This window comes from Flavobacterium xanthum (assembly GCF_900142695.1).
Classification (GTDB): Bacteria; Bacteroidota; Bacteroidia; order Flavobacteriales; family Flavobacteriaceae; genus Flavobacterium; species Flavobacterium xanthum.
Map to the genome: position 1 here is coordinate 1 of NZ_FRBU01000025.1, position 48617 is coordinate 48617.

Below are 48617 nucleotides of genomic sequence, written 5' to 3' on the forward strand. Positions count from 1 at the left end.
CTCTTCTTGTTCTTGACATAATTCTGCTAATTTAAGGTTTTTAATCCTATCTTAAATTCACACAAAAAGTTGTACGTTTTTTGGGGAGCAGCATACTCAAACTAACTAAAAAGTAAAAGTGTAAATCACAAGCATAAAAAATTAAAGAAAACACACTAAATATTACAATTGCTATTGTGGAAGCTAAACCATCTATTCCATCAATAAAATTAAATGCATTAATAATGGTTAATAAAATAAAAATAATTCCAAAATACTCTAATAATTCAGGTAATTTATGTATTCCTAAAAAACCATTCAGCGTTGTGAAATTCATAGAATTAGAAACTAGCAAAAAAATGATAGCAATGGTTTCCATCGTTAATTTGGCTATTGGAGAGGTGACGACCAAATCATCTTTTAAACCTATTATAAATACAACTGTTATCGCAGCTATTAGATTTAGACCAATATTTTCTACATCAAAATTTTTTATAAAAAAAAGTGTCATTATAATCGTTATATAAAAGGCTACACCAGCCATAGTAGGTGTTGAACAAAAATGAGAACTTCGGTTATTAGGTTCATCACTTAAATTCCGAATTTTTATTATCCCATATATTTTTGGTATAATAGTGTATACTAACAGAAATGAAATTATCACTATCAGTAAACTTAATACTGTAAAATTAGACATGATTTCTTTGAGCATTTCTTTATTTTTTTAAAATTATAAAATATTTTTTTACAATAAAACAGTTGTTCTTACTGTAAGCTACGGCTAAATAATTCAAGTCTAACTTTAATCTTACAACCATTCTTTTTCGGGGATTAAAGAATATTAAAGTTGAAAAAGACTTTTTTAAATTTTATAAAATAAAAAAATACGGTAGGTAATTATTTTTTTATTGGCAGTTATAAATAAGGTTATATTTCCAGATTAAATTTAAATATAATTACCGGTCCTAAAAAAATTTAACTACCATTAACCAAAATATTCGTTTAAAGGTATAATTCTTTAAAATTTTGATTTAAAGCACGTTAAATTTTAATTAAAGTTCTAAATATTATATGGTCAATTTTAAATACTAGGTATAAAAGTAATTTTTGATTATAAAAAAAGTAATTTATAAATAAATTAACAATCATTATTTCACAAAAAAAAACACCTCAAAATTAAATTTTTAAGGTGTTTTGCAGAAAAAAGAGATCAACTTAAATAAATTGTTAAAAAAATTAATTCTTTGTTACTAATCTAAAATTATTTTGAATTTAGGAGGAATAGATTAGCATAACCGGCTGAAACTACTTTCCAAGTGTATATTTTATTTGCTACGTTTTTCATGTCTTTAGCAATCTCATTTAATTCTTCCTGCTTAATATTTGATACAATCTTTAGTAATTCATTTTTATTATTGAAGTACTTAGCTTTGTTTGCTGTAGTTTCCAAGTTGTAATTTATGCCATAAGTTATAATAGGCAACTCCAGATACATTGCTTCCACTAATGACGGATTAGTTCCTCCTGCACTATGGCCATGAACATAGAAATAACAATTACTTCTAATCTGGTTTAATATGTTTTGATCATAAATAGGGTCTAATAAATGGATGTTTTCAAAATTATTGAATTTCAATTTCATTTCTTTACCATAATTACTATTATTCCAATTCCCTATAACAACAATATCTAAACTTGGATGTTCTGAAAAGGAATGCAATATCAAATAAATATTATTTTCTGGTTCAATTCGACAAACTTTAAATGCGTATTTTTTAGCCAAGAAAGGATATTCAGATACAACACCGGAACTTAATGCTTCTTTCTTTGTGTGATCAGCACCATAAGCAATTAATTCACTATTGATATTATAAACATATTTCACATAATCTTGGATTACTTTATTGTCTGAAACAACTCTGTCAGCATAAGTTACTGCTACTCTTTCGGAAAATTTTAAAAATATTTTAGCTGCTTTCCCCCATTTTGTACGTTTCCACTCTAACCCATCGATATTAACAATAATAACTTTATTAGATATCAATTTAATAAACGGTAAAACTACACAGCCCGAAACTCCCAGTATCAAAAGGACATCTGCATAAAATAACGCATTAAAAATGGAAATTATATCGTATAAAATGCTTTGCATACCATTTGCATTTAATGGGATATATTTTAACTGAGCATTGTTGTGACTTTTAAGCTTTTTAGGATAAAAAAAACTACTGCAATAAACCGTCACATCAAATGAATCAGTTAAGTGTTTCGTTAAATATTCAGTAAGAGTTTCAAAGCCACCATATTTAGCAGGAAGACCAACAGTGCCGATAATGGCTATTTTTTTTTGTATCATGCTAAAATTACTTTTTCAAGCATGATTCTTGCGCTTTCTTCCCACGAATACTTCCCCTTAATTGTTGATTGTATTGCGCTTAAATCTATATTTTTTACATTTTGTGCCATCTGATTAATTATTCTAACAAACTCCTCGTAATTATTCGGATCAAAAAAATAGGGATTAAAAAAATCAAAATCAGCCATAGCAGTAGTATTAGAGCATGCAACAGGTGTAGATAATGCCCCAGCTTCTAGTGGAGGGATGCCAAACCCCTCAGCTTTAGAAGGATATACAAAAAATTCTGCTGCATTTAAAAAATTTTTCAAATCTAAATCAGTAACTTTTCTAAACCAATAAATGGATTTTTTAACTTCTTTTTTTAAATCATTTATGTCATCAAAAAGACCACTATGCAATGTATTGTCTCCAATTAAAACGAGAGAAAATCCTTTTTCATACAGTTTTTCCTTTGCAAAAGCTTTAACTAATAAATTTTGATTTTTTCTCGGTTCTATGCGGCTTACATAAAGTATAAACTTTTGGACGGCATAGCGGTCACTAATATATTTTTTTGACACCTCTTTGGCTGTTTTAAATTGAAAATAATCATCTGAAACAGCGTTGGGTGTTATTATTATTTCATTTGCTTTAATGTTAAATTGTTTGGCAATTTTTTGTTTGGAATAATCTGAGACGGTCAATAAATAATCACTCCTTTTAGCACTTAAAAAAAATAATATATTGCGTTGCAATCGATACAAAAAAGAAAAATCATTAGAAAAATCATTAAAAAGAATATCATGTATTGTAACAATATATTTGCAGTTTTTATTTTTAATAAAAGGAATAACATATTGGAAATGAGCATGTGTACAACCTAATCTATTGATTATTTGAGGTATTTCTATAAAAATTCTTTCGAAACTTCCTCTTGATGAATACTGAATGTATTTGACATTAGGTTGATTTACAAAATACTCCTTAATATTTTCAAGTTTATTTGCACCAAAATATAAGGTGATGTTCGGGTCTAGAAATAAAACCTTTAAATACAATTCTTTGACATACGTTACCGTACCTTGAAATTCACCGTCAAAAATATGTGCATCAACAAAAATTTTATAGTTTTTCATACTTAAATTAATTTAAAAAAATCACGATATGCATCGAGTTAACTCTTTTCACTCAAATATAATTTTATCTTACGGACAATAGAACTTTCAATTTTCCATACTTCGAACAACGATTTTAATAAAAAAATTCTTGAGCTATTGGAGTTAAGATATTCTTTATGATAGTACAATTTACTTTGAAAAGCATATTTATGCATGTTAATAAAACTCAAATTACTTGAAATTGTTTGCGAGCTTAAATGATCATAATTTAAGTTATATAAAAGGTAATTATTCAAGCCCAATCTTTTAACTTTAATGCCTATTATAGATTCTTCCATATATAAAAAGGTGTTTTCGTCTAATAAACCTATATCAAAAAACACTTTTTTGACACCCATAAAAAAAGATCCCGCTAAACAATCAACTGGCTTAATTTCTGAAAGATGTTCCGTATTATAAATTTGCCTCCCTCTGTAGAAGTATTCATTACGAAAAATAAATTCTAATGCGATTAGTGAGCCTTTTATATCATCTATAAATCTGGGGGTTTTCCACGCTGACATTTTTGATATCTTTCCATTATCACGCATTATAGGAGCGACAAAAGCCGGGTTTTTTAACTTTTTATACTCTTTAGTCATTTTAAATAGTAATAATGTGTCGTTAATCGAAATATCATTATTACTGATTACAATAAAATCTATCTCCTTTTTCTTTAGATAATGTAAACCAAAATTATTACCGTAGGCATAACCTCCATTTCTTTCGCTAAGAATTACTTCAATATTTTTTATTGCTAAGAATGTATCTTTTAATATATCATATGATTTATTAGGCGAGCAATTATCAACTATTAGGATATTTAAATCTATTTTTTCCTGTTTTTGTAAACAGTCGACGTATGTAATCGTGTCCTTATAGGATTGATAATTCAATATTATAACATAAATAGAGTCTAATTGATCTGTATTTTTCATTTAATACTGTTTTAAAATCACTTTAAATTAATTTAAAAAGCGCCTGTTATACAGAAATTTTAGCCTTAAAAAGTTATAATAGACAGAAGTTACATTTAGTAAAAAATATGTAAATTATTTAGATGCTAAACTCCTATGTGTTTTCGCTCTTTTTGCTTGAATACTTTGTCAGTCGAAGTATTTCTCTCATTTTCCTGCCCCAAATATCCCAATTTAATTCGTTTTCAAATTTCTTGCGGGCGTTTAAAGATAGCGTACTTAACTGTCCCCGATCATCCAGAAGAGATTGTATAATTGCCACATAGTCAGCTGGTGTGGCGGTCAACGGCAAAGTAAAACCGTTGATACCATTTTCAATAATTGAGGTTACACCCCCCGTATCTGTAGTGATAACCGGTATCCCAAAAGCATTAGCTTCACAGAACACTATAGGAGTACAATCAGCACGGGTAGGAACAAACAACAGATGTGTATTGTGTAAAATATTTACTAAAACATCACATTCTTCCCCTTTATTCTTATCAAGAAATGGCACTATTTTAATTTTATCGTCATTTGTCAATAAATTAGGAATACAGCCGCATATTGTTAAGGTTATATCATACCCTTTATTAGTTAAAATACGGAATGTTTCTACTACAATTGCTCCGCCTTTTCTTTCCCAATCCACTCCTAAAAAAAGAAAATTTATCGTACTATTGAATTCTTTGTTTAAGTTTGCTCGTTGCGGTATAAAATCTAGATTAGCCCCAAATTTCACTGTGAAAACAGAACTTTTATCAACTTTATAATTATTAATTACATATTCAGCTGCCCAAGTGGAAGAATAAACATGAGTGACGGCCTTTTTTATTGCGTATTTTTCAATTAAATCACCCTCTGTAAAAGAAAAATCGGAAATATTTGAAAAATAGTCATAATAATTATTCAGTTGACCAAAAGAACTATCCGATAAATAACATATTGGTATTGACGATTCCAAATAAGCTATTTCTGTGGCTGCTACTGGAGCAAAAATTACATCAATTTTTTTATTTTCAAGTTTTTTTTTGATTTGAGAAGCATAAAATTTACTTAGTATCAAACTGTGGGATCTATCATATCTTTTAAAAAAAAACAGCTGATTTATAACAGTGTTTATTAAAAGCATTGATTTAATCATTAAATTATGCTTTATTGGCGCAATTAAATAAACTTCATCAACTTCTTTCATTAAGGATTCATACATCTTAAAATGAGTTCCTGACCAACTTCTTTTATCCTTTGGATTTTTTGCGGTGAGGTACCCAACTGTAAGTTTTTCTTTCATGTTTGAGCTAAAATTAATTTAACTTTATAATTTTTGCTTTCACTGATTTCATTTTAAGTGTAGCTCCAATTAAAATCAATAGTAGCACGGGCGTTGTTGTTGTAAAAATTCCATGAACTACAAAAGTTATAAGCATAACCGTAAATACAGCTGCCTGTAAGAGCATGGATGCTAATTTTTCTAATTTACTGCACTCTTGAAAAGTGACTCTTGAGGCGACTTGTAAAAGTTTGAATAAAAAAAGAAAGAAAAAAATTATTCCAAGTAATCCGGTTTTTAGTAGTACCGTAATAAAACCATTATGGAACATAGGCAAAACATCTAATGAATCCATTTCACCATTAAAAATCCAATTAGGAGTATAAACAACAGTACCGAAACCCTGACCTATTAACATCTCAATAAAATTCCCTTCACTGAATTTTGTAAGTCCTAAGAAAGCTTCATAACCGCGCCAATTCTGGCTAATTTCAAATGATGTTTCGTAATCTTGAACAAGGATTTCATTGAAAGAATGATTTATTTTTGATTGAAATGTGTCTTCTTCTATTGCGCTGGATTCAACTTTTATGAAAAACCCTCCAAAAATAATTAATAGTACCACAAATACGGTTGCCCAGTAGATTTTCAAAATAGTAATATATTTGTCAATAAAGGGAATTAAAATCATTACCAATAATAAAAAATAATCTGTTCTCGAAAATGATATCGCAACTGAGAATAGTGAAATCCCCATTATAAACCATTCCTGAAAATTTTCAAATAACTTGAATTTGCATATTCTTGCATAAAACAATATTGTAAATGCTAACAATGCTGTTGGATTTGACAAGCTATACCCATATCTTGTCTCAAGACCTAGCTGGGCAAGTAATGCCGGATTTAAAACCAACTCTATCAAATTATAAATAGTTATTACAAGTGAACTTATTACAATAACTTTTATTAGCTCTCTAAAATCAATTATTTTTTTAGACATATAAAACCCGATAATAATAAATAGTGGAGCTTGAATAAAGTACATTATATCTCTTGTAAAATAATACAAATTAAAGTCTGCCAAACGGACTAGCCCCACAAAGAATCCTATAAAAACAATCATCTTCAAAAAAAAAATATTTTTTAACCCACGAGACGCTTTTACAGACCTATTTAGCTCAAGATGAATCAATAAAGGAATTGACAAAAAAACTACAGCTTGATCCCAGTCTGTTTGAGAAAGAACCAATAACAGGGCAGTATACCAGAGAGCGGGGTCATTTTTATTTGATTTTAGAAATCTTTCCATGATTTATTTATAAAACGTAAATACTTTTATATTGTTTCTTTGAAGTACTATTGCTGCATAAATTGTTATAGTAAACTCACAAATTAATAAAGATATAGCTGCCCCAGTAGTTGATAGTTTGAATCCAAAAAGTAAAATTCCCAAGACAAGCAAATTTAAAATTGCGCCTGTCATATAGATTCTAGAAAAATATTTATCCATTTTAAAAGGTAACAATACAATATTAAATAATATTGAAGCAATAGGCAGTATTACTATTAAAGGGGATAAAATTCTAAATATTACTATTGAATGATTTACATTTTGACTAAACAACAAATGAAAAATTGGTTCGGCAAAAATGACTCCGATTATCCATATAAAAATTGAAATGATAATTGTAAAATTTAAAATTCTTTGCAAAAAAACTACAGTTTCTTCAGATGATTTTCTGACTAATTGAATAATATGAGGATAAAGTGTTTGAGTAAAGGGTGAAAACATGGCTACAATTATTCGTAAAGCTTTTTCTGCAATTGCATAATAACCAACCATCGTTGTATTAGTAACCAAACCTAAAACAACTGTGGTCGTAGTTGTGTAAAAACTAGTAGAGATTGTAGAAATGAAAATATAATACCCTTCTTGAACATGCCTCCGTACATTTTTATAATTTTGAATTTTAAAAGGAACATTAAAAGTTTTATTTATCAAAATCATTGAAATAATCCCTACAAAAATATATCCTCCAGAATTTAATAATGGCACTAATAAATAATCATTTGGTGATTTTACAAATACAAAAATCGAAATTGTAAAAATAACTTTTGAAATTACAGATAAAATTGTGATGTATTTCATCTTTTCCATTCCTTGAAAAAACCAAGTTGGAAATAAAAATGTTCCAATGACACTACCGAAGGTAAAAAAATACAACTCACAATGCATTGAAAATTTTTCAAAACTAAAAACTACAGCTGCCATTATAATTAAACACAAAATAACTAATACAAAACGTGCTGTCATAATTGAATTGTAAGTTGTCGTTAATTCCTCGATATTATTCTTTGTCAGTGATATTTCTCTAGTTCCGGAAAAATTAAATCCGTATTCAGCTATAACAGAAAAATAGCTAATAAATGCTTGTGCAAAAATAACAAGTCCGTAAATTTCTATTCCTAGTGTTCTTACCAAGTAGGGGAATGTTATTAATGGTAATAGTAAGTTAACTGCATGTAAAAATGATAATGATATAAGATTAGAAAACAACTTTTTGTTCTCCGCTCTTTTTAATTTTTCAATCATTATTTTTTTTTAGTTAATTATAAATTCAACAAACGCTAAGGTTTCAATTTTTTAAATAAATAAAATGATTATTCAAAAACAAAATCGAGGTATTTTCAGTTTAACTCTATCGCATTGCTGCATTAAAAAGTAAATACTTCTAAATGTTAATCTAAGCAAACATTACAAATCCAGCCATAGCAATTAAAAAGAATGCTAAAATTATAATTGAGATAATACCTAAAAATTTTTTTGAAATATTCATTATGCTTTGCTTTGAAAAGATGGCTGAATAATTAAATGGGGAAAGATAATTTTACTAAAAAAATAATTCATAGAAAATTTCTTTTACGGCTTCGCAGTTGAAAGTCACATAAATGCTGTCAACTTTTTAATTAAAAAACTATGCTTCATTTTTTACACTCTATCAAATGTAAGTATTTATTTTTTTAAAAACATCTACAAACATAATTAAATGTACCTCAAAACACATGTTATCAACAACATAGCAAATCCAGATGTTTATTGGTCTATATGTTTAATAAACAAATATTAAAAGGAGATTTATAAATTTAAAGGAAATATGATGGAATTTGAAGAGTCCCAAAGTATAAAATAAAGGAAGAGAAACTATGTATAATTGTAAAAGCAAGATTTTAATTTTAAACAAATAAGTCATTTAAGAAATTACAAAATAGCAATTCCTTAAATGACTTATTTGTTAAAAAACCGTAGGTTGTTTATAATTTGCTGATATAACTTCCGTAAATATCTTTAAACTGATAGCCTTCAGAAAAACGATCTTTGCTTAGTTTTTTGTATTCAACCAAAGCCCAAAGTATAAATTCCTTCATGAAAAATTTATCTTCCTTGGCGAGTTGAGGTTGATATTTCTTGATTAAAACTTCAAGAGGAACAATATTTCCCAAGATTCTTTCATATTCTTCATCAGAACAATCATCTAGTAATTCGAAACCACTTTCGGCAAAAAACCATTCGATGATATCTGTATAAGCTGTTTTTTCATCTTGCTTTTCCAGTTTTTCAATTTTTGGAAAATAAGCTGGAAAAAAGGTATGGATTGCATCGCCTAATAAGTGCTGTGCTACAACGGCTGCACCCTCCTGCTCTCCTTCATATACTAATTCTACTTTTCCGGTAATCGCAGGGATGATTCCCATAAAATCAGACAAACGTAAAGTAGTGTGATCCGCTCCTGATTTCAATGCTCTGCGTTCCGCTGTACTTAATAAATTCTCAAAAGCAGTAATGCTCAATCTGGCGCTTACACCACTTTTATTGTCTATGTATTCACTCTCACGAGCCTCAAAACTGATTTGTTCCAATAAGTCCCTCGCTAATGAAGGAACATAGACCATATCATTCTGCACTTTATCTAATTTAGCTTCTTGCTCTGTAATTGTTCTCGCAATTTTTATCGTATCGGGATAATGTGTCAAAATTTGAGAACCAATTCTGTCTTTCAATGGTGTTACAATACTTCCACGATTGGTGTAATCCTCTGGATTTGCCGTAAAGACAAATTGCATGTCCAAGGGCATTCTTAATTTGAAACCACGGATTTGAATGTCACCTTCTTGCAAAATATTAAACAAAGCAACTTGGATTCTTGCTTGTAAATCAGGTAATTCATTAATTACAAAAATACAGCGATTCGCTCTTGGAATCATCCCAAAGTGAATCACTCGATCATCAGCATAGGATAATTTCAGATTTGCGGCTTTAATCGGATCTACATCTCCTATTAAATCGGCAACAGTTACGTCTGGCGTAGCTAGCTTCTCGAAGAACCGATCGCTTCTGTGCAGCCAAGAAATGGGAGTTTCATCCCCTTTTTCGGCAATTAAGTTTTTGGCAAAACGAGAAATTGGTTTCAAAGGATCGTCATTAATTTCTGAACCCGCTACAAACGGAATGTATTCGTCTAATAATTCAATCATTTTACGTGCTAACCTCGTTTTGGCTTGACCACGAAGTCCCAGTAAATTGATGTTATGACGTGATAAAATGGCGCGCTCCAACTCTGGAATTACCGTATTTTCAAATCCATGAACGCCTTCGAATGTTGGTTTTCCTGATTTGATTTTTTCTCTCAGGTTCAAACGCAATTCATCTTTTATGCTTTTGCTTTCGTATCCTGATTTTTTTAATTCGCCTAATGTTTTTATATTTTCTATTTTCATGTTTGAAATTTAACGATTGAAAGAGGGACTACTTTAAAAATTGTTTTCCTGCTCTTGCTATCTATTATCTTGATTAATTATCCTGTTCTCTTTATTTTTTTTGCTCTACAGTCGTTTCTACCGTTTTATTTAATTCTCTTCTTTCTATTAGTTTCATAATCTTCAAAAATCATTTCGCCCAAACCTTTCAATCCAGTATAGAACGCTTTTCCTTGATTGGCTTCGGTAAATTTATTGACAAACTGCTGTAGATAAGGATCATTAGCAATCATAAAAGTAGTAATCGGAATGTGTAATTTACGGGCTTGTTGCGCTTGACTGTAGCATTTATCTACAATATATTCATCCAGACCATTGCTATTCATATAATACGAACCGTCCTTTTCCCGAACACAACTTGGTTTCCCATCCGTAATCATGAATATTTGTTTATTGGTATTTCGTTTTCTACGAAGTAAGTCCATTGCTAGTTGCAAGCCTGCGACCGTATTAGTGTGGAATGGTCCTACTTTTAAATAAGGTAAATCTTTAATAGCAATCGTCCAAGCATCATTTCCAAAAACTAATATGTCTAAAGTATCTTTTGGATAACGTGTTGTAATTAGTTCCGCTAGAGCCATTGCTACTTTTTTAGCTGGTGTAATTCTATCTTCACCATACAAGATCATACTGTGACTAATATCAATCATCAAGACGGTGCTCATCTGAGATTTAAATTGTGTTTCTTCAACAACCAAATCATTTTCAGTCAGCATAAAACTGTCGACTCCATTATTGATTTGGGCATTTCGCAAACTTTCTGTCAATGAGATTCGCTCTAGTCCATCACCAAAATGAAATTCGCGAAATTCACCAGTATGTTCGTCACCATTTCCGGCATGTTTGGTCTTGTGATTTCCACTGCCACTGCGCTTTAAATTCCCAAAAATAGTGTCTAAAGCCTGCTGCCGAATAGCTCGCTCTGTTTTTGATGTAATTCCAATTCCTGAACTTCCATCTTCTTTAAGTTCATCACGGATATATCCTTTTTTCTTTAAATCTTCGATAAAATTATCAATGGTGTAATTTTCATCCGTCAATTTATATTCTTTGTCTAATTCCCGCAACCAGTCGATTGCTTCATCAAAATCTCCAGAAGTATGTGTGATTAATTCCTTGAAAATTCCAAAGAGTTTATCAAACGGAGATTGATTTGGCGCTTCGTATTGCTTGAAATAAAAACCTTTTCTATTGTCATTTTTCATAATTGTTAAAATTACATCATTTTCAAATGACCCTGCACAAACGTTTATTAATTTTTAGTTAAAAGCGTTTCAATAAAAATAGGTATTCGAATAATGGAGCCAAGAATGCTCTTTCTAACGTAATCTAAAAAAAATCAAAAGAATTCCCCATCCACATAATACCAATTCCCATTTTCAAGTTTAAAAGAAGAAAGTTCATGATGAATTTGCTGCTGCCGTTTAGAGTCCAAAAAGTAGGCTTTGAACTCCACCGTATATTCGGTGACGTATATAATTTCTAATTGAAGCCATTTATTACTGGTCGCCCAATTAAGAATTTCTGATTTAGAATGGGAACTTCTTTTGGAGACATGAGTTGTTGCTACCAAATAATCAGCTTGATGCGTCACATAGGCCGAATAACGAGAACGCATTAACAATTCAGCTGTTGTTGCTTTTTGAATGCCATTAATAATGGGTTCACAACATTCCTGATAGGATTTACCCAAACCGCAAAAACAAGTATTCTGGTTGCTATTTAGCATGCTACTTTTAAAGAGAAGTTGTTGCTTGGCCATTAAGTCCTACTATTCTTTGGTGTAATTGATTCAACAAAACTTGATACCTACTTATTTCTATCAGGTCTTCATCTTCTTCGGCAAAATCGAGTAATTCATCTAGCTCTTCACTAACTTCAACTAATTTATTGTTGGCTTCGTTGGCATTTTTTTCAGCTATAAAATCAATTATTTCTTGAACACCACTTTTTACTTGGTCAAATTTATTTATTTCCATGATGCGCCTTTTTAGTTCTTTTCCGAAGCGTTATTTTCATTAAACTTCTTTACAATTTGCTTTAACTTTTCTTTGCGCACAATTTCCGCTTGCTTTACTTTATCTTGTGCTTTATGCAATTTGTCGTTGTGTTTTTTAATATTTCTGTCGTTATTTCTACTCATGGTCTTATGCTAAAAAATTATGAATTCATTTATTTGATTCAAAAATGTCCTGCAAAGTTCGGGTTATTTATTGAAATTCAAGTTGTTTTTAATTTGACAATTTGTTCTTTTAAATAGCATTAGCTATGATTTTCAATTTTGGTTCTCCAAATCAGAATGTGTAGTCCTAATTTTTCAAGATGATTTTAAAGAAATTCGAATTCTAAAACTATTAAAAAGGTCATAATTATTGGCGTTGCAAGAAAAAATGATGTAAAACATTGAAAATTAAAGAGATAACTAAATATCAAAAAGTTTCCTCCTGAACATTTTTTTTATATATTTAGTTTTTTAATGATGCAGTGATCAAAAACATATTATTCCCTATATGAACTCTGAAAAAAAACACACTAAATTGACTAAATGGTTCTTTAAAAGGCCAAAAATAACGGGAGTAATTACGTTCTTATTTTTGAGTTTTATTGCCAGTTTTATCGTAGTACAGCAATATAAATTGATAAAAGAAGACGAGCAGAACGAAATGAACACGATTCTTCATGTCGTGCATCAAAACATTGAACAATCGCTTAAAAATTGTTATACCACTACACTGACTTTAGCACTCACTATCGATAGCAACGGGATTCCTGAAAATTTTGACAGTGTTGGCAAAACACTAATGGCCTCAAATGCCAATATTAATGCGGTACAGTTAGTTCCAAAAGGAATTATAAAATACATATATCCCATGAAAGGGAATGAAGCGGCTATGAATTTAAATATTCTAACGGATCCTTATCTTAAGGAGGAAGCTTTAAAATCAATTGCAACTCAAAAAATGTATTTTGCAGGGCCTTTAAAATTAAAGCAAGGCGGAATGGGAATTGTAGGAAGGTTTCCCGTTTTTGAAAATAATAAATTTTGGGGGTTTTCAGCGGTAATTATCAAACTAGAAACACTTTTGAAATCATCGGGAATCGACAATATAGATGATTCTAAATATTATTTTCAATTTTCAAAATATGACCCTACAGAGCAGAAAGAAATTTTTTATTTACCTAATAAAAGCGATTTTTCCAGCAACTACAATGTTTCAATAAAAATTCCGGACGGTGATTGGAAGTTATACATCATTTCAAAAAATCAAAATTATCTTTATTCTCAAATTTTAATTCCTGGAATCATTGGAATCATTATAGCCGCACTTTTTGGGCTATTAATATTTACGCTTTTAAAAATACCGGAAGAATTACAGTCATTAGTGAGTATTCAGGCTACTAAACTTTTAAATTCTGAAATAAAATTTGGGGCTATTTTTGATCAAGCAGCGATAGGAATTGCTCACATAGATACCTTTACAGGAAATTTTATTGAAATCAACAATCAATATTGCCAATTATTAGGATATACACAGCAGGAAATGAAAGAGCGTAACTTTCAATTCGTAACCCATCCAAAAGACATAGAAGAAGATTTACTGAATCTTGAAAAACTGCGAGAAGGAAAGATTGCAGCGTATACAATGGAAAAGCGGTACATTACAAAAGAGGGTGCTATTGTTTGGATAAATTCAACTGTCTCTCCGCTATTAAAAAAAAATAAAAAAGTAACTACACACATATCTATAGTTGAGGATATTTCAACAAAAAAAGAAGCTGAGTATTTAATTAAAAAAAATGAAACACGATTTAAGAGTCTGTTTGAAGACTCCCCAATGCCGTTAAGAGAAGAAGATTTTTCTGAAGTTAAAAAGTACTTAGAAGAACTGAAATTATTAAATAAAAGTAAAGATATAGTAACTGCTTTTTTTTATGCCAACCCACTCGTTGTAGAAAAGTGCCATTCCTTAATTCAGGTCATTAATATAAATAAGGCCAGTTTAAAATTATACAAGGTCAAATCTAAAGAAGATTTAATTGAAGCGAAGTCAGAACTATTTAACATAAGATCCAAAAAAGATTTCATTGAGAATTTAATCGCTATCACCCAAGGGAAGAAGCACTTCATTATCGATACGATAATAAAAAATGCCAAAGGAGAATTCCGTAACATTAATTTAAGATGGAATATAGTTAAAAGTTACACAAAAACATTCGAACGAATCATTGTCTCTACAGAAGATATTACAGATAGAATGGCCACTGAAAAAATTATCCTCGACACAAAACAAAGAGTAGAATCATTAATTAATACCATTGACGGAATAGTTTGGGAATGCGATGCTACAAACTTTTCGTTTAATTTTATAAGTAAAAAAGTAGAAAATATTTTGGGATATACTGCTGCCGAATGGCTTGCAGAACCTACATTTTGGCAGGATCATATCTACTGGGAAGACCAAGAAATGGTTCGGAATTATTGCAAACTGAAAACAGAACAAAATTTAAACCATGACTTTGAATATCGCATGGTTGCTAAAGACCATTCTATTGTTTGGCTCAGGGACATCGTAAACGTAGTTTTAGAAAATGGCAAAGCAATTAGTTTACGTGGTATTATGATTGACATAACTAAAACTAAAGAAGCGGAAAAAGAGTTGAATACTTCCTACACTATGGTCACCGAACAAAATAAAAGATTATTGAATTTTTCCTATATTGTTTCCCATAATTTAAGATCACACACCAGCAATATCGCCTCTATCGTTTCTTTGATTGAATCCTCTGAATCCGAAGAAGAAAGAGAACAAATGATACAGTTATTAAAAACTGTTTCCGGTTCTCTTAACGAAACCATGGTACACTTAAATGAAGTCATAAATATTAGAAATAATATTGGACTAGTATCTGAATCTTTGAATTTAGCACATTATATTACAACTGTAAAAAGTGTGCTTTCTGAACAAATCACCAGTCATGAAGTAACTATTTCATCTGATATACCGCAGGATACTTTTATTAATTATAACCCTGCTTATCTGGAAAGTATACTGTATAATATTATTTCAAACTCAATTCGATACAGACATTCTTCCCGTAAACCCATCATAAAAATTAATTTAGCGGTCGAAAATGATAGGAAAGTACTTCAAATTTCAGATAATGGCATAGGTATTGATCTTGTGAGAAACGCTGACAAAATTTTTGGTATGTACAAGACTTTCACGAACAATTCTGATTCCAAAGGAATTGGATTGTTTATCACCAAAAATCAAATTGATGCGATGGGAGGAAATATTACTGTGGAAAGCGAACCCAATGTTGGAACTACCTTTAAAATTTATATTCAATGACAAAAAAAGCAATCTGGATAGTTGACGATGATGCCATTTACCAAATTATAGTAAACAAAATAATTCAAAGGTCAGCGATGTTTTCGGCGATTTCCTCTTTCAAAAATGGTAGAGAAGTAATTGATAACTTGCATCATGCTGCAGCAATTAATGGTGATCTTCCGGACATCATTTTATTGGATATCAATATGCCTATAATGGATGGATGGGAATTTATGGAAGCAATGGCACTTATAAAACCTAAATTGCAAAAAGAAATCGTCGTCTATATTGTCAGTTCCTCGATTGCCATTGAAGATAAAAACAAATCAAAATCGTATGAAAATATTTTAGGATACCTCTCCAAACCCATCACTGTAAATGATTTGGTATTAATTGCTTCAAATGATTAATAAAAGAATGCAATAAAGCTTCATAAAAAAATAGCAAACAATACTGTCAGAACTAACATCAGTGAAATTCTTTTTTTATTTCTTCTAATGTTTTAGTAGTAAAGAGGAGTTCATTGATGATTTGTTGTCTCAAAAGATCAATATCATTACAATCAAAATATCGAGCCCACGACGTTAAAGTAAGTAAATTTCGAACTTGTTTGATGCGCTTGGTAGTTTCAAAACTAGTTCGCAAAATTGCTTTTTTATCATAGTTTGGATTGTTTTTATGCTGATAATTAACGGTTTTATTTGAGAAATTTACTTCTAAATAATAGAGTTCTTCCAAAGCATTATCTGGATAAAAGTGGTCCCATGGAGCGAAACCTAATTTAATTTTAGAAGGAGTTACTGGGTCTAATGGCTCTAAACGCCATTTGCTATTTGCTAATCGTCCCCAATGATTGGATACACGATACATTCCTAAATTAGTATAATAATACTTACTTCCCGACTTACTATCGTATTGCAGTTTCATGCCATTGACAGTCTCAATAGGCATTTCACTAAATACACAAAAAGTATTTTTGAAAGAATTTGGGTTGGGGCGAAAAAAAATTTCCATCAAGCAAAGATAATCAGAAAGAGCAAATCCTAGCAAGACAATGTATAATTGATTAACTTTGCCGACAAGATTTACTTTAAAAAAATTATTATGACTAAAGCTTCTGAAGAAAGAATGTTGCAAAAAGGGGTTTACACCGGAATCATGGAAAAAGATGAAAATAACAACTTTTTTTGTGGACAATATCTTTTAGACTACCAAATGGCTACCAAATATACTGTAGGAGATTGGATAACCATCAAATCAATTATCGAAAATCCTAGCGATATCAGCCATAACAAGTATCCAAAAAAATCAAAAAATTTCGATAAAGCGAATAATAAGCCACAACAATAACCTGTTTTAGAGCTTTAATTCTTTGAAATCCAACCCTTAGAAAAGACTTTTTTTTAAAATTTGTTGGTCATAAACCAAAAAAATAAAAAAAAGTGTACCTTTGCAAAAAATTTGTCGATTTTGAAATCAAATTATATTGATTTTATAGTAAAAGACAAGTAGTTACCTTATTTATGAAAAAAATAGTTGAATACCGCAAACTGCTAAATGTAGACAAAACTGCAGAGCTAAAAGATTTGAAAACGATTTATCGTAATGCGATGAAAGAAGCGCATCCTGATAAATTTCAGGGCGATGAAGCTGGATTGAAAGCTGCTGAAGAAAATAGTAAAAAAATCATTGAAGCTTATCATTTCTTGGTTAGCATCAATCCTGAAACATTAAAATTAAACTTACCAGAATATACTGAAACAATAGCAACAGCTACAATTTCAGACTATAAGTTTGTTGAAGGAAGATTAATCATCAATTTCTCAAACGGTAGTGTTTATGAATATATTAGTGTTCCTAAAGCAACTTACGTAAAAATGGTCAACGCTGATTCTCCTGGAAGATTTGCGAAAAGACACATTCTAAATTCGTTTACTTGGAGAAAAACAATCAATCAAGATTAATTCTTTACCACATAAAATTTTAAAGCATCCTTAATAGGATGCTTTTTTTTTGACTTCAAAGCACTTCTTTTCTTCTACTATTACTTTTTTAAAGAATTTTTACTTCAATTGATACTACGGACACCTTTTAAAATGTTTCGGCATCACTATTTATGATCCTTTTAAAAAAATGCTGTTTTTACCGATTCAACAACGAACAAATCATACCAAAACAGATTCAGTTTTCAGTATTAAATCTTTTTTACCGCTCCATTAAAATATGTAACTTCTACCATTGGTAATGGTTGTAAGTGTTATTATTAACAACGGACAGCATCTAAAACTGGCTAATCAATTCATTCTAAACGATACATAAATAATTATAAATTATAACAAAAATTTAGGTTCTAAAATGAATTATATTTTATATTTTTTAAATACTTTTGCAGACTTAACTCAATTAACTAATTAATAATGAAAAAAATAATTCTATTACTTTCGGCAACTGTTGTTTTAATTTCTTGTAACAAAGTTGGCAAAGACGAGTACATCATTTCAGGAACTGCAACAGGAATTGAAAATGGTAAAACAATTATCTTAGAAACACAAGATGCAACGGGAATGATGTTACCAAAAGATACTGTAAAAGTTGAAAATGGGAAATTTGAAATGAAAGGAACAATAACTGAACCTTCATTTTACACTATTCAATTAGAAGGAGCGCAAGCTAAAATACCTTTTATATTAGAAAATGGCGAAGTAACTATTGCTATTAATAAAGATAGTATTCAAAAATCGAAAGTATCAGGAACTTACAATAATGATGAGTATGTAACTTTCAATGAGGAAATCACTAAAGTTCAAAAGAAACTAATGGATTTTCAAAATAAAAATATGGAAGCTATGAATGCTGCACAACAAACTAAAGATACTGTTGTTATCAATGGTTTGATGAAAGAATTTGCAAAGATTCAAGAAGAAGTTGGTGTAGCTTCAAAAGCAAAATATGTTACTTATGCTGAAACGCATCCAAAATCATTTATTTCAGCTTTAATTATTCAAGGAATGTTAAATGACCCAACAGCTGATGTTGCAAAATCTGAAAAATTATACAACGGATTAGAGGAGTCATTGAAAAAGACAAAACCAGGCTTAGCCATCAAAACTAAACTAGCTGAAATCAAAGCACCTGCGGCTGTTGGAGCAACTGCCCCAACAACGGACGGTAAATGAAGAGCCGATTTTTCCGCTCCTAATCCGGAAGGAAAAATAATATCTTTAAAAGAAAGTTTAGGTAAGGTAACAATAATTGATTTCTGGGCATCTTGGTGTGGTCCATGCCGTCAAGAAAACCCAAATGTTGTAGCACTTTATAAAGAATTACACAGCAAAGGGCTAAACATTATTGGTGTTTCTTTAGATAAAGATGCCAAAGCTTGGAAAGAAGCCATTGCAAAAGATAAATTAACTTGGAACCAAGTTTCAAATTTAAAATTTTGGGATGAACCCATTGCAGCACAATACAAAGTGGAATCTATTCCTGCTACTTTTATTTTAGATGCTTCAGGACATGTAGTCGCAAAAGATTTGAGAGGTGATGCGCTTCGAGCTAAAATAGTAGAACTTTTAGCAAAATAAACAACTTCTTTGATAGAAAATATAAAAATCTCCCTAGTGGAGATTTTTATATTTTATTCAATACCAATACATTAAAAATAATACTAAAATTAAGTGCAAATTTAGTTTGGAAACTTCAAAACTGTTTCTATATTTGCACCCGGTTAGCACAATAAGCAATGCTTATTGAGTCTTGGGGAGATACTCAAGCGGCCAACGAGGGCAGACTGTAAATCTGCTGTGTAAACTTCGCAGGTTCGAATCCTGCTCTCCCCACTAAAACGCTGCAAGTAATTGCAGCGTTTTTTTTATAGCACTACTTAATCAAAATTAGCCCCTGATTGTCATTGTCTGACTTACTTGTCTGCATGACTTTTAAAATTAAATAGTCCGTTACTACTAAGTCATTATGCACTCTCACATTTGGAATTTACTTTTTACTATAGTGGCCAAAAGAAATTTAGTTTAAGTAGTTCTATTAGTTTTCACTCGTATTAGAGAATTTAAGGGATACGACATAAAAAAATCCCTATCATTTAAAAATGATAGGGATTTAGTTAGATACGTACTGTCTATTACAAAGTCGCCATATCAATTACAAAGCGATACCGTACATCCCCTTTTATCATGCGGTCGTAAGCATCATTAATATTTTTGATATCAATCATTTCAATTTCTGAAACAATTCCATTCTCAGCGCAGTAATCCAGCATTTCCTGAGTTTCAGGCAAACCGCCAATCAAAGATCCTGCTAGACTTTTTCTACCACCAATTAAGCTAAAAGCATGAATTTCATAAGGTGTTGGTGGTACGCCCACACATATATGCACACCATTTACTCTTAATAAGGACAAATATAAATTTAAATCATGTGGCGCAGAAACAGTATCAAGAATAAAATCAAAATATCCAGTGGCACTTTTTAGTTGTTCTGCATCTTTGGTCACAATAAACTTGTGAGCGCCGAGTTTTTTTGCATCTGCTTCTTTTTCGGGAGACGTACTCAAAACGGTAACTTCAGCACCAAAGGCCACACCAAATTTAACAGCCATGTGTCCTAGCCCACCTAGTCCTAAAACAGCTAACTTATGACCCTTTCCTACTTTCCAATGCTTCAGTGGAGAATAGGTTGTTATTCCAGCACAAAGCAACGGTGCTACAGCGGCTAAATCTAATTTTTCAGAAACGCGTAATACAAAATCTTCATGTACCACGATCGTGTTAGAATAGCCACCATAAGTAGGTGTTTTTCCATCTTGTCCTAAAGCATTATAGGTTGCCGTACTTCCATTTAAACAAAACTGCTCTAGTCCTTCCTGACAGTTTTCACAGGTTCTACAAGAATCTACCAAGCAACCTGTACCAGCTAAATCTCCAATTTTAAACTTTTTGACATGGCTACCTACTTTTATCACTTTCCCTACGATCTCATGTCCAGGAACCATCGGGTAAATAGCTCCACCCCAATCGTCTTTTATTTGGTGAAGATCACTATGGCAAACACCGCAAAACTGAATGTCAAATTGAACATCATGCGGTCCTACTTCACGTCTTTCAAAGTTCCAAGGAGCTAAATCTGTTTTAGAATCTTTTACTGCGTATCCTTTCGTTGGTATCATATTTATTATTTTTTATAAAATTATGAAATATATTGTAGCTCTCGATTTAAAGATTTTATATAATTCCCACTTCTTTCCGTTTTTTTTGAATTTGAGATCAAGTGCTGCAGATACAACATTCTGGAGTATTAGCTGTGTTTATTGCCATTCCTTAAAATTCCACCGCTAGCCTCTTTAATGTATTGAATAAACATAAATGCATGGGGATCTAGTTTACTAATTTCCTCCTTGATTCGCAAAAGCTCGAGTCGGGTAACTACAGTGACAATGATATCACAATCTTTTTTGATGTCGAAATTATCTGGTAAATAGCCTCTTTCGCCCTTGATAATAGTAATTCCTTTTCCTAACTTTTGTACGATTAACGATTTTATTAATTCACTTTTAGAAGAGATGATGTGTAATGAAGTGTACTGCTCTAATCCGTGAGAAATATAATCTAGCGACTTTATAGCTGAAAAATAAGTTACAATAGAATACAGTGCCGTAGAAATACCAAAAGAATAGGCTGCTGCGAGAAACAATAACGTATTCATGGCGAAAATGACCTCTGATACATTGAGACCAATTTTTTTAGTTGTCAATAGTGCTATTATTTCTACGCCATCAGCTGTCGAACCACTACGAATACACAAACCCATGCCCACACCAATAAGACAACCACCAAATAAAGCAATCAATAGTGGGTCTGACGTGACGGGAGCAACATTAAAAAAAGTCATACTTAAAGCAATCAGCAAAAAAGTAAGGAAACTTTGAATAGCAAAAGTTTTACCCAGCATTTGCTTCCCGATAAATAAAAAAGGAATATTAAATACTAATACTAAAATCCCAAAAGGCCATTTGGTAATTTCATGAACTAAAATTGCAATACCAATTATACCGCCATCCAAAAATTTATTAGGTATCATAAATCCCTTTAATGCTAAGGTTATCAAGGCTACTCCTACTAAATTTAAAATAATATTTTTAAAATAAAAAATTTTTTTCCAGTTGATTGAATTGTGATCAGTAATCATAAGGATTTATTTTAATTATAATCCATTCGCTTTACTAAAGTAACAAAATAAGCTTAATTAATTGGTTAATAAACAGTTGTAATTTATATTTATTCAATTATTTGTGTTTTTTAACTTCTCTAAATAAATAGGATTGCTTTTGATTCCATTTAATTGTACTCCTTCCTGTGAGAATTCGATTCCTATTTTTTACATTCTCTCCATTCCACTACAAATCAAAACAAGATAAATTGAATAAAATCTGCAAAAAATAAACTAAATTTGATATAATAAATAGAACAAAATACTAAAAATCAATATCTTAACTGCTCTGCCTCATTCTAAATTGGTCTAATTAAATTAATATTATTAACTAATAAATATATTAATTATGGGCAAAAAAGTAGTAATTGCATTGACTGTTCAAGCGAATAGTCTTTACACGATGAATAACCCTTCTCCAGCTGATATAAATGCTAAATGTTCGCTATCAGATGATAACTCCGGAAGTTCTGCAAATGGCACTTTAGAGGACTTTAAGTCTACTGTTTATATCAACCAAGATGTGAGATGGATAGGTTTGACAAGCGATACTGGATTTTCAGTGTCGATTGACAGCATCGTTTATGAACCAAATTTTAGTGATGTCAATTTTTTTGATTCATCAACAATTAAAGGGACTGGCGGGAGGTCAGGCAATATAACAGCTAAGGTTAAAGATGATTCCAATTTGCTTAACAAAATAGATAAATACAGTATTCATTTTAGTATTTATGACAATGGGAATACCTTTAAATCTTTCCAAATCGATCCAAAATTAGCGGCAAACCCATGATACTTGCAAAAGATCTCACAATTTTTGTCAAAATCTTATTTCTGGTTGTTTTTTCACTTTTTCTGAACTTAATTATGCGGGCTCAGAATCAAAAAGTGGCTGATAGCCTTTTGAAAATTTATCAAACAAATGAACTTGTAAATACGGAAAAATTAGAATTACTGCGGAATTTATCATTTAATGAAGTGAATAATTTAGAGTTATCAATACACTACGCAGATGAATTAATTACATTATCAAAATTAGAGAAAAACAACTTATATCTGTATCGAGGATATTATCAAAAAGGGACTAAAAATAGACTAATAGGAAATTTAAACGAAGCTTTAAACGATTTTTTCAATGGGGGAAAAGCAGCGATTAAAGCGAAGTCGATCAATGGAGAAGGAATATCATACATGGCAATAGCAGATGTATACTCCGTAATGGGAAACTCCAATAATGCCGAAATTTACTATAATAAGTCCATACAATTGCTACGAAAGTCCAATGATTCCATATCTCTAGCTAGTGCACTATTGAACGCTGGAGATGAATATTCGAAGAACAAAAAATTTGGTTTAGCTTTAACCAATTTTGAAGAGGCTGGTGCTATTTTTAAGAAGATTAATTATTCAAGTGGCACGGCATACACTTTGGGAAATATTGGAATGGTCTATGCCAAAATAGGCAAAAGTGAGCTTGCTAAGTCTTACATTACAAAAGCCATAAATATTCTAGAAGAGTTAAAAGACTATTATGCCATTTCAGACTATTTGTTATACATGTCTGACATCTACCTGATGCAGAATAATTGGCCTGCAGCGCTTCGTTATGCGAAGCGTAGTCTGCAACTGGCAGAACAATATGGATTAAAGGAACAAATTAGCAATTCGAATCTAAAAATTTCTGAACTCTATCAAATAGCCAAAAACCCAAAAGAATCCCTTAAATTCTATAAAAATCATATTGCTTATCGGGATAGTATCACTAATCTAAAATCCGTTCAGCAAATGGCTGACATAAGGACAAATTATGAGGTTTCCCAAAAGCAAATTGAAGTAGACTTACTCGAGAAGGATTCAGAAATTCAGAAATTAAAAGAGAAAAAACAACAAAATATCATTTATGCTTCAGCAATCTCTTTATTGCTAATCTTAATTATTACCATAGGTTTTTATAGACGATATAAATTTATTAAAAAAACGAATGGTATTATTGAAGAAGAAAAAAATCGTTCTAACCAATTACTTTTGAATATTCTCCCGGAAGAAACTGCGCTTGAACTAAAACGAAGCGGAAAAGTTCAAGCTAAAAAGTTCGACTCTGTTACCGTTTTATTTGCTGATTTTGAAGGATTTACAAAGTATTCTGAAAATTTATCTCCTGAGAAATTAGTAGAAAGCATTGATTTTTATTTTTCAAAATTTGACACAATAATGGATAAATACAATTTAGAAAAGATTAAAACCGTTGGGGATGCCTATATGTGCGCAGGAGGACTGCCCTTCCCTACTAAAGATCATGCTCATAAAATAGTACTTGCAGCACTGGAAATCGCCCAATTTGTAGAAGCTTCAAAAAATGTGAATTCAGAGAATCAAACTCGTTTTGAAATTCGCATCGGAATCAATACAGGTCCTTTAGTTGCAGGAGTGGTCGGCATAAAAAAATTCTCTTACGACATTTGGGGTGATACTGTGAATATCGCCTCCCGTATGGAATCTAACTCAGAAGCTGGAAAAATAAACATATCCGATTTTACATATAACATTATTAAAAATGATTTTGATTGCAAATACAGAGGGGAAATTGAAGTAAAAAACAAAGGAATGATGAAAATGTACTTTGTAAATGATCCTTTGAATTCTCTTAAAAATTATACCTTCACAAATGAACTTGTCCTTAATGATCCTAACGAATTTTAGTTTATAATCATTAAAGTTTATAAAAATAGTTAGTTTTGAGTACCTTTAAAAAAAAATAAAATGGAAACTCAATCCTATAAAAATCACATTAAGTTCTATCCTCCACATCATTTTGTCTATTATCCAATAATTATGACTTTATTGGGTTTCAGCATCTACTTTACCTTTACCACTCAGGATCAACTCCTTTGGGCTTTTATCAGCATTATTTTTATAGTCCTTTTTTGCCTTGCCTTTATGTTACGACAACATTACGCACTAACGCTACAAAACCGAATTGTACGTTTGGAAATGAGGTACCGTTATTTTTCTATAACAGGCAAAAGATTAGAGGATTTTGAACATCAACTAAATGATGATCAATTATTTGCTTTACGCTTTGCACCTGACATGGAGTTTATAGCATTAATGCAAAGAGCACTCAATGAAAATATTTCAGGAAAAGAAATCAAAAAAGCGATTCAACATTGGAAAGGAGACTACGAGAGAGTTTAATATTCTAAAATAATACTACAAATTTATCCAGAATGACGGTTTAGAATTTTGTTACTTTGTTGCAAATTCTCTCCATACAAACTCGAATTTAAAACTCCTAAATGCCAGCATATTTTCTAGATATTGAATACAGTAAGATTACTTATAGCGAGGAAGAAGTCAATTTTAAGGAATTTGAGTGCTGTACGTTTACCAATTGTAATTTTTCCAGCTGTGTTTTCGTAGCAGTAACTTTTATTGATTGCACTTTTACTGATTGTGTTTTTAGCGATGCAAAAATTAATTACGTAGCTTTTAGAACCGTCACTTTCAATCGTTGTATAATCAAAGACGTTAATTTTTCGATGTGCGATAAATTAATTTTCGAAATCGCCTTTAACAATTGTACTTTGGATTTCTCTAAATTTTATACGCTAAAACTAAAAGGAACCTCTTTTATCAATTGTAGCCTTATAGCGGTAGATTTTATGGGAACAGATTTAACTGAAGTCCTTTTTGAAAATTGTGATTTATACCGTTCCGAATTTGCAAAAGCAATTGCCAACAAAGCTGATTTTAAAACTAGCTATAATTACACAATTGATCCCAAAATAACAAAGTTAAAGAAAGCTTTTTTTTCTACAGAAGGGCTGAAAGGATTATTATACAAACATGATATTGTAGTTGAATAAATCTGTTTAAGAAATTATTTTTCCATCTTCCATGGTAATAATTCTTGTGGTCCTATTAGCAAAATCAGTGTCATGTGTAACTACTAATAAAGTCTGATTTTCTTCCTGGGTAAGCCTATTAAAAATATCAAATACCAAGTCACTATTTTTCTTGTCTAAATTCCCAGTCGGCTCATCCCCCATTATTATCAAAGGATCATTAATCAATGCGCGAGCAATTGCCACCCGTTGCTTTTGACCACCGCTTAACTGATTGGGCATTTTCAGTGCTTGATCTTCCATATCGAGCGTTTTTAAATGCTTCATCGCACGATTTTCTAGTTCTTGATCTGAATATTTACCTAATTTCATCCCTGGAAGCATGACATTTTTTAGAACATTATATTCTGCCAATAAATAATGAAACTGAAATACAAAACCTATTTTTTCATTTCGGATCAGGGCTAATTCTCGATCTGTCTTTCCTGTTACAAGTTGGTTATGAATGTAAATTTGACCGTCGTACGCTGTATCCATCGTGGAGAGCAAGTATAATAAAGTCGATTTTCCACAACCAGACTTGCCTACTATTGACACAAATTCACCATAATTGATACGCATTTCAATTTCTTTTAAGACCTGAAATTTTACGGGATCGTAAAAATATTTACTCAAGCCTTTTGTCTCTAATATAACATTATTTTCCATCTCTATTTTCCCCTGATAATTTCAACTGGATCTATTTTACTGGCTTTTAGCGCAGGAAAAAGTCCAGCAATAGTTGTTGTGAATAAAGCAAAAGTAATCCCAATTCCATAATACAGTGGATTGTAATTAATAGGATATGTTTTCACGGTAGGTAGCGAAGCGGTTTCAAATGGAATAATATCGATAATCGAAGAGAAAATATAGCCAAATAATAAACCAAATAAGCCACCAGCAAGTCCAATAATTATAGAAAGTGAAATAAAAATCCATTGCACATCATTACCAGAAAATCCTGTAGCTTTTAAAATGGCAATACTATCCATTTTTTCATAAATCATCATGTTCAGAATATTATAAATTCCAAAACCGGCAACAATAAGTAAAACAACACCAACGGCATAGGAGATAATACTTCGCACTGTACTTCCAGTTTCAAACTGAGAATTGGCTGTTTGATAATCAATTGTATCAAGATTGAAGGTATTCCTAAACTCTTTTGCGACAGCAGGCGCGGAAGTCCTATCGTATAAATTTATCTGAATATCCGTGATGTAATTCGTAGATTCTCCCACTATTTTTTGAGCTGTAGCCAATGAGGTATAACTCATTACATTATCAATCTCCGCAATTCCAATTTCAGAAATACCAACGATTTTTAGCGAAGCTAGATTTCCTTTGGAGGTGGTAATTTTAATTATATCACCCTTGGAAAGTAACATTTTATCAGACAAACCCTTTCCTATAATAATACTATTGTTCTGAAGCAAATCCGTCACATTACCGTCTACTATATAATCACTTATTTTAAATAATTTTTCTTCAGAAAGCACATCAATGCCGTTAATTACACCACTGATTTCGATTGTTCCAGAATTAAAAAAAACAGGGGAAGTCACTTTTGGAGCAACATCTATAACCCGGGTATCTTTTTTTAAAACAGCTATAATTGTTTTGCTGTTGTAGATGGACTTACCAATATCTTTTGGTTTTATAGAACGTATAAAATTGGTTTTGTTCTTAAATTCTTTTGACAAAAAAATAGGTTGATTTTCTGAAGGCTTTATTTCATTATACAACAGCACATGTGGTGTTCTGTTGAGCATTAATCCATCTAATAAATCATTGAGTCCATTCATAAAACTCACTAAAGCAATAAACATAGCAATGCTAAAAGTTACTCCAACTGCCGCAACAATGGTTTGCTTTAAACGAGCTTGAAGCAAATGAAATGCAATATTTAAAATAAGTTTAAAGTTCATTATTGAGGTTTGTAAATCATTTCATCCGCATTTAATCCCGATACTATTTCTACTTTCTGATAATCGCTCAGACCTGTTTTTACTGCTCTTTTTTCATCTTTATTTACTAAAACATATTTACCTTCAATTAAGAACAGTTTTGGAATGGTAATGGTATTTTTCTTGGTTTGAATAATAATATTAGCTTCTGCTGTAAGATTTGGATAGAGTTTTAAAGGTGGTTTCATGAAATGGGCTTCGATTTTAAAAGTACGGGAACGCTCATCCATGATGGGATAAATTTTATCAATAATTGCATCAAAAACTTTTCCTTTGTAACTGTCCATCGTTACAAGAACTTTCTGACCTGTTTGTATGCGAACCATATCATTTTCGTCAACTTCCAACTCCAACAAAAAAGAATTGGCTTGACCTATTATCGCTAAGGCAATTTGAGGTGTAACCAAAGCCCCTTCTTTTACCAAAACATCAAATAACTGTCCTGAGAACGCACTCTTAATACTAAAATCATTTTGAGATTTTTGATTGAGTTGTAAGTTAATCGCATTTTTACTTTGATCATTTTTCAATTGAGCTCTAAGTTGCGTCAATTGTTTTTTAGTCGATTCATAATTGATTTTCGAACTTTTAAACGCTAATTCGATTCTTTCAAAATCAACTTCTGAAATCCCACCTTGGTTTATGACATTTTTATTTCGGCGGTAAATGGATTCGTCTACCGTTAATTTATCTCTAGCAGACTGAACTTTCATTTCCATTTCAGCCATTTTATCTTGAATATAGCGGCTGGTTTCCAAGCTTAATTGGTAAGCCAGTCGTGCATTTTCAGTGTTCAGTTCCGCTTTTTCGCTTTCCAACTCAAATAGTCGTTGTCCTTTGCTAATAGATTGACCCGCAACAACATTTACTTTTAATAATGTTCCGTTTACAGTGGAATAAACAGTATACTGGCCATCCGCTTTGATAACGCCAGATGCATAGACACTTTCGGTCACTTCTCCAATGGTTGGCTTAATTTTTTCCGTTTCTTCTTTAGAACAAGAAACAAAACTAAAAGCTAGTAGGTAAAATAGTAGTCGTAATTTAAAACTCATTTCGTTTCTAATTTAACTTGATAGATTATGGTCTATTATTGCTATAAATATACGAAATTATCTATTTTTAAGTAGATTTTTTAGGTACTAATTACATACAAAAATAAATACGTAGGAATAAGAAAACGTTAACCTACAGCGCTTTTTCCATTTTGTAGTCTTCCATTTTATAACCGCCATACCCTAACTCAATATCTTCCTCGGCGACGATTTCAAAACCTATTTTTTTGTAAAAAGAGAGTGCTTTGTTAAATTTATTGACATTCAAAGAAATAGCAACCGAATGATTTTGTCTTGCTAAATTTTCAATTGTATCAATCAAGAACTTCCCTGCTCCTTTTCCTTGAGCTTCCGGAAGCAAGTAAATTTTATGGAGCCTTGTTACTTCTTGGTTTAAATAACGGTGTTCATAAGAAGCAAATCCAAGACAAACTCCATCTTCCTCTACCAATAGAAAAAGATGTCCTTTTTGGTTTAAATTTTCGAGTAAAGCTTTTTCGGAATAGAACAAATCAAGCATATAATGAATCTGTTCCTTTGACAAAATACTACCATAGGTGACAGGCCAAGTTTTAGTTGCGATGTCTTGAATCGTTTTAAAATCAGTAAAAGTAGCTTCAGATAGTGATAACATTGTAATAGAAGTAGCGGATTAATTAAGTTTAAAGCAGCTTTGCTTTTGTTGTGAAAGTATAAAATTTTGCAACTGCATTTGGTTTTCCTGTGGTATTTAAAATCTTAAGTTGGTGGTCGACAATTCGATTACAAGTTGCTAGTCTCAATTTTAAATTTAACCATTTAGAATCACATTTCAATCGCTGAAAGTACACGCCACAAAAATGACATTTGCTGCTTATTTTATAATCCTTGCATTTCGATTTTTACACTTATTTAAAAAAAGTGCTCGTTTTTGACGCTAGTTCTCTTCTAAAAATATGGAACTAATCCAATTAGTTTTATAAGTACTATAAACCAAAAACAGTTTTAAGCATTAAGTGGAATTTAATAAAATTTACCATCCAGAAAACTATTTTATAAAGTTTCTACATAGCCTAGCCCATTTTGAATCATCGCCAATTTTAAAATAATCTAAAATTTTGATGTGTTCGTATTTACAAACTATAAAAAAAGGTTTCTTTGTTTAAACCTGAAGACTGATACTGCCAGTCCATATTTACTACGTCTTTAATTACCTTTTTAAGTTTAGAAAAATCATTCGGCTTTTTTATATAAATATTAGCGCCTTGTACAAAACTATCTTCAATATCTTTTTCTGACGAGGAGGTTGAATATATTGCAATGGAAACATCTATGAACCGCGAATTTGATCTTATTTCTCTAAGACATTCATGTCCTGTTTTACAGGGCATGTTCAAATCCAAGAATAAAATATGAGGCAACTTATTTTCCAGATTTTCCAGATAATCAATTAAAACTTTACCATCTTTAAACGAGGTCAGTTTATAGTCCATTTTTAGTTCGGCTAAAGCTTCATTAAAAAGTTGCAAATCCTCTTCGTCGTCATCTGCAATCAAAATATGAATTCTATCTATTTTATTAATCATAAAATTAATGGTTTGGAATATTCTATTTAATCTTTTTCTTTGATAAAAGTCTTTTTTTATCCACTATTCTTTTAAACATGGAAGGCGTTAATCCAGTTACTTTTTTGAATTGTGTCGATAAATAGGCGACGCTACTATAATTCAATTCATAAGAAATCTCTGTTAAACTTAATTTCTCAGCTAAAATTAATTTTTTGGCTCTTTCAATCTTTTGAATTATGATGAAATTCTCGACTGATGTATAAGTATACTCCGAAAAAAGAGTGGTGATGTATCCGTATCGTAAATCTAGCTTTTCAGATAAATACTGCGAAATCGTCGTACTTGGAAATTTATCTTTTTCATAAATAATTTCGACAATGCTATCTTTAATGGTTTGTATCAATTGTGCTTTTGGATTATTAATAATGTGAATGGCATATTGATCGAGTTCCAACTGTAGTTTTTCGAAAGTCTCTAAGGATACATCATCATTAATCTCAATTTGACTTAAGCCTAAAATATGGTATTCTATCTTTAATTTATCTAAGTGGTCTTCTAATATTCTTTTGCAAGCAATATTTCCATCATAATTATAATTGAGCTTCATTAAGTGAATAAGTTATTGAACATTAATTAAATTTTATAAAAGTAGACCAAAAATCACGAATCGATACCTTTTAATATATATTAGTAAAAGAAAGTCACAATTAAGCCAACAAGCGAAGCGCAATTTCAGAATAGGAGTAGTATAAATTGACTAATTAAAAATAAAACTTATCTTACTTACCCATGAATCGTTTCATTTTTACCATAATTTGCAATAACCGATTCCTCAAATTCCAGCCACTCTCTCCAGCGTTTTTCTACATCAATTCCTACTCCATATTTCCGAGCATAAGTAATAAAAGTAGTATAATGTCCTGCTTCACTTTCCATTAAATCTCTATAAAATACAGCTAATTCCTCATCTTGAATATTTTCTGAAAGCACTTTGAATCGTTCACAGCTTCTAGCTTCTATCATAGCGGAAAACAATAACCGTTCCACTAAAGCCGAAACTCTACTTCCTGTACCACTTTTTTTCATGTACAAATACAATTCATTCACGTAATCGTCTTTGCGCTCGCGTCCTAATTTCAATCCACGTTTGATAATTATGTTGTGTACTTGCTCAAAATGATCAATTTCTTCTTTGGCTAAAGCCAATAAATCTTTTACTAAATCTTGATGTTCTGAATTGTTTGTTATAATCGTTATGGCATTTGTAGCAGCTTTTTGTTCACACCAAGCGTGATCGGTTAAGATCTCTTCGATATTTTTTTCTACAATATTAACCCATCTAGGATCCGTAGGTAATTTTAATCTTAGTACAGACATTGAAAATTTGTTTAAAGTTTAAAAAAGTTTAAGGTTTAAAGAAAAAGGTTTAAAATTAAAATTTAGAGACCAATTACATTATTTAAATACCTAATAGTATTTAATAATTGTTGATTCCAAAACTTTAAACTTTAAACCTTAAGCCTTAAACTAAAAAAATTAGTATACGAAAATAGCTCTTTCGCTCATCATTTCGTTTACTTCATTGGCTACTGCTTCGATAACCTCTTCGTTAGTGTGGTCCAATAATACTCTGTCGATAAGAGCAACAATAGTTTCCATATCCTCTTCAACTAGACCTCGAGTGGTGATTGCTGCTGTTCCTACACGAATTCCTGAAGTAACAAATGGAGATTTATCATCAAAGGGAACCATGTTTTTATTAACTGTTATTTCTGCTTTGACTAATGCATTTTCAGCATCTTTTCCAGAAATATTTTTATTTCTTAAATCAATCAACATCATGTGATTATCCGTTCCACCAGAAATGATTTCGTATCCTCTTTTTACAAAAGCATCTGCCATCGCATTAGCATTTTTTTGCAGTTGTAAAGCATAGGTAAAAAATTCGTCTTTCAATGCTTCACCAAAAGCTACTGCTTTTGCAGCAATAATGTGCATCAATGGACCTCCTTGATTTCCAGGGAAAACAGCTAAATCCAATAAAGAAGACATCATTCTGATTTCGCCTTTTGGAGTTGTTAAACCAAATGGATTTTCAAAATCTTTACCCATCAAGATTAAACCTCCACGAGGTCCACGTAATGTTTTGTGTGTTGTAGTAGTTACAATGTGGCAATGAGGCAATGGATCATTCATCAAACCTTTGGCAATTAGTCCCGCTGGATGCGAAATATCAGCCAACAAAATAGCTCCAACACTATCAGCAATTACTCTGAAGCGCTCAAAATCCATATCACGAGAGTATGCCGAGGCACCTGCAATAATCAATTTTGGTTGTTCTTTTGTTGCTATTTCTTGAATTTTATCATAATTTAATCTTCCCGTTTCCTTGTCTACACCATAAAAAGAAGGAGTGTACAAACGACCTGAAAAATTCACTGGAGAACCGTGAGTTAAGTGTCCACCATGAGACAAATCAAAACCTAAAATTTTGTCTCCCGGTTTAATACACGCGTGGTAAACCGCTGTGTTAGCTTGAGAACCAGAGTGAGGCTGCACATTAGCATAAGCAGCTCCAAATAATTCTTTGGCTCTGTCAATTGCAATTTGCTCCACAACGTCAACTACTTCGCAACCGCCGTAGTATCTTTTGCCAGGATATCCTTCAGCATATTTGTTCGTTAAAACTGAACCAGCCGCTTCCATTACTTCGTCACTTACGAAGTTTTCTGAGGCAATAAGTTCTAATCCGTGAATTTGTCTTTCTTGTTCTTCCAGAATAAGGTCAAAAATTTGTTCGTCGCGTTGCATTTTTTTGATTTTCGTTAATTTGATGCAAAAATACAAAAAAACGTTTGGTTAATAGTTAGATTATAATATATTTGACGAGTAATTTTTTAACAAATTAATTAACAAAATATGCCGATAACAGCTAACGATACCAATAGAAAATCATGGCTTGAAGTAGATCCGAACAGTGATTTTCCCATTCAAAACATTCCGTTTGGTGTTTTTCTTACAAAAGAAAACGTCGTGACCGTAGGGACTAGAATAGGAGATTTCGCCATTGATTTAGGCGCTTTGCAACAATTACATTATTTTGAAGGTATTGAACTGACCGATGATATGTTCATGCAGGACACTTTGAATGACTTTATTTCTGATGGACAAAAAACATGGCGTTTGGTTCGAAACCGAATTGCAGAAATTTTTGATGTAACCAATCCTAAATTACAAGGTAATGCAAAAGACAAAGACATTATCATTTTCAATTTAGAGGATGTTGAAATGCAGTTGCCTGTATTGATAGGTGATTACACTGATTTTTACTCCAGTAAAGAGCACGCAACTAATGTAGGGAAAATGTTTCGTGATCCAGAAAATGCATTGCTACCTAACTGGCTTCACATTCCTGTGGGATACCACGGTAGAAGTTCTACAATAGTTCCATCTGGTATTCCGGTTCACCGTCCCATGGGACAAACGTTACCAAATGGCGAAACTACACCAGTTTTTGGCTCTTCTCGTTTAGTGGATTTCGAATTGGAAACCGCTTTTATTACCACTGATGTCAATATAATGGGTGAAAATATAGCCGTTACAGAAGCGGAAGATTATATTTTTGGAATGGTTTTACTGAATGACTGGAGTGCGCGTGATATTCAAAAATGGGAATATGTGCCACTAGGACCGTTCTTAGCTAAGAGTTTTGCAAGCTCGATTTCTCCTTGGATTGTGACAATGGATGCTTTGGAACCATTTAGAACTAAAGGACCAAAACAAGAACCAACTCCACTGCCGTATTTACAACAAAAAGGAAAGCATTCTTTTGATATTAATTTAGAAGTAGCCATTCAACCTGAAAAAGCAGAACCGACGGTAATTTCACGTTCAAATTTTAAATACATGTACTGGACAATGAGCCAGCAATTAGCACATCATACTTCTAATGGGTGTCGTGTAAATTCAGGAGACATGATGGGTTCAGGCACTATTTCAGGACCTACTGCAGATAGTTTTGGTTCCATGCTAGAACTTACTTGGGGAGGAAAAAACCCAATTAAACTAAATGATGGGACAGAACGTAAGTTTATCAATGACAATGACACTGTTATTATGAAAGGTTTTTGTCAAAACGGACATGTAAGAATTGGTTTTGGAGAAGTTTCCAGTAAACTACTGCCTCCATTCGTTAGAAAATGAAATTCTAAAAAACTATAAATAAAACTCCAAAAGTGTACACTTTTGGAGTTTTTTATTTTAAACTATACACCAAAATAACCTGCTAAAATCAGTTGAATCTGGTTATTAATGCGTACCAAATTTGTTCTTGATCGCTCTTTCCACTCGCAACAAAAGCGCAATTACCATTACAATCAAAAGACTCAAACCAATATTCCTATTTGTAGTAGGATTAAAATTTGTTACGAAACTAAAAATGCAGCAAGCACTTAATAGTAAGCCCAATTTAATCATTTCTTTTGAGGAATAATTTTGAGCAAAATCCCATCTTTCTTGACTTTTCATTGCGTTTGCCGATCGGTAACCATACAGCGAATTTATTTTCTTTGGTGGAAATTTCAGCATAATAAAACCCACTACTGTAAAAATCAGTCCCGTCATAAATGGAATTAAAAATAAAGGGTTTTCAAACATGCAGTATTTATTTTGTATTTCTCGATAATTCGCTTGCAACAATCCAAATGTACTACTTAATTCATCACCCCAGAGCCCAGATAGTAGCGAAAAACTTTATGCAGCCGAAGGTTTGTTTTTTGTTGCTCTAAAAGAGCGACCAAAGGAAGCTCCTTTTAGGGCTTACAAAAACAGCCTGATGCCAATAAACTTGTAACGAATAGCTGGAAGTAGCTCCATTAAAATTAGAATCGTTTTCGTTATATTTTGACTAATAAAATTATGAACCTCTAATAATTTTCTTATTTTTGAACCACTTTTGAAAGATACAAATTGATACAAACTTGCTAAAAAGAAGTGCTTATGAAAAAAATTACGCTGTTATTATTCTTGTTTATCCTTGTTTCAGCATGCGGTGTCAAGCAAATCCAAAACTTATTAAGTTCTGGCAATTATGATCAGGCTATCGAAAATGCAGTGTCTAATTTGCGTACTAATAAAGATAAAAAAGGCAAACAAGACTATGTTTATTTGCTAGAAGAGGCTTTCGCCAAAGCAAAAGAACGGGATTTGAATTCCATAAATTTGCTTGCTAAAGATGCCAATCCAGCGCAATTGGAGAAAATGTATACTATGTATTTACAATTGAATCAACGGCAGGAAACCATCAAACCGTTGCTTCCGCTAAAGCTACTTAGAGAAGGCAGAAACGCTATTTTTCCGTTTGACAATTACAACGATCAAATTATAGATAGCAAAAATGCATTATCAGGGTATTTATATGCCAATGCTAAAAAATTAATGGCAACAACGGACAAGATGAACTTTAGGAAAGCGTATGATGACTTAGAGTATTTGAACCAAATAAATCCAAATTACAAAAACGTAATACAGCTGCTGCAAGAAGCACAATTTAAAGGTTCTGATTATGTTTCGGTGTATACCAAAAATGAAACCAACATGATTATTCCTGTTCGGCTTCAAAATGATCTATTGGACTTCAGCACATTGGGATTAAATGACAAATGGACTGTTTACCACAGCAATAAGCAAAAAGGAATTGATTATGATTATGGAATGGTAATCAATTTTCGCCAAATCTTTATTTCACCAGAGCAAATTAAAGAAAGGGAATTTGTGAAAGAACGCATCATAAAAGATGGTGTCAAAAAACTGATTGACGCGAATGGAAAAGAAGTCGTTGACGAAAAAGGAAAAGTAGTTATGGTGGATAATCTTAAAACCGTAACAGCCAGGATTTATGAATTCAGACAGTTTAAATTGTGCCAAATTACCGCTAAGATTGACTATTTGAATTTAAGAAGCAATCAATTGTTACACTCTTTTCCAATCAGTAGCGAGTTCATTTTTGAGAATATTTACGCAACTTACAAAGGAGACCGACGCGCTTCTGACGACAATTACTACTCTTATTTTGACAGAAATCCAGTTCCCTTTCCTAATAGCGAACAGATGGTTTATGATACCGGAGAAGACTTGAAAGCTAAGATTAAAGACATTATAAGCCGAAACCGATTTAGAAATTAGTCTCCAAAAATAAATATCTTTTCATCGAACTCCTTGATAAATCAATTGATCAAGGAGTTTTTTTGTTCTACATTAAATCAACAATCCATTAAAATTTTGTTAGAAAAAGAAAAATAGGTCTTGTGTTATAAAAAATAGTGTACTTTTGGCCCAATGAATAACAACAATTTAAATATAACTCCTATCTCACGGACAAACAGACCTAGTACTTCTCCCGAAGTACGGATGCTATTAGTATAGTTTCCTCAAGTGTTCTGATATATTTTTATTCATTTTTTATTTTTTCTTGTTTTGAAATCACCGCTATTTATTATTGGAGCTATCCATCCAAAAAATACTATTATTTTTTCAACATCGTATTGTTATTCAATTCGTTGTTCTGCAATAGATTGTAGATCTATTGTACTAACTTTTGCTGAAAATTTATTTCAAATACAAACCTATTGCTCTTTGTTTAACTCAAAATTCAGCTCTTGAAATGAATATTTCTATCACAACAACTCAGGAAGAACATTATAAATATTCGCAGGAAATATGCGAAACTATAGAATTATCCGCCCTTTTAAGAGGTACTGGAATTGCTAAAAGAACTCCAGAATATATCAAAAAAAAGATGGAAACCAAAGATGCGGTTATCGCCTTAGATAATGGAAAATTTGCCGGTTTTTGTTATATCGAAAGTTGGCAACACGGCAAATTTGTGGCTCATTCAGGACTGATTGTACATCCAGATTACCGAAATTTAGGTTTAGCCAAAAAAATAAAATCCTTTGTTTTTGATTATTCCTTAGAGAAATATCCAGACGCTAAAGTATTTGGAATCACAACTGGTTTAGCGGTAATGAAAATCAATTCCGATTTAGGCTATAAGCCCGTTCCTTTTTCAGAATTGACGAATGATCCAAGTTTTTGGAAAGGTTGTCAAACCTGCACCAATTATGAAATCCTAAAAAGCAAAGAAAACAAAATGTGTTTGTGCACCGGCATGTTATATGATCCCAAAGAAAAACAGAAAGACCCTCCCAAACATCCGTTTAATGTCCGGATTTGGAATCGTTTGAAAAAAATTAAACAAGCTATTTTCTTAGAAAAGTAATCCCCTTCCCAGCCCTACCGGAAGAGAAGGGAGTCAAGGAAGAAAAAGCAACAAATTAAGAAGAAGAACAAATAAAATTCCCTTTCGCCAGTTTTGGCTTCCCTTCCTTCGGAGGGTCACGAAGCATCGGGAGAGGATGGTAAAAAATAATAATTATGAAAAAAGTAGTATTAGCTTATAGTGGAGGATTAGATACCTCTTATTGCCTGAAATATTTGAAGAACGAAAAAGGATACCAAGTTCATACCGTTCTTATCAATACAGGAGGATTTGACGAAGCAGAACTAGCCGCAATTGAAAAAAGAGCATACGAGTTAGGAAGTGCACAACACACGAACCTTACCATCGTAGATAAATATTATGATAAAGCGATCAAGTATTTGATTTATGGCAATGTGCTAAAAAACAATACGTATCCACTCTCTGTGAGTGCTGAACGCGTGTTTCAAGCTATGGAAGCGATAAAATATGCCAAATCGGTTGGTGCTGATGCAATTGCTCACGGAAGTACGGGTGCAGGAAATGACCAAATCCGTTTTGATTTAATTTTTCAAACCATTGCTCCCGAAATTGAAATCATCACGCCAATTCGTGATTTAAAATTATCCAGACAAGAGGAAGTAGCTTATTTACAGGCAAATGGAGTGGAATATTCTTGGGAGAAAGCGCAATATTCAATCAATAAAGGACTCTGGGGAACTAGTGTTGGCGGTAAAGAAACCTTGACTTCGAACCTTCCGTTGCCTAGTGAAGCGTATCCCTCACAATTGCAAAAAGAAGGAGAAGAAAAAGTGACTTTAGAATTTAACAAAGGAGAATTAATTGCCGTAAATGGCAAGAAGGATAAACCCTCAAATAATATTGTTGCACTTGAAAAATTAGCGAGCGCTTTTGCCATTGGGAGAGACATTCATGTTGGCGATACGATAATTGGGATTAAAGGAAGAGTTGGTTTTGAAGCTGCTGCACCCTTAATTATTATCAAAGCACACCATTTATTAGAGAAACACACCTTGGGCAAATGGCAACAGCATTGGAAAGAACAGCTAGGAAACTGGTACGGAATGCTATTTCATGAAGGTCAATTTCTGGATCCAGTGATGCGAAATATCGAAACTTTTCTGGAAGACACACAAAAAACAGTGAATGGAACGGTGACCGTGGCGTTAAAACCGTATCACTTTACGTTGGACGGAATCGAGTCGGATAATGATTTAATGAACACTGGTTTTGGTCAATATGGCGAAATGAACAATGCCTGGACCGCTGACGATGCTAAAGGATTTATCAAAATTTTAGGCAATGCGCAAAACATATTTTCATCGGTAAACAAGGAAACGTACGTGTAATAATTCTTAGTGTTTGGGCGTGACCCTCCGTAAAAACTACGGGTCGGGCTATCTGCTGTATCTTTTGTTCCGCTAACGCTTCACAAAAGGATGCCGCTTCTATCCCTCACGCACTCGCCTATCTAAAATAGTTTGAGAATATTTAGTATGTATCTGCAAGGTCTTTCTCAAAACTTGTAGGTCTGATTTAAAATATTTAAAAACCTTGCAGAAGAATAGTAAAAGAGATATAGGTCTAAAATAAATAATAAAGAGTATGATCAACGTTGGAATAATAGGTGGTTCGGGATATACAGCAGGGGAATTAATCAGAATATTGATGTTTCATCCCCATGCAACCATTGATTTTGTTTACAGCACAACTAATGCTGGAAAACCGCTATCAGTGGCACATCATGATTTGTTGGGTGATATCCAAATGAATTTTACTGATACTGTAAATCCTACTGTGAATGTTGTTTTCCTCTGTTTGGGACACGGAAAATCCAAATCATTTTTAGAACAAAATCAATTTGCCGCGCACACTAAAATCATCGATTTAGGAAATGATTTTCGTTTGACAAAAGACGCAACATTTGAAGGAAATTCGTTTGTTTACGGTTTACCAGAATTAAATAAAGAAGCCATTAAAAACGCTCAGTTTATTGCCAATCCAGGTTGTTTTGCAACTGCTATTCAATTGGCATTATTGCCTTTGGCGCAAGCCGGAATGCTAACTACTGATGTTCATATAAATGCTACAACAGGAAGCACTGGCGCTGGAGTTTCCCCTTCAGAGACAACGCATTTTAGTTGGAGATCCAATAATATGTCGCATTACAAAGCATTTGACCACCAACATTTGGGAGAAATAAATCAAAGTGTCAGTCAATTGCAGATCGATTACAAAAACGAATTAATTTTTGTACCCAACAGAGGAGATTTTGCCAGAGGAATTTTTGCCACATTGTACACCACAATAGAAGAAAGTTTAGAGGCTGTCGTTGCAAAATATGACCATTTTTACAAAGACCAACCATTTGTAACTATCACTACAACTGAAATCAACATGAAACAAGTGGTTCAAACAAACAAGTGCATTATAAGTTTGCTAAAAAAAGGAAACCGGTTGTTGATTACCTCCGTAGTTGATAATTTAGTAAAAGGCGCTTCTGGACAAGCGATTCAAAACATGAATTTGATGTTTGGACTAGAGGAAACAACAGGATTACATTTGAAACCAAGCGGGTTTTAAAAAAAATTATAAGATTGAAGGATTTAATGATTGAAAAATTATGAAATTCTAATTATCGAAATTTGAAATTTTAGACTATTCTAAAATCTTTAAATTCTTCAATTTTTAAATCTTTAAATTTTAATAAAATGAACTTATTTAACGTTTACCCCTTATATAATGTCACTCCAGTAAAAGGACTGGATTGCATCATTACCGATGACAAAGGAATCGAATATTTAGACCTTTATGGCGGTCATGCTGTCATTTCAGTTGGTCATACGCATCCAGAATATGTCGCCAAACTAAAAGATCAATTGGATCATTTGGCCTTTTATTCCAATGCGATTCAAAATCCAATTCAAGAAGAATTAGCAACTAAGCTTGGAAAACTTTCTGGCTGCGAAGCGTATGATTTATTTTTATGTAGTTCTGGAGCTGAGGCCAATGAAAATGCGTTGAAACTAGCTTCTTTTGTCAATGGTAAATCAAGAGTAATTGCCTTCAAAAACTCTTTCCACGGAAGAACATCTGCAGCGGTTGCTGTAACCGACAATGAAAAAATTAATGCGCCTTTAAACAAGCAGCAAAAAGTTACTTTCTTAGCATTCGATGATGCTACTGCTTTGGAAAATGAATTAAAAAAAGGAGATGTATCCTCAGTCATTATTGAATCCATTCAAGGTGTAGGCGGTTTAGATCAAGCTTCAACAGCGTTTTTTCAAACGCTAGAAAAATTGTGCAAAACCTATGATGTAGTTTTAATCTTGGATGAAGTTCAAGCTGGGTATGGCAGAACAGGTGCGTTTTTTGGTTTTCAGCATCATAACATCAAACCCGATATTATTACCATTGCAAAAGGTATGGGAAATGGATTCCCTATTGGAGGCGTTTTAATTGGTCATCATATTCCAGCAGTATATGGAATGTTAGGAACTACTTTTGGCGGAAATCATCTGTCCTGTGCAGCGGGAATAGCCGTTTTAGATATTATTGAAAAAGAGAAATTGATGGATAATGCCATCGCTATTTCTGCCTATTTTCAGGAACAAATAAAAAGCATTCCCGAGGTTATCCAGGTAAAAGGAAGAGGTTTAATGCTGGGTGTCGAATTTGATTTTGATGTAAGTGTCTTGCGAAAAAAACTAATTCTTGAAAAACATATTTTTACAGGAAGTGCCAGCAATAAAAATTTATTAAGAATCCTACCACCACTGACAATCAAGAAAGAAGCGATTGATACTTTCATTACAGCTTTAAAAGAAAGTTTAGTAGAAATAAAACGATAATGCTCCGCAAAGTCTCCGACTTTGAGGAAGTGAATACCGGTCTTTGACCGTCTAAAACAAACGTATGAACAAACTATTAACTATAGAAAAGCGAAATGCAGTTTTAAAGCGAATGGCAGTTCTTCTCGAAGAAGAAAGAGCCATTTTAAAGACAGTAAATCAACAGGATTTAAGTAATTATTCTGGAGATGACCTGGCAATGGAGAAACGTTTATTAGTTGATGATACAAAGATTGATAATATGATTCTATCCTTGAATCAATTGGCTGATCAAGATGATCCTGTTGGTGTGGAAAGATTTCATTTTACGCATGAAAACGGTATGAAAATTAGCAATAAAACAGCCGCTTTTGGTACTATCCTGATTATTTATGAATCCAGACCAGATGTTACCGTTGAAGCGGGAGGAATTGCCTTAAAATCAGGTAACAAAATTCTGCTAAAAGGTGGAAAAGAATCTGTACTGTCCAATTTAAAAATTATCGAATTATGGCATCAAGCATTAAAGGATAATGAAATTGCTGCTGACTGGGTAGAATATTTGAATTACAACCGAGAAGAAACGCAAGCATTCCTAGAGCAACCAACACAAAAGGTCGACTTAATTGTTCCTCGTGGTGGTGAAAACTTAATCGCTTTTGTTAAAAAGCACGCTACTTGCCCGGTAATTATAAGTGGTCGTGGAAATAATTTTGTGTATGTAAATGCTGAAGCTAATTTAGATCAGGCTCTCCAAATTATTATTAACGGAAAGACCTCAAATATATCGGTTTGTAATGCTTTAGATAAAGTGTTGATTGATACTAATCTGGAAAATTGGGAAGTATTTGCCAGGAAAGTAATCACCGAATTACAATTAAGAAACGTCATTGTTCTAGGCGATGAAAGCGTTTCAAAAATAGGTAATATACCGCAGATTGAGTCGGATTTGATTTGGCATGAAGAATTTTTAGATTACAAAATTGTAATTGGAACAACCAATTCGGATCAAGAAGCGATTGATAAAATCAACAAATATTGTGGCGGACATTCTGCTTCGATAATCACAAAAAATGATAGCATTGCGCAAGAGTTTATGGAAAATATAGATACGGCAGCCGTGTATCAAAACGCCTCAACCCGATTCACTGATGGAGGACAATTTGGTCTTGGAGGCGAATTGGCGATAAGCACAGACAAATTACACCAACGCGGACCAATTGGCTTGCAACATTTAGTTACTAATAAGTGGTATATTTATGGAAATGGGCAAGTCAGGTAAAAAGATTTTTGATTGAAGATTAACGATTTTTGATTGCAGATTGAAAAAGTAAGAATACAAAATATTAACACAACACTTTGCGAACTTAGCGTTTATAAACGTTTAGTTTAAAAATTAACTTTGCGCACTTTGCGGTTAAAAAAATGGCTAAAAAAAGAATTTTATTAAAGTTAGGTAGCAATACCTTAACCAAGGAAACCAATCATATTTCGAGAGGAAAGATTGAGGATATTGGCATACAAATCGCTGCTTTACAAGAGGAGTACGAGTTTATCATTGTAAGTTCAGGTGCAATTGCTGCAGCCAAACAATTTGTAAAACTAGAAAATCAAGACCAAGATGTGTTTGTAAAACAAGCGCTGGCCTCGATAGGACAACCTCATTTGATGCGGATTTACCATGAGAATTTCAGTGATTTAGGATTACTAATTTCGCAATGTTTACTCTCGTATTCGGATTTTGAGAGGGGACAATCTAAGGTCAACATTGTGAACACTATCAACGTTTTAGTCAAAAATAATTACATCCCTATTATTAATGAAAATGATACGGTAGCAACTGATGAGATTCGCTTTGGTGACAACGATAAATTAGCCGCTTTAACAGCCGTTTTATTAGATGTTGATATTCTGATTATTGCCACTAATACAAACGGAATTTACACCAAAGACTCTTTACATGATGCCGTTCCAGAAACGATTTCCTTGGTAAGTGATTTAAAAGTATTAGAAAAAGAAATTGCCGATTCAAAATCCTCTCACGGAACTGGCGGTATGCAATCTAAAATTGAAGCTTCGGCAATTGCTAAGGCTGCCAATATTGAAACTTGGATTGTAAACGGCTTGGATGACAATTTTATTTTGAAAGCTTTAAAAAATGAAATTCCTTTTACAAAAATAATTTAATTCGAATATTGAATTTTCAAACAACGCATCATTCATAATTCACAATTCTTAACTGTAATGAACTACATATCCATACAAAATATAGATTCACTTGAAAAATGGGTGAAGCAAGCCTTGAAAATTAAGAAAAAACCACTTAAAAACAAAAAACTGGGAAAGAACAAAACGCTTGGAATGTTGTTTTTCAATTCCAGTTTAAGAACGCGTTTGAGTACCCAAAAAGCCGCGCTGAATTTAGGAATGAACATTATGGTCATGAATTTTACCAGTGAGGGCTGGACATTAGAATTTGAAGATGGTGCTGTCATGAACTCAGGTGCATCAGAGCATATTAAGGAAGCCGCTGAAGTCGTTTCTCAATATTGCGATATTATTGCTATTAGAGCCTTTGCAGGATTGATAGACAAAGAAAAAGACAATGCCGAAACCGTACTTTCTGGATTCTTAAAATACGCTACAGTCCCAATTGTAAATATGGAAAGTGCCACAAGACATCCCTTGCAATCCTTAGCGGACGCGATAACTATGGCCGAACACAAAACAGCGCACCGACCAAAAGTGGTATTAACTTGGGCACCACATCCTAAAGCATTGCCTCAAGCAGTTGCCAATTCGTTTGTGGAAATGATGCAGTTACAAGAAGCTGATTTTGTAATTACGCATCCTGAAGGGTACGAATTGAATCCTGAAATCACGAAAGGTTCCAAGATTGAATACGACCAAGATAAGGCTTTTGAAAACGCCGATTTTATCTATGCGAAAAACTGGAGTAATTACAAGGAATATGGTCAAATTACAAATTCTGATCCCAATTGGACTGTTACTGCAGAGAAGATGAAAATGACCAATAATGCTAAATTTATGCACTGTTTGCCTGTAAGACGTAACGTAATTGTAACGGATGAAGTGCTAGATAGCGAAAATTCGATTGTGATTGAACAAGCTAATAATAGAACGTATGCAGCTCAGTTAGTCTTGCAAAAAATCTTGGAAAATGGAAAATAAAAAACCGGTATCGATCATTAAAATTGGTGGAAACATTATTGATAATCCAACGGAATTAAAACAATTTTTATCTCATTTTGCTGCGATTGAAGGGCACAAAATACTGGTTCACGGTGGCGGAAAATCAGCTACTAAAATGGCCGAAAGCATTGGTTTAGTTCCTCAAATGATTGATGGAAGACGCATCACCGATGCCGCTATGCTTGATGTAGTTGTAATGATTTATGCAGGTCAAATCAACAAAAATATCGTTGCTCAATTGCAAGCAAATTCAACCAATGCCATGGGTTTTTCTGGGGCAGATGGGAATTTAATTCAATCGAATAAAAGAAACCACCCAACAATCAATTATGGTTTTGTGGGTGATGTAAAAAAAGTGAATACCCAATTATTGGAAACGTTGCTTTTAAATGAGATTGTTCCTGTATTTTGTGCAATAACACACGATGGAAAAGGGCAATTATTAAATACAAATGCGGATACGATTGCAAGCGAATTAGCCATTGCTTTAGCAACCTTTTTTGATGTCACTTTGAATTATTGCTTCGAAAAACCCGGTGTTTTATATGATGCTGAGGATGATTCTTCCGTAATTGAAAACATCAATCAAGAATTGTATTCCAAATTAAAAGCCGAAAAAGCGATTCATTCTGGTATGATTCCTAAATTAGACAACTGTTTCAACAGCTTGTCCAAAGGAGTTCAAAAAATAAAAATTGGACATCACAGGATGTTGCATAATGCATCGGAAATTTGTACAACTATCAAATTATAAAAAAGTAAAACACAAGTCTTACCGATTTGGAAAAAATTTCTTTGTCAATTTTAAAAAATCTGTGAATCTGTGGCTAAAATAAATATGAAAAACATACAAACCCTTACACAAGAAGCCATTTCGCTGTTAAAAGCACTGATTGAAACGCCTTCCTTTTCAAGTGAAGAAGATCAAACAGCCCTTTTAATCGAAAATTGGTTTAAACAAAACAATATTCCTTTCGAAAGAGAAAATAATAATGTTTGGGCTTACAACAAGAATTTTGACAAGTCTAAGCCAACACTTTTGCTCAATTCGCACCACGATACGGTAAAACCGAATCAAGGATATACTAACAATCCCTTTGAAGCTATTGTCAAAGACGGTAAATTGTTTGGCCTAGGAAGTAATGACGCCGGCGGTTGTCTGGTATCCCTTTTAGCGACTTTTGTACATTTTTATTGGGACGAAAATCTGCCGTACAATATAGTCATGGTCGCTTCTGCTGAAGAGGAAAGTAGTGGAAAAAATGGATTAAACAGCGTTCTAAAACATTTACCAACATTGGATTGTGCCATTGTAGGCGAACCCACATTAATGCAATTGGCTGTAGCCGAAAAAGGGTTATTGGTCCTCGATGTTATCCTAAAAGGTACCGCCAGTCACGCCGCACACCATAATCCTGACAATCCTATTTACAAGGCGATACCTATTATGGAATGGTTCAATAGCTACCAATTCGAAAAAATATCAGCAGTTTTAGGTCCCGTAAAAATGACCGTAACACAGGTTTCTGCCGGAAAACAACACAATGTAGTTCCTGCCGAATGTCACCTGGTTGTCGATATTCGAGTGAATGATTGTTACAACAATCAGGAAATTTTAGACACCGTGAGAAAACATTTAACTGCCGAAATCAATCCGCGTTCGATGATTTTAAACGCATCTTCGATTTCTGTTACACACGGATTAGTAAAAGCCGGAATTACACTGGGAAGAACTACTTATGGCTCACCTACCCTTTCGGATCAATCGGTTTTGAGCTGTCAATCCTTAAAATTAGGACCTGGAGAAACCCTGCGGTCACATTCAGCAGACGAATTTATATTTATAAACGAAATAGAAGAAGGAATTCAATTGTATATCAAAATACTAACTGATTTTTTCAAACAATAAAATAATTTGGATTTATCCTGATTATTTTCAGGAGCTAATCCCGCTATACGTTGCAATCTTTTATTTTTTAAAGAAAAAAATAAAAGGATTTCCACTACTATCGGGGCTAAAAATCTAAAAAGTCTAAAAATCTAATTATCCATATATGAAACTTTGGGAAAAAGGAATACCAACCGATAAGCAAATCGAACATTTCACCGTTGGAAACGACAGAGAGCTGGATTTAGTTCTAGCCAAATATGATGCATTAGGTTCTATTGCACATGCAAAAATGCTAGGCCAAATAGGTCTTTTAACAGACTCTGAAACCGTTTCTTTGGTTTTGGCTTTGGAAGAAATTATAAAAGATGCCGAAAATGGGAATTTCGAAATCGAAGACAGTTTTGAAGACGTACATTCTAAAATCGAATATCTATTGACGGTAAAACTAGGTGATGCGGGGAAAAAAATTCACACCGCTCGTTCGCGTAACGACCAAGTATTAGTAGATGTGAATTTATATCTAAAAGACGTTGTAAAAGACTTTAAATCACAAGTAAAAGGCCTTTTTGATTTGCTCATGGAATTGGCTGAAAAGCATCAAAATGTGCTTTTGCCAGGATACACGCATTTACAAATTGCAATGCCATCTTCTTTTGGAATGTGGTTTTCCGCTTATGCTGAGACATTGATTGATGATATCACAATGTTGAATGCCGCCTTAAAAATTGTAGATCAAAATCCCTTAGGTTCAGCAGCAGGTTACGGAAGCTCCTTTCCAATCAACAGAGCTTTCACCACAAAAGAATTGGGATTTAAAACTTTAAAATTCAATTCAGTTGCTGCGCAAATGAGTCGCGGAAAATCAGAGAAAATAGTTGCTTTTGCCATGAGCACCGTCGCAGCAACTTTGTCTAAATTCTCAATGGATGTTTGTTTGTATATGAGTCAGAATTTTGATTTTATCACTTTGCCTTCGCATCTTACGACGGGTTCAAGTATTATGCCTCACAAGAAAAATCCTGATGTTTTTGAACTGATTCGCGGGAAATGCAACAAGATTCAAGCCTTACCATACGAAATCACATTAATAACAAATAACCTTCCAAGTGGCTATCACAGGGACTTACAGTTGTTGAAAGAAGGATTGTTTCCAGCCATCCAAAACCTGAAAGCGTGTTTAGATATCGCGATTTTTGCAATCAAAGACATCAAAGTCAAAGACAACATTCTGGCTGATAAAAAATACGATTATTTGTTTACTGTAGATTCCTTAAACGAAATGGTTGTGGCGGGAATTCCTTTTAGAGATGCTTACAAGGCGGTCGCGGAACAACTGGAAAACGGAACCTTTGAAGCCCCTAAAGAAACCAGACACACGCACGAAGGAAGTATCAATAATTTATGTTTAACAGAAATAAAAGAAAAGATGAAGATAGCCTATTAGAAGTAATAACCTCATCATATCAAAAAGCACTATAAATAACAGTGCTTTTTTCATTTATAACTTCAAAACGAAACTAAATTTTACGAGTGCTATTTATAGAAACGAAATCAAAATATATCGCTTGAAAACTTTTTTGGTTAAGCAAACAAAATCAACTTTAAAAAAGTAAAACTAGATTACATTTAAACTAAAAAAAGAGCTTTTCAACTTGCAAATTTAACAACTGCATTTATGCAATTCTCCCTTTTATTTGCGTTCTAAAATATAATTAGCAAAATACGCTTTGCTATCTGTTATTCTACCTTTGATTATAAAATCAGTTTTGCTTAAAATGGAGTTTAGTATGCTGCGACCTATTCGCGATGCAACTTTTTTAGAAACTTAAGATAGTTTTTTAAGTTTTCATTTCTATTTTCTAGGCTAAAATCGGAAATAAC

Annotated in this window: 45 protein-coding genes, 1 tRNA gene and 1 pseudogene; 23 read left to right on the forward strand and 24 right to left on the reverse strand. The window is 32.6% G+C overall.

The window, feature by feature from the left end; genetic code table 11:
• Nucleotides 1-46: 46 nt before the first annotated feature.
• The 12 genes from BUC11_RS11195 to BUC11_RS16975 form a co-directional block, all read right to left on the reverse strand.
• The gene (locus BUC11_RS11195) at nt 47-691 is read right to left on the reverse strand and encodes an MraY family glycosyltransferase (RefSeq protein WP_084129623.1); all 645 of its coding nucleotides are present in this window, start codon (nt 689-691) and stop codon (nt 47-49) included.
• A 549-nt stretch (nt 692-1240) separates the two neighbouring features.
• Complete coding sequence (locus BUC11_RS11200) at nt 1241-2335, reverse strand: DUF1972 domain-containing protein (RefSeq protein WP_073354112.1); 1095 nt, start codon at nt 2333-2335, stop codon at nt 1241-1243.
• Entirely contained in the window at nt 2332-3453 is a 1122-nt protein-coding gene (locus tag BUC11_RS11205; RefSeq protein WP_084129625.1) for a glycosyltransferase family 4 protein, read from the reverse strand. Before BUC11_RS11205 ends, BUC11_RS11200 begins: the two co-directional genes overlap by 4 nt.
• Before the next feature lie 38 nt (nt 3454-3491).
• The gene (locus BUC11_RS11210) at nt 3492-4412 is read right to left on the reverse strand and encodes a glycosyltransferase (RefSeq protein WP_073354115.1); all 921 of its coding nucleotides are present in this window, start codon (nt 4410-4412) and stop codon (nt 3492-3494) included.
• Nucleotides 4413-4545: 133 nt separating this feature from the next.
• On the reverse strand, nt 4546-5721 hold the full coding sequence (locus tag BUC11_RS11215) for a glycosyltransferase family 4 protein (RefSeq protein WP_073354118.1): 1176 nt from the start codon (nt 5719-5721) through the stop codon (nt 4546-4548).
• Nucleotides 5722-5734: 13 nt separating this feature from the next.
• On the reverse strand, nt 5735-7009 hold the full coding sequence (locus tag BUC11_RS11220) for an O-antigen ligase family protein (protein WP_073354120.1): 1275 nt from the start codon (nt 7007-7009) through the stop codon (nt 5735-5737).
• A 3-nt stretch (nt 7010-7012) separates the two neighbouring features.
• The gene (locus BUC11_RS11225) at nt 7013-8293 is read right to left on the reverse strand and encodes an oligosaccharide flippase family protein (protein WP_073354121.1); all 1281 of its coding nucleotides are present in this window, start codon (nt 8291-8293) and stop codon (nt 7013-7015) included.
• A 719-nt stretch (nt 8294-9012) separates the two neighbouring features.
• Nucleotides 9013-10476, reverse strand: a complete 1464-nt coding sequence (locus tag BUC11_RS11230) for an AAA family ATPase (RefSeq protein ID WP_073354123.1) — start codon at nt 10474-10476, stop codon at nt 9013-9015.
• A gap of 125 nt (nt 10477-10601) precedes the next feature.
• Entirely contained in the window at nt 10602-11720 is a 1119-nt protein-coding gene (locus BUC11_RS11235) for a vWA domain-containing protein (protein ID WP_073354124.1), read from the reverse strand.
• Nucleotides 11721-11854: 134 nt separating this feature from the next.
• Nucleotides 11855-12244, reverse strand: coding sequence for a YchJ family protein (locus BUC11_RS11240; protein WP_073354180.1), 390 nt, complete (start codon nt 12242-12244; stop codon nt 11855-11857).
• 7 nt (nt 12245-12251) lie between these two features.
• Nucleotides 12252-12494: a hypothetical protein gene (locus tag BUC11_RS11245; RefSeq protein WP_073354126.1), complete on the reverse strand. Its 243-nt coding sequence runs from the start codon at nt 12492-12494 to the stop codon at nt 12252-12254.
• 11 nt (nt 12495-12505) lie between these two features.
• Nucleotides 12506-12658, reverse strand: a complete 153-nt coding sequence (locus BUC11_RS16975) for a hypothetical protein (RefSeq protein ID WP_175547747.1) — start codon at nt 12656-12658, stop codon at nt 12506-12508.
• A 367-nt stretch (nt 12659-13025) separates the two neighbouring features.
• On the opposite strand from BUC11_RS16975, the gene BUC11_RS16625 reads away from it, so the two are divergent.
• Nucleotides 13026-15869 carry a PAS domain S-box protein gene (locus BUC11_RS16625; protein ID WP_084129628.1) on the forward strand — a complete coding sequence of 948 codons (2844 nt, stop codon included), beginning with the start codon at nt 13026-13028 and terminating at the stop codon, nt 15867-15869.
• Nucleotides 15866-16261 carry a response regulator gene (locus BUC11_RS11265; protein WP_073354128.1) on the forward strand — a complete coding sequence of 132 codons (396 nt, stop codon included), beginning with the start codon at nt 15866-15868 and terminating at the stop codon, nt 16259-16261. The genes BUC11_RS16625 and BUC11_RS11265 overlap by 4 nt, the downstream gene beginning before the upstream one ends.
• Before the next feature lie 58 nt (nt 16262-16319).
• Here BUC11_RS11265 and BUC11_RS11270 read toward each other — a convergent pair whose 3' ends face one another.
• On the reverse strand, nt 16320-16865 hold the full coding sequence (locus BUC11_RS11270; RefSeq protein ID WP_073354130.1) for a hypothetical protein: 546 nt from the start codon (nt 16863-16865) through the stop codon (nt 16320-16322).
• A 90-nt stretch (nt 16866-16955) separates the two neighbouring features.
• Between BUC11_RS11270 and BUC11_RS11275 the strand changes: the two genes are divergently transcribed.
• The 5 genes and pseudogenes from BUC11_RS11275 to BUC11_RS11295 all read left to right on the forward strand — a co-directional run bounded on the left by BUC11_RS11275 (nt 16956) and on the right by BUC11_RS11295 (nt 19687).
• Nucleotides 16956-17201: a hypothetical protein gene (locus BUC11_RS11275; RefSeq protein WP_073354131.1), complete on the forward strand. Its 246-nt coding sequence runs from the start codon at nt 16956-16958 to the stop codon at nt 17199-17201.
• Between the two features lie 173 nt (nt 17202-17374).
• Nucleotides 17375-17815, forward strand: a complete 441-nt coding sequence (locus BUC11_RS11280; RefSeq protein WP_073354133.1) for a KTSC domain-containing protein — start codon at nt 17375-17377, stop codon at nt 17813-17815.
• Nucleotides 17816-18268: 453 nt separating this feature from the next.
• Nucleotides 18269-19027, forward strand: coding sequence for a DUF4369 domain-containing protein (locus BUC11_RS11285; RefSeq protein WP_073354134.1), 759 nt, complete (start codon nt 18269-18271; stop codon nt 19025-19027).
• Nucleotides 19028-19045: 18 nt separating this feature from the next.
• Nucleotides 19046-19432: pseudogene (locus BUC11_RS11290) on the forward strand (TlpA family protein disulfide reductase); the annotation flags it as partial.
• Nucleotides 19433-19606: 174 nt separating this feature from the next.
• Nucleotides 19607-19687: transfer RNA gene (locus BUC11_RS11295), tRNA-Tyr, on the forward strand.
• Nucleotides 19688-19986: 299 nt separating this feature from the next.
• Here the strand turns inward: BUC11_RS11295 and BUC11_RS11300 are convergent.
• The gene (locus tag BUC11_RS11300) at nt 19987-21030 is read right to left on the reverse strand and encodes an NAD(P)-dependent alcohol dehydrogenase (protein ID WP_073354137.1); all 1044 of its coding nucleotides are present in this window, start codon (nt 21028-21030) and stop codon (nt 19987-19989) included.
• A 128-nt stretch (nt 21031-21158) separates the two neighbouring features.
• Complete coding sequence (locus tag BUC11_RS11305) at nt 21159-22049, reverse strand: YitT family protein (protein ID WP_073354138.1); 891 nt, start codon at nt 22047-22049, stop codon at nt 21159-21161.
• 370 nt (nt 22050-22419) lie between these two features.
• Here BUC11_RS11305 and BUC11_RS11310 point away from each other — a divergent pair, with 370 nt between their 5' ends.
• From BUC11_RS11310 to BUC11_RS11325, 4 genes are all read left to right on the forward strand, one after another.
• On the forward strand, nt 22420-22863 hold the full coding sequence (locus BUC11_RS11310; protein WP_073354140.1) for a hypothetical protein: 444 nt from the start codon (nt 22420-22422) through the stop codon (nt 22861-22863).
• 74 nt (nt 22864-22937) lie between these two features.
• Nucleotides 22938-24770 carry an adenylate/guanylate cyclase domain-containing protein gene (locus tag BUC11_RS11315; protein WP_245793856.1) on the forward strand — a complete coding sequence of 611 codons (1833 nt, stop codon included), beginning with the start codon at nt 22938-22940 and terminating at the stop codon, nt 24768-24770.
• Between the two features lie 60 nt (nt 24771-24830).
• Nucleotides 24831-25265 carry a DUF6526 family protein gene (locus tag BUC11_RS11320; protein WP_073354143.1) on the forward strand — a complete coding sequence of 145 codons (435 nt, stop codon included), beginning with the start codon at nt 24831-24833 and terminating at the stop codon, nt 25263-25265.
• 101 nt (nt 25266-25366) lie between these two features.
• Complete coding sequence (locus tag BUC11_RS11325; RefSeq protein ID WP_073354145.1) at nt 25367-25936, forward strand: pentapeptide repeat-containing protein; 570 nt, start codon at nt 25367-25369, stop codon at nt 25934-25936.
• A 6-nt stretch (nt 25937-25942) separates the two neighbouring features.
• On the opposite strand, the gene BUC11_RS11330 is transcribed toward BUC11_RS11325, so the two are convergent.
• From BUC11_RS11330 to glyA, 8 genes are all read right to left on the reverse strand, one after another.
• Nucleotides 25943-26623: an ABC transporter ATP-binding protein gene (locus BUC11_RS11330; protein ID WP_073354147.1), complete on the reverse strand. Its 681-nt coding sequence runs from the start codon at nt 26621-26623 to the stop codon at nt 25943-25945.
• Nucleotides 26624-26625: 2 nt separating this feature from the next.
• On the reverse strand, nt 26626-27882 hold the full coding sequence (locus BUC11_RS11335; protein ID WP_073354149.1) for an ABC transporter permease: 1257 nt from the start codon (nt 27880-27882) through the stop codon (nt 26626-26628).
• Entirely contained in the window at nt 27882-28976 is a 1095-nt protein-coding gene (locus BUC11_RS11340; protein WP_073354150.1) for an efflux RND transporter periplasmic adaptor subunit, read from the reverse strand. Before BUC11_RS11340 ends, BUC11_RS11335 begins: the two co-directional genes overlap by 1 nt.
• Nucleotides 28977-29109: 133 nt before the next feature.
• The gene (locus BUC11_RS11345) at nt 29110-29610 is read right to left on the reverse strand and encodes a GNAT family N-acetyltransferase (RefSeq protein WP_073354152.1); all 501 of its coding nucleotides are present in this window, start codon (nt 29608-29610) and stop codon (nt 29110-29112) included.
• Nucleotides 29611-30088: 478 nt separating this feature from the next.
• The gene (locus BUC11_RS11350) at nt 30089-30541 is read right to left on the reverse strand and encodes a response regulator (RefSeq protein ID WP_175547748.1); all 453 of its coding nucleotides are present in this window, start codon (nt 30539-30541) and stop codon (nt 30089-30091) included.
• A 22-nt stretch (nt 30542-30563) separates the two neighbouring features.
• Entirely contained in the window at nt 30564-31130 is a 567-nt protein-coding gene (locus BUC11_RS11355; RefSeq protein ID WP_073354153.1) for a helix-turn-helix domain-containing protein, read from the reverse strand.
• A gap of 176 nt (nt 31131-31306) precedes the next feature.
• Complete coding sequence (miaE, locus tag BUC11_RS11360; RefSeq protein ID WP_073354155.1) at nt 31307-31900, reverse strand: MiaE family protein; 594 nt, start codon at nt 31898-31900, stop codon at nt 31307-31309.
• A 159-nt stretch (nt 31901-32059) separates the two neighbouring features.
• Nucleotides 32060-33334: a serine hydroxymethyltransferase gene (gene glyA / locus BUC11_RS11365; protein ID WP_073354156.1), complete on the reverse strand. Its 1275-nt coding sequence runs from the start codon at nt 33332-33334 to the stop codon at nt 32060-32062.
• Nucleotides 33335-33442: 108 nt separating this feature from the next.
• Between glyA and fahA the strand changes: the two genes are divergently transcribed.
• Nucleotides 33443-34726, forward strand: coding sequence for a fumarylacetoacetase (gene fahA / locus BUC11_RS11370; protein WP_073354158.1), 1284 nt, complete (start codon nt 33443-33445; stop codon nt 34724-34726).
• A 105-nt stretch (nt 34727-34831) separates the two neighbouring features.
• On the opposite strand, the gene BUC11_RS11375 is transcribed toward fahA, so the two are convergent.
• The gene (locus BUC11_RS11375; protein ID WP_073354160.1) at nt 34832-35179 is read right to left on the reverse strand and encodes an SdpI family protein; all 348 of its coding nucleotides are present in this window, start codon (nt 35177-35179) and stop codon (nt 34832-34834) included.
• A 342-nt stretch (nt 35180-35521) separates the two neighbouring features.
• Between BUC11_RS11375 and BUC11_RS11380 the strand changes: the two genes are divergently transcribed.
• The 11 genes from BUC11_RS11380 to argH all read left to right on the forward strand — a co-directional run bounded on the left by BUC11_RS11380 (nt 35522) and on the right by argH (nt 48180).
• Entirely contained in the window at nt 35522-36706 is a 1185-nt protein-coding gene (locus BUC11_RS11380) for a hypothetical protein (RefSeq protein WP_073354161.1), read from the forward strand.
• A 478-nt stretch (nt 36707-37184) separates the two neighbouring features.
• A complete protein-coding gene (locus BUC11_RS11385; RefSeq protein WP_073354163.1) occupies nt 37185-37802 on the forward strand; it encodes a GNAT family N-acetyltransferase in 618 nt (205 codons plus the stop codon).
• A 155-nt stretch (nt 37803-37957) separates the two neighbouring features.
• The gene (locus tag BUC11_RS11390) at nt 37958-39151 is read left to right on the forward strand and encodes an argininosuccinate synthase (RefSeq protein WP_073354164.1); all 1194 of its coding nucleotides are present in this window, start codon (nt 37958-37960) and stop codon (nt 39149-39151) included.
• A 256-nt stretch (nt 39152-39407) separates the two neighbouring features.
• On the forward strand, nt 39408-40385 hold the full coding sequence (gene argC, locus BUC11_RS11395; protein WP_073354166.1) for an N-acetyl-gamma-glutamyl-phosphate reductase: 978 nt from the start codon (nt 39408-39410) through the stop codon (nt 40383-40385).
• Nucleotides 40386-40513: 128 nt separating this feature from the next.
• Nucleotides 40514-41653: an aspartate aminotransferase family protein gene (locus tag BUC11_RS11400; protein WP_073354169.1), complete on the forward strand. Its 1140-nt coding sequence runs from the start codon at nt 40514-40516 to the stop codon at nt 41651-41653.
• Between the two features lie 64 nt (nt 41654-41717).
• Complete coding sequence (locus BUC11_RS11405; RefSeq protein WP_073354170.1) at nt 41718-42914, forward strand: glutamate-5-semialdehyde dehydrogenase; 1197 nt, start codon at nt 41718-41720, stop codon at nt 42912-42914.
• Between the two features lie 143 nt (nt 42915-43057).
• Nucleotides 43058-43819, forward strand: coding sequence for a glutamate 5-kinase (proB, locus tag BUC11_RS11410; RefSeq protein ID WP_073354172.1), 762 nt, complete (start codon nt 43058-43060; stop codon nt 43817-43819).
• 57 nt (nt 43820-43876) lie between these two features.
• Nucleotides 43877-44824, forward strand: a complete 948-nt coding sequence (locus tag BUC11_RS11415) for an N-acetylornithine carbamoyltransferase (protein WP_073354173.1) — start codon at nt 43877-43879, stop codon at nt 44822-44824.
• The gene (gene argB / locus BUC11_RS11420) at nt 44814-45599 is read left to right on the forward strand and encodes an acetylglutamate kinase (protein WP_073354175.1); all 786 of its coding nucleotides are present in this window, start codon (nt 44814-44816) and stop codon (nt 45597-45599) included. The genes BUC11_RS11415 and argB overlap by 11 nt, the downstream gene beginning before the upstream one ends.
• A gap of 84 nt (nt 45600-45683) precedes the next feature.
• Nucleotides 45684-46754 (forward strand): M20 family metallo-hydrolase, encoded by a 1071-nt coding sequence (locus BUC11_RS11425; RefSeq protein WP_073354176.1) that lies wholly within the window; start codon nt 45684-45686, stop codon nt 46752-46754.
• A gap of 145 nt (nt 46755-46899) precedes the next feature.
• Nucleotides 46900-48180, forward strand: a complete 1281-nt coding sequence (argH, locus tag BUC11_RS11430) for an argininosuccinate lyase (protein WP_073354179.1) — start codon at nt 46900-46902, stop codon at nt 48178-48180.
• Nucleotides 48181-48617: the final 437 nt, after the last annotated feature.

Bases quoted from the DNA above. Each gene is read 5' to 3' on its own strand.
- BUC11_RS11195 (WP_084129623.1), bottom strand. From the start codon at position 691: ATGCTCAAAGAAATCATGTCTAATTTTACAGTATTAAGTTTACTGATA.
- BUC11_RS11200 (WP_073354112.1), bottom strand. From the start codon at position 2,335: ATGATACAAAAAAAAATAGCCATTATCGGCACTGTTGGTCTTCCTGCT.
- BUC11_RS11205 (WP_084129625.1), bottom strand. From the start codon at position 3,453: ATGAAAAACTATAAAATTTTTGTTGATGCACATATTTTTGACGGTGAA.
- BUC11_RS11210 (WP_073354115.1), bottom strand. From the start codon at position 4,412: ATGAAAAATACAGATCAATTAGACTCTATTTATGTTATAATATTGAAT.
- BUC11_RS11215 (WP_073354118.1), bottom strand. From the start codon at position 5,721: ATGAAAGAAAAACTTACAGTTGGGTACCTCACCGCAAAAAATCCAAAG.
- BUC11_RS11220 (WP_073354120.1), bottom strand. From the start codon at position 7,009: ATGGAAAGATTTCTAAAATCAAATAAAAATGACCCCGCTCTCTGGTAT.
- BUC11_RS11225 (WP_073354121.1), bottom strand. From the start codon at position 8,293: ATGATTGAAAAATTAAAAAGAGCGGAGAACAAAAAGTTGTTTTCTAAT.
- BUC11_RS11230 (WP_073354123.1), bottom strand. From the start codon at position 10,476: ATGAAAATAGAAAATATAAAAACATTAGGCGAATTAAAAAAATCAGGA.
- BUC11_RS11235 (WP_073354124.1), bottom strand. From the start codon at position 11,720: ATGAAAAATGACAATAGAAAAGGTTTTTATTTCAAGCAATACGAAGCG.
- BUC11_RS11240 (WP_073354180.1), bottom strand. From the start codon at position 12,244: ATGCTAAATAGCAACCAGAATACTTGTTTTTGCGGTTTGGGTAAATCC.
- BUC11_RS11245 (WP_073354126.1), bottom strand. From the start codon at position 12,494: ATGGAAATAAATAAATTTGACCAAGTAAAAAGTGGTGTTCAAGAAATA.
- BUC11_RS16975 (WP_175547747.1), bottom strand. From the start codon at position 12,658: ATGAGTAGAAATAACGACAGAAATATTAAAAAACACAACGACAAATTG.
- BUC11_RS16625 (WP_084129628.1), top strand. From the start codon at position 13,026: ATGAACTCTGAAAAAAAACACACTAAATTGACTAAATGGTTCTTTAAA.
- BUC11_RS11265 (WP_073354128.1), top strand. From the start codon at position 15,866: ATGACAAAAAAAGCAATCTGGATAGTTGACGATGATGCCATTTACCAA.
- BUC11_RS11270 (WP_073354130.1), bottom strand. From the start codon at position 16,865: ATGGAAATTTTTTTTCGCCCCAACCCAAATTCTTTCAAAAATACTTTT.
- BUC11_RS11275 (WP_073354131.1), top strand. From the start codon at position 16,956: ATGACTAAAGCTTCTGAAGAAAGAATGTTGCAAAAAGGGGTTTACACC.
- BUC11_RS11280 (WP_073354133.1), top strand. From the start codon at position 17,375: ATGAAAAAAATAGTTGAATACCGCAAACTGCTAAATGTAGACAAAACT.
- BUC11_RS11285 (WP_073354134.1), top strand. From the start codon at position 18,269: ATGAAAAAAATAATTCTATTACTTTCGGCAACTGTTGTTTTAATTTCT.
- BUC11_RS11300 (WP_073354137.1), bottom strand. From the start codon at position 21,030: ATGATACCAACGAAAGGATACGCAGTAAAAGATTCTAAAACAGATTTA.
- BUC11_RS11305 (WP_073354138.1), bottom strand. From the start codon at position 22,049: ATGATTACTGATCACAATTCAATCAACTGGAAAAAAATTTTTTATTTT.
- BUC11_RS11310 (WP_073354140.1), top strand. From the start codon at position 22,420: ATGGGCAAAAAAGTAGTAATTGCATTGACTGTTCAAGCGAATAGTCTT.
- BUC11_RS11315 (WP_245793856.1), top strand. From the start codon at position 22,938: ATGCGGGCTCAGAATCAAAAAGTGGCTGATAGCCTTTTGAAAATTTAT.
- BUC11_RS11320 (WP_073354143.1), top strand. From the start codon at position 24,831: ATGGAAACTCAATCCTATAAAAATCACATTAAGTTCTATCCTCCACAT.
- BUC11_RS11325 (WP_073354145.1), top strand. From the start codon at position 25,367: ATGCCAGCATATTTTCTAGATATTGAATACAGTAAGATTACTTATAGC.
- BUC11_RS11330 (WP_073354147.1), bottom strand. From the start codon at position 26,623: ATGGAAAATAATGTTATATTAGAGACAAAAGGCTTGAGTAAATATTTT.
- BUC11_RS11335 (WP_073354149.1), bottom strand. From the start codon at position 27,882: ATGAACTTTAAACTTATTTTAAATATTGCATTTCATTTGCTTCAAGCT.
- BUC11_RS11340 (WP_073354150.1), bottom strand. From the start codon at position 28,976: ATGAGTTTTAAATTACGACTACTATTTTACCTACTAGCTTTTAGTTTT.
- BUC11_RS11345 (WP_073354152.1), bottom strand. From the start codon at position 29,610: ATGTTATCACTATCTGAAGCTACTTTTACTGATTTTAAAACGATTCAA.
- BUC11_RS11350 (WP_175547748.1), bottom strand. From the start codon at position 30,541: ATGATTAATAAAATAGATAGAATTCATATTTTGATTGCAGATGACGAC.
- BUC11_RS11355 (WP_073354153.1), bottom strand. From the start codon at position 31,130: ATGAAGCTCAATTATAATTATGATGGAAATATTGCTTGCAAAAGAATA.
- miaE (WP_073354155.1), bottom strand. From the start codon at position 31,900: ATGTCTGTACTAAGATTAAAATTACCTACGGATCCTAGATGGGTTAAT.
- glyA (WP_073354156.1), bottom strand. From the start codon at position 33,334: ATGCAACGCGACGAACAAATTTTTGACCTTATTCTGGAAGAACAAGAA.
- fahA (WP_073354158.1), top strand. From the start codon at position 33,443: ATGCCGATAACAGCTAACGATACCAATAGAAAATCATGGCTTGAAGTA.
- BUC11_RS11375 (WP_073354160.1), bottom strand. From the start codon at position 35,179: ATGTTTGAAAACCCTTTATTTTTAATTCCATTTATGACGGGACTGATT.
- BUC11_RS11380 (WP_073354161.1), top strand. From the start codon at position 35,522: ATGAAAAAAATTACGCTGTTATTATTCTTGTTTATCCTTGTTTCAGCA.
- BUC11_RS11385 (WP_073354163.1), top strand. From the start codon at position 37,185: ATGAATATTTCTATCACAACAACTCAGGAAGAACATTATAAATATTCG.
- BUC11_RS11390 (WP_073354164.1), top strand. From the start codon at position 37,958: ATGAAAAAAGTAGTATTAGCTTATAGTGGAGGATTAGATACCTCTTAT.
- argC (WP_073354166.1), top strand. From the start codon at position 39,408: ATGATCAACGTTGGAATAATAGGTGGTTCGGGATATACAGCAGGGGAA.
- BUC11_RS11400 (WP_073354169.1), top strand. From the start codon at position 40,514: ATGAACTTATTTAACGTTTACCCCTTATATAATGTCACTCCAGTAAAA.
- BUC11_RS11405 (WP_073354170.1), top strand. From the start codon at position 41,718: ATGAACAAACTATTAACTATAGAAAAGCGAAATGCAGTTTTAAAGCGA.
- proB (WP_073354172.1), top strand. From the start codon at position 43,058: ATGGCTAAAAAAAGAATTTTATTAAAGTTAGGTAGCAATACCTTAACC.
- BUC11_RS11415 (WP_073354173.1), top strand. From the start codon at position 43,877: ATGAACTACATATCCATACAAAATATAGATTCACTTGAAAAATGGGTG.
- argB (WP_073354175.1), top strand. From the start codon at position 44,814: ATGGAAAATAAAAAACCGGTATCGATCATTAAAATTGGTGGAAACATT.
- BUC11_RS11425 (WP_073354176.1), top strand. From the start codon at position 45,684: ATGAAAAACATACAAACCCTTACACAAGAAGCCATTTCGCTGTTAAAA.
- argH (WP_073354179.1), top strand. From the start codon at position 46,900: ATGAAACTTTGGGAAAAAGGAATACCAACCGATAAGCAAATCGAACAT.